Source organism: Castellaniella sp., assembly GCF_049671645.1.
In the GTDB taxonomy this organism is placed as follows: Bacteria; Pseudomonadota; Gammaproteobacteria; order Burkholderiales; family Burkholderiaceae_B; genus Castellaniella.
The window spans coordinates 55,034-103,246 of record NZ_JBATVG010000011.1; the positions used below are offsets into that span (position 1 = coordinate 55,034).

Annotated in this window: 47 protein-coding genes and 1 pseudogene (1 of these 48 running past the window's edge); 21 read left to right on the plus strand and 27 right to left on the minus strand. The window is 64.2% G+C overall.

The features are described 5' to 3' along the window. Positions 1 to 658 carry the 3' portion of an enoyl-CoA hydratase gene (locus WBG56_RS03410; RefSeq protein WP_424265265.1) on the plus strand. The gene continues 119 nt to the left of window position 1, outside the view, so 658 of the gene's 777 nt are visible here — the last part of the coding sequence; its start codon lies beyond the left edge, outside the window; the stop codon is at positions 656 to 658. 22 nt (positions 659 to 680) lie between these two features. Here the strand turns inward: WBG56_RS03410 and WBG56_RS03415 are convergent, their stop codons facing one another. The 11 genes from WBG56_RS03415 to WBG56_RS03465 all read right to left on the minus strand — a co-directional run bounded on the left by WBG56_RS03415 (position 681) and on the right by WBG56_RS03465 (position 11,219). Beyond that, positions 681 to 1,595 (minus strand): response regulator transcription factor, encoded by a 915-nt coding sequence (locus WBG56_RS03415; RefSeq protein ID WP_424265267.1) that lies wholly within the window; start codon positions 1,593 to 1,595, stop codon positions 681 to 683. Positions 1,596 to 1,707: 112 nt separating this feature from the next. Further along, the gene (gene pgaD / locus WBG56_RS03420; protein ID WP_424265269.1) at positions 1,708 to 2,178 is read right to left on the minus strand and encodes a poly-beta-1,6-N-acetyl-D-glucosamine biosynthesis protein PgaD; all 471 of its coding nucleotides are present in this window, start codon (positions 2,176 to 2,178) and stop codon (positions 1,708 to 1,710) included. After that, a complete protein-coding gene (pgaC, locus tag WBG56_RS03425) occupies positions 2,175 to 3,509 on the minus strand; it encodes a poly-beta-1,6-N-acetyl-D-glucosamine synthase (protein WP_424265271.1) in 1,335 nt (444 codons plus the stop codon). The genes pgaD and pgaC overlap by 4 nt, the downstream gene beginning before the upstream one ends. Before the next feature lie 12 nt (positions 3,510 to 3,521). Continuing rightward, a complete protein-coding gene (pgaB, locus tag WBG56_RS03430) occupies positions 3,522 to 5,561 on the minus strand; it encodes a poly-beta-1,6-N-acetyl-D-glucosamine N-deacetylase PgaB (protein WP_424265273.1) in 2,040 nt (679 codons plus the stop codon). Between the two features lie 14 nt (positions 5,562 to 5,575). After that, positions 5,576 to 7,840, minus strand: coding sequence for a poly-beta-1,6 N-acetyl-D-glucosamine export porin PgaA (gene pgaA / locus WBG56_RS03435; protein WP_424265275.1), 2,265 nt, complete (start codon positions 7,838 to 7,840; stop codon positions 5,576 to 5,578). A gap of 22 nt (positions 7,841 to 7,862) precedes the next feature. Continuing rightward, positions 7,863 to 8,180, minus strand: a complete 318-nt coding sequence (gene csgH, locus WBG56_RS03440) for a curli-like amyloid fiber formation chaperone CsgH (protein WP_424265277.1) — start codon at positions 8,178 to 8,180, stop codon at positions 7,863 to 7,865. An 86-nt stretch (positions 8,181 to 8,266) separates the two neighbouring features. Beyond that, a complete protein-coding gene (locus tag WBG56_RS03445) occupies positions 8,267 to 8,770 on the minus strand; it encodes a hypothetical protein (RefSeq protein WP_424265279.1) in 504 nt (167 codons plus the stop codon). Between the two features lie 94 nt (positions 8,771 to 8,864). Then, positions 8,865 to 9,410 (minus strand): hypothetical protein, encoded by a 546-nt coding sequence (locus WBG56_RS03450; protein WP_424265281.1) that lies wholly within the window; start codon positions 9,408 to 9,410, stop codon positions 8,865 to 8,867. Between the two features lie 45 nt (positions 9,411 to 9,455). After that, positions 9,456 to 10,394 (minus strand): CsgG/HfaB family protein, encoded by a 939-nt coding sequence (locus WBG56_RS03455; RefSeq protein ID WP_424265283.1) that lies wholly within the window; start codon positions 10,392 to 10,394, stop codon positions 9,456 to 9,458. Positions 10,395 to 10,427: 33 nt separating this feature from the next. Next, positions 10,428 to 10,775, minus strand: a complete 348-nt coding sequence (locus WBG56_RS03460) for a curli assembly protein CsgF (protein ID WP_424265285.1) — start codon at positions 10,773 to 10,775, stop codon at positions 10,428 to 10,430. Then, complete coding sequence (locus WBG56_RS03465) at positions 10,776 to 11,219, minus strand: curli production assembly/transport protein CsgE (RefSeq protein WP_424265287.1); 444 nt, start codon at positions 11,217 to 11,219, stop codon at positions 10,776 to 10,778. It abuts the gene before it with no gap. Positions 11,220 to 11,594: 375 nt separating this feature from the next. Between WBG56_RS03465 and WBG56_RS03470 the strand changes: the two genes are divergently transcribed. The 10 genes from WBG56_RS03470 (at position 11,595) to WBG56_RS03515 (ending at position 19,984) form a co-directional block, all read left to right on the plus strand. Further along, positions 11,595 to 11,996, plus strand: coding sequence for an ATP synthase subunit I (locus tag WBG56_RS03470; protein WP_424265289.1), 402 nt, complete (start codon positions 11,595 to 11,597; stop codon positions 11,994 to 11,996). A 26-nt stretch (positions 11,997 to 12,022) separates the two neighbouring features. Further along, entirely contained in the window at positions 12,023 to 12,901 is an 879-nt protein-coding gene (gene atpB, locus WBG56_RS03475) for a F0F1 ATP synthase subunit A (RefSeq protein ID WP_424265291.1), read from the plus strand. 51 nt (positions 12,902 to 12,952) lie between these two features. Further along, positions 12,953 to 13,195 carry a F0F1 ATP synthase subunit C gene (atpE, locus tag WBG56_RS03480; protein WP_298014239.1) on the plus strand — a complete coding sequence of 81 codons (243 nt, stop codon included), beginning with the start codon at positions 12,953 to 12,955 and terminating at the stop codon, positions 13,193 to 13,195. Positions 13,196 to 13,315: 120 nt separating this feature from the next. After that, complete coding sequence (locus WBG56_RS03485; RefSeq protein WP_424265293.1) at positions 13,316 to 13,786, plus strand: F0F1 ATP synthase subunit B; 471 nt, start codon at positions 13,316 to 13,318, stop codon at positions 13,784 to 13,786. A gap of 12 nt (positions 13,787 to 13,798) precedes the next feature. Then, positions 13,799 to 14,338: a F0F1 ATP synthase subunit delta gene (locus tag WBG56_RS03490; RefSeq protein WP_424265295.1), complete on the plus strand. Its 540-nt coding sequence runs from the start codon at positions 13,799 to 13,801 to the stop codon at positions 14,336 to 14,338. Positions 14,339 to 14,374: 36 nt separating this feature from the next. Next, positions 14,375 to 15,916, plus strand: a complete 1,542-nt coding sequence (gene atpA / locus WBG56_RS03495; protein ID WP_424265297.1) for a F0F1 ATP synthase subunit alpha — start codon at positions 14,375 to 14,377, stop codon at positions 15,914 to 15,916. Positions 15,917 to 15,971: 55 nt separating this feature from the next. Beyond that, positions 15,972 to 16,871 (plus strand): F0F1 ATP synthase subunit gamma, encoded by a 900-nt coding sequence (gene atpG, locus WBG56_RS03500; RefSeq protein WP_424265299.1) that lies wholly within the window; start codon positions 15,972 to 15,974, stop codon positions 16,869 to 16,871. Between the two features lie 44 nt (positions 16,872 to 16,915). Beyond that, complete coding sequence (atpD, locus tag WBG56_RS03505; protein ID WP_424265301.1) at positions 16,916 to 18,337, plus strand: F0F1 ATP synthase subunit beta; 1,422 nt, start codon at positions 16,916 to 16,918, stop codon at positions 18,335 to 18,337. Positions 18,338 to 18,346: 9 nt separating this feature from the next. After that, positions 18,347 to 18,772 (plus strand): F0F1 ATP synthase subunit epsilon, encoded by a 426-nt coding sequence (locus WBG56_RS03510; RefSeq protein ID WP_424265303.1) that lies wholly within the window; start codon positions 18,347 to 18,349, stop codon positions 18,770 to 18,772. A gap of 297 nt (positions 18,773 to 19,069) precedes the next feature. After that, a complete protein-coding gene (locus WBG56_RS03515; RefSeq protein WP_424265305.1) occupies positions 19,070 to 19,984 on the plus strand; it encodes an NAD-dependent epimerase/dehydratase family protein in 915 nt (304 codons plus the stop codon). Positions 19,985 to 20,061: 77 nt separating this feature from the next. Here the strand turns inward: WBG56_RS03515 and WBG56_RS03520 are convergent, their stop codons facing one another. From WBG56_RS03520 to WBG56_RS03530, 3 genes are all read right to left on the minus strand, one after another. Continuing rightward, positions 20,062 to 20,832, minus strand: coding sequence for an IclR family transcriptional regulator (locus tag WBG56_RS03520; protein ID WP_424265307.1), 771 nt, complete (start codon positions 20,830 to 20,832; stop codon positions 20,062 to 20,064). Positions 20,833 to 20,935: 103 nt separating this feature from the next. Next, positions 20,936 to 21,553 (minus strand): NIPSNAP family protein, encoded by a 618-nt coding sequence (locus tag WBG56_RS03525; protein ID WP_424265309.1) that lies wholly within the window; start codon positions 21,551 to 21,553, stop codon positions 20,936 to 20,938. A gap of 28 nt (positions 21,554 to 21,581) precedes the next feature. Continuing rightward, complete coding sequence (locus WBG56_RS03530) at positions 21,582 to 23,285, minus strand: FAD-dependent oxidoreductase (protein WP_424265311.1); 1,704 nt, start codon at positions 23,283 to 23,285, stop codon at positions 21,582 to 21,584. A gap of 139 nt (positions 23,286 to 23,424) precedes the next feature. Here WBG56_RS03530 and WBG56_RS03535 point away from each other — a divergent pair, with 139 nt between their 5' ends. Next, entirely contained in the window at positions 23,425 to 25,197 is a 1,773-nt protein-coding gene (locus tag WBG56_RS03535; protein ID WP_424265313.1) for an FAD-binding protein, read from the plus strand. Here WBG56_RS03535 and WBG56_RS03540 read toward each other — a convergent pair. Continuing rightward, complete coding sequence (locus tag WBG56_RS03540) at positions 25,148 to 25,972, minus strand: sugar phosphate isomerase/epimerase family protein (RefSeq protein WP_424265315.1); 825 nt, start codon at positions 25,970 to 25,972, stop codon at positions 25,148 to 25,150. The two genes, WBG56_RS03535 and WBG56_RS03540, sit on opposite strands and share 50 nt — an antisense overlap. Then, a complete protein-coding gene (locus WBG56_RS03545) occupies positions 25,969 to 27,060 on the minus strand; it encodes a Gfo/Idh/MocA family protein (RefSeq protein ID WP_424265317.1) in 1,092 nt (363 codons plus the stop codon). Before WBG56_RS03545 ends, WBG56_RS03540 begins: the two co-directional genes overlap by 4 nt. A gap of 113 nt (positions 27,061 to 27,173) precedes the next feature. Between WBG56_RS03545 and WBG56_RS03550 the strand changes: the two genes are divergently transcribed. The 4 genes from WBG56_RS03550 to WBG56_RS03565 all read left to right on the plus strand — a co-directional run bounded on the left by WBG56_RS03550 (position 27,174) and on the right by WBG56_RS03565 (position 32,762). Further along, positions 27,174 to 28,460, plus strand: a complete 1,287-nt coding sequence (locus WBG56_RS03550; RefSeq protein ID WP_424265319.1) for an ABC transporter substrate-binding protein — start codon at positions 27,174 to 27,176, stop codon at positions 28,458 to 28,460. A 92-nt stretch (positions 28,461 to 28,552) separates the two neighbouring features. Next, positions 28,553 to 29,422: a branched-chain amino acid ABC transporter permease gene (locus WBG56_RS03555; protein ID WP_424265321.1), complete on the plus strand. Its 870-nt coding sequence runs from the start codon at positions 28,553 to 28,555 to the stop codon at positions 29,420 to 29,422. Beyond that, positions 29,419 to 31,917, plus strand: a complete 2,499-nt coding sequence (locus tag WBG56_RS03560) for an ATP-binding cassette domain-containing protein (RefSeq protein WP_424265323.1) — start codon at positions 29,419 to 29,421, stop codon at positions 31,915 to 31,917. The genes WBG56_RS03555 and WBG56_RS03560 overlap by 4 nt, the downstream gene beginning before the upstream one ends. Before the next feature lie 56 nt (positions 31,918 to 31,973). After that, on the plus strand, positions 31,974 to 32,762 hold the full coding sequence (locus WBG56_RS03565) for a shikimate dehydrogenase family protein (protein WP_424265325.1): 789 nt from the start codon (positions 31,974 to 31,976) through the stop codon (positions 32,760 to 32,762). A 76-nt stretch (positions 32,763 to 32,838) separates the two neighbouring features. On the opposite strand, the gene WBG56_RS03570 is transcribed toward WBG56_RS03565, so the two are convergent. The 6 genes from WBG56_RS03570 to WBG56_RS03595 form a co-directional block, all read right to left on the minus strand. Further along, entirely contained in the window at positions 32,839 to 34,233 is a 1,395-nt protein-coding gene (locus WBG56_RS03570) for an amino acid permease (RefSeq protein ID WP_424265327.1), read from the minus strand. A gap of 152 nt (positions 34,234 to 34,385) precedes the next feature. Next, entirely contained in the window at positions 34,386 to 34,853 is a 468-nt protein-coding gene (locus tag WBG56_RS03575) for an HIT family protein (RefSeq protein ID WP_424265329.1), read from the minus strand. A gap of 97 nt (positions 34,854 to 34,950) precedes the next feature. After that, positions 34,951 to 35,748, minus strand: coding sequence for an indole-3-glycerol phosphate synthase TrpC (gene trpC / locus WBG56_RS03580; protein WP_424265331.1), 798 nt, complete (start codon positions 35,746 to 35,748; stop codon positions 34,951 to 34,953). Then, on the minus strand, positions 35,745 to 36,779 hold the full coding sequence (trpD, locus tag WBG56_RS03585) for an anthranilate phosphoribosyltransferase (RefSeq protein ID WP_424265333.1): 1,035 nt from the start codon (positions 36,777 to 36,779) through the stop codon (positions 35,745 to 35,747). Before trpD ends, trpC begins: the two co-directional genes overlap by 4 nt. 30 nt (positions 36,780 to 36,809) lie before the next feature. Then, positions 36,810 to 37,376: an anthranilate synthase component II gene (locus tag WBG56_RS03590; protein ID WP_424265335.1), complete on the minus strand. Its 567-nt coding sequence runs from the start codon at positions 37,374 to 37,376 to the stop codon at positions 36,810 to 36,812. A 2-nt stretch (positions 37,377 to 37,378) separates the two neighbouring features. Beyond that, a complete protein-coding gene (locus WBG56_RS03595) occupies positions 37,379 to 37,684 on the minus strand; it encodes a hypothetical protein (protein ID WP_424265337.1) in 306 nt (101 codons plus the stop codon). A gap of 123 nt (positions 37,685 to 37,807) precedes the next feature. Between WBG56_RS03595 and lldR the strand changes: the two genes are divergently transcribed. Together lldR and lldD are read left to right on the plus strand one after the other, a co-directional pair. Beyond that, positions 37,808 to 38,578 (plus strand): transcriptional regulator LldR, encoded by a 771-nt coding sequence (gene lldR, locus WBG56_RS03600; protein WP_424265339.1) that lies wholly within the window; start codon positions 37,808 to 37,810, stop codon positions 38,576 to 38,578. Positions 38,579 to 38,595: 17 nt separating this feature from the next. Further along, entirely contained in the window at positions 38,596 to 39,729 is a 1,134-nt protein-coding gene (lldD, locus tag WBG56_RS03605) for an FMN-dependent L-lactate dehydrogenase LldD (protein WP_424265341.1), read from the plus strand. A gap of 113 nt (positions 39,730 to 39,842) precedes the next feature. Here the strand turns inward: lldD and trpE are convergent, their stop codons facing one another. The 3 genes from trpE to rpe form a co-directional block, all read right to left on the minus strand. Continuing rightward, complete coding sequence (trpE, locus tag WBG56_RS03610; RefSeq protein WP_424265343.1) at positions 39,843 to 41,363, minus strand: anthranilate synthase component I; 1,521 nt, start codon at positions 41,361 to 41,363, stop codon at positions 39,843 to 39,845. Positions 41,364 to 41,537: 174 nt separating this feature from the next. Next, positions 41,538 to 42,218: a phosphoglycolate phosphatase gene (locus tag WBG56_RS03615; protein WP_424265357.1), complete on the minus strand. Its 681-nt coding sequence runs from the start codon at positions 42,216 to 42,218 to the stop codon at positions 41,538 to 41,540. A gap of 81 nt (positions 42,219 to 42,299) precedes the next feature. Further along, positions 42,300 to 43,034 (minus strand): ribulose-phosphate 3-epimerase, encoded by a 735-nt coding sequence (rpe, locus tag WBG56_RS03620; RefSeq protein ID WP_424265345.1) that lies wholly within the window; start codon positions 43,032 to 43,034, stop codon positions 42,300 to 42,302. A 73-nt stretch (positions 43,035 to 43,107) separates the two neighbouring features. Between rpe and WBG56_RS03625 the strand changes: the two genes are divergently transcribed. From WBG56_RS03625 to WBG56_RS03635, 3 genes are read left to right on the plus strand one after another with little or no spacing between them, the layout of a single operon-like run. Then, the gene (locus WBG56_RS03625; protein WP_424265347.1) at positions 43,108 to 44,388 is read left to right on the plus strand and encodes a murein transglycosylase A; all 1,281 of its coding nucleotides are present in this window, start codon (positions 43,108 to 43,110) and stop codon (positions 44,386 to 44,388) included. Between the two features lie 12 nt (positions 44,389 to 44,400). Continuing rightward, positions 44,401 to 45,585 (plus strand): FAD-dependent monooxygenase, encoded by a 1,185-nt coding sequence (locus WBG56_RS03630; RefSeq protein ID WP_424265349.1) that lies wholly within the window; start codon positions 44,401 to 44,403, stop codon positions 45,583 to 45,585. A 42-nt stretch (positions 45,586 to 45,627) separates the two neighbouring features. Further along, positions 45,628 to 46,464, plus strand: coding sequence for a DsbC family protein (locus tag WBG56_RS03635; protein WP_424265351.1), 837 nt, complete (start codon positions 45,628 to 45,630; stop codon positions 46,462 to 46,464). Positions 46,465 to 46,467: 3 nt separating this feature from the next. Here WBG56_RS03635 and WBG56_RS03640 read toward each other — a convergent pair whose 3' ends face one another. Together WBG56_RS03640 and WBG56_RS03645 are read right to left on the minus strand one after the other, a co-directional pair. Continuing rightward, on the minus strand, positions 46,468 to 47,616 hold the full coding sequence (locus WBG56_RS03640; RefSeq protein ID WP_424265353.1) for an ABC transporter substrate-binding protein: 1,149 nt from the start codon (positions 47,614 to 47,616) through the stop codon (positions 46,468 to 46,470). Between the two features lie 119 nt (positions 47,617 to 47,735). After that, positions 47,736 to 48,213, minus strand: a pseudogene (locus tag WBG56_RS03645) (methyl-accepting chemotaxis protein); the annotation flags it as partial.

A 48,213-nucleotide genomic window follows, 5' to 3' on the forward strand; every position in this document is an offset into this window, starting at 1 on the left:
GCGGGCCTTCGAGGCGGACGAGAACATCGGCGCCATGGTGCTGACGGGCAGCGAAAAGGCCTTTGCGGCGGGCGCCGATATCGGCGCCATGGCGGGCTGGTCCTACATGGACGTCTACAAGGCCGATTACCTCGGCGGCAACTGGGACGCGTTGCGCCGCGCCCGCAAGCCCATCATCGCGGCGGTGTCCGGCTACGCGCTGGGCGGCGGCTGCGAACTGGCCATGTTGTGTGATTTCATCATCGCCGCCGAAAACGCCAAATTCGGGCAGCCGGAAATCAAGCTGGGCGTGATTCCCGGCTATGGCGGCACGCAGCGCCTGCCGCGCGCCGTGGGCAAGGCCAAAGCCATGGACCTGGTGCTGACCGGCCGCATGATGGATGTGAACGAAGCCGAACGCGCGGGCTTGGTGGCGCGCATCGTGCCGGTGGACAAGCTGCTGGACGAGGCGATCGAGGCCGCCACGGTGATTGCCTCCATGTCGTTGCCGGCGGTGATGATGGCCAAGGAATGCGTCAATCGCGCCTTCGAGGCGACTCTGGACGAGTCGCTGCTGTTCGAGCGCCGCAATTTCCATGCCCTGTTTTCCACCGAAGACCAGAAGGAAGGCATGAAGGCCTTTGTGGAAAAGCGCAAGCCCGACTTCAAGCATCGCTGATGGCGTCGGTGTGCGGTCTTCGTCAACCCGGGACGGGAGGGGATGCGTCGCCGTCCGCCCTCGGGACGGCATCCTTCGCGGGCGGTTCGCGCCAGCCGAAGGTGGCTCCGCGCGATATCGCGGTGTAGACCGCCGCATTGCGGTTGTTGACGCCGAGCCGTTGATATAGCGCCTCGGCGTGGGTCTTGGCGGTGGCGAGCGAGATGTCGAGTTCCCGGCTGACCTTCTTGAGCGGGTAGCCCTGGGCCAGCATGGCCAGGACTTCGTATTGGCGGGGGGTCAGCTGCAGGATGCAGGCCTCCCGGGTGATGCGCTCGGGCGTCAGGGCCTGGAAATCGGGCGGCTCTTTGCGGTTGCCTTCCGGTGCGGGCCGGTGCGGTTGCTGCGGCAGCTCTCGGCTGGAGGCAGCCGAGGGGGACAGCAGATTGACGCTGGCGGGTACCTCGAGGCTCGGCTCGCAGGTCATTTCACCGCTGTCGTACCAACGGCGCTTCGGGATGGCTCCCGGTTCGGATTTTTCGCCAGCCATGGGAGCGGCGCGTGCGCGGTCGGGGTATGGGAAGCACTTGCCCCCGGCCAGCACCAGCATGACCGAGGTCTTCAGCACCTCCTGAGAGGAATGCTTGTACAGGTAGCCCGCCAGCTCGCCCGGCAGGTTCAGCAGGGAATAGGACAGCGATGGGGTGTCCGAGAGCAGCAGAATGCGGCGCGGCGCATAGCCTTGTTGCGCTGCCGTGACCAGTTCGAAGACGCGGCCGTACGCATCGGGGACCGACAGCAGCATCAGATCGATGTGGCATGGCCGGGTGGTGGGCCCCTGGAATAATTGGGTGTAATCCAGCCCCGTGGTTGTGATGCGGCGATCCAGTGTCTGGAGCATGTTCAGAAGACCCAAGCGTACGAGCGTGTTGGGTTCCGCTACGGTGATGATCGCCATGATGCCAAGCCTCTTGCCGGACTACGCAAGCAACTATTGTTTATTTGACTCGCAATTCCTTGCAATCAATATCCGTTGCGCGAGGCGGCATCTTGTTTTCAGATGTTTCCCTTCAGCGCCATGCCGCAAGATGGATGGCCGGGACTGAACGCGTGCAGGATTGCTCGTCCAGCGCCATCCGGCTGATCTGGCCATCTTGAGCATGATGCATGCGAATGTTGCGGCTGGCGTGAAGATCCGCTACCTGTGCGGGATTCAGGCGGAAGCTTGCCGCGAGCGCCCAGTCGGTGAGCGCAGTTTGCGTCTTGCGTCGATCGGCATGACTGAAGCGCCAGGCGTTGTAACTGGCCCATGAATACAACAGCAGGCCAATACATATGGATACGGATGGATAGACTAGTAACGCATGCGCATCCGTCAGGAGGCGAACGACCGCCGGCGCGGCGTGATCCGCTGCCGGCGCGGTCAGCGCGGATCGGATGCCGGATACCAGCAGGTAGAGGAACACGGTCCAGGCCAGCGCGGTCAGCAGGCTGTCAATCAATTGGCCCGGCAGGGATCTTGGGGTTCGGATGATCATCATGATGTGGGTGCCTTGATGCCGCGATCGGGGCTGTTCCAGCGGGCGCGGTGGTGGTGTCGCTTGAGCATGACCTTGGGAAAGGCGCAGAGCGTCGTCAATAGGCCGATGGCCCAGTAGGCCAGCGGGTACCAGATCACCCAGTACAGGGTGCGCATCAGCCCGGGCTCGTAGCGCCGGTCGATGAAGACGCTCAGGCCGAACTGCAGCAGGCAGGCCGTCGCCAGCACCAGGCCGGTGAAGGCGGGGGGCGCCAGCGTTTCGACGCGGATGTGCTCCGGCAGATGGATGAACAGTCCGGCGGCCCACAGCGCGATGCTCAGGACAAGGGCGAACGCCCAGATCGTGGATACGCCGTATTCCAGCACCATGGGCCAGAGGCGTCGATGGTGCCAGGACCAGATGTTCGGGATATTCTTGATGAAGACTTCGGCCCCGCCCCGCGCCCACCGCAATCGCTGTTGCCAGAGTCCGCGCAGGGTTTCGGGCATCAGAATCCAGCACAGGGCGCGCGGCTCGAAGAAAATCGACCAATGATCCCGCTGCAGTTTCCAGCTGATATCGATGTCCTCGGTGGACATGTCCAGGCTCCAGTAGCCGACCCGGTCCAGAGCGCTGCGCCGGAATGCGGCGATGACGCCCGAAACGGTGAAGACCTGGCCGTAGACGCGCTGCGTGCGCTTGATCAGCCCCACGATGGACGAGAACTCGCCGACCTGGATCCGGCCGATCAAGGTCGAGCGGGTGCGGATGCGCGGATTGCCGGTGACCGCGCCGACCCGGGGATGGCGGATGAGCGGTGCGACCAGATAGCTTGCCGCGTCCCGGTTCAGCAGGGCGTCGCCGTCGATGCAGACCAGGTAGTCGCTGCGAGCCGCCAGCGCCCCCATGCGCAGGGCCATGGCCTTGCCCTGGTTCTGCGCCAGGTGGATGACGCGCAGCCGATCGTGGACGGCCGCCAGTCCGTCGAGCAGCGCTTCCGTGCCGTCATTGGACCCGTCGTTGATGGCGATGACTTCGGTGCGCAGATAGCGCTGGTCAAGCGCGGCCAGGATGGCGTCCGCGCCGTGTTCCGCTTCGTTGTGGCAGGGGATCAGGATGGAGATCATGGGGTTGCCCGGCAGCTCCGGTGGCGGGTCGTCCGGGCTCCAGGACCAGTGGCGTTCCCAATGCGCCCAGAAATACAGGCCGCCGAGCATCCATAGCCCCGACATGAACAGGGGATAGAAAAAAACGAAATCCAGGATCAGGTCGCCGGTCCACACGAGGGCGGCGCCGATAGGCGCCCCCACGACGAGGCACAGCGTCAGGAAAGCCAGCAGGCGGTCCGGCATGATGCGGTCTCCTCACCGATAGGGATACCAGGCGTTCGAGATGGCCGGGCGGATGGCGTTCAGCACGGGCTGGTTCTGGACGAAATCGTCCGGGTAGTAGCCGAAATTCCGAGCGCCGGCCTGCAGCAGTTGCCGCATCCAGCCGGCCAGGATGCGGGTATCCACGGCCGGCTGTCGCGGCGCGCTCCAGTCGCGGGCCTGCAGTTCGAATACGGTATGGTCCAGGGCGCCCGGATATTGGCCGACCGCGGCCACCAGCCGTTTGATCCAGGCGCTGGATTGGGCGGCGGGCACGCCTTCCATCAGCGGCATGGCCATGGGCACAGTCCAGTCGTAGGCCTTCAGGAAGTCGCCCAGGTTCTGGGCGAACCAGGTTTCGCTGGCGGGGTCCAGAATGGGCGCGGCATACAGGTTGCGCGCGGTCTTGACCTGAGGGCCGCGGATCGCCCGCACGTGCTCGGCCAGTGTCTGGGTGAACTCGATCAGGGCGCGGGTCTTGAAGCGGGTCCAGCGTCGCAGCGTCGCCGGGTCAGCGCGCAGCGCCGGGATGGATGCCGGCAGGCCGGCGCGCCGATATGCCGCCAGGGCGGCCGGGCTGGCGTCCTCGAAGTCGCTCAGCAGCGCGTCGTCGTGAAACAGGATGCCGTCGATGGGAGCGCTGCGGGCCAGATCTTCATAGAGGCCGATGATCGCGGCGCGGGCCTTGGGGTCGAACGGTGAAAGCCTTTGGTATTGATCCGGATCCGGGCGCGGAGCGGCGTCCGGATGGCCGGGGTCCAGGCGCGTGACATGGGCCATGCCCGGCGACAGCTTGAAACTCAGGACCGGCATCCAGGCATAGACCTTGACCCGGGCGCGGGTTTTCAGCTGCCAGACGGCCCGGTTGAACAAGTCGGCCCTCATGGGCAACTGATGGTTCGGGAAGTATACGGATCTGGCCAGGCCGTCGCCTTTGGGATCGGCGAACGCCTGCAAAAAGACGGTGTTGATCTGGAGGTCGGCGATTCTCTGGACCAGGGCGCCCAGGTTCTTGTTCATCTGAACAGGGTCCGCATCGTACACGTAGTCCAGATCCACCTGGACAGCCCGGAAGTTGTCCTGGGATTCGGCGCCCAGCACGGATGCCGCGAATTCGGACATGCCCGGCGAGTCCGATACCAGCAGGCGGGGCATGGACATCAGCTGATCCAGCGAGCCCAGGCCGTCGTCCAGCGTCAGCGCCATCTGATAGCCTTGCTGTCGGATGACCGACAGCGCTTCGCCATTGGCGGCGCCGTAGGGCCAGACCCAGACGCGCGGAGCCTTGCCTGTCGCCTGGCGGATTTTCTGGCTGATCCGCCGCACGTCCTGGGCAATCCGTTGGCGGTAGGCCGCCGCCGTCTCGTAAGACTGCGTCCCGGGGTCGTAGCGGTACGTGCTGGCCGCCGGCTCCTGGTTATCCTGGGGATTCGCCGTGATGCCATGGTGCAGATCGTCCGTGTGCGCGGCGATCTCGACCAACCCGGATCGCGCGGCCTGCCGCACCTCTTCCCAGGTGGCGAAGCGCTCGCGGTGCGCCTGTATCTGTCCGAATCGCACCGGCTGATCGGCCGGGGTGCTGATCCATCGGCCGACGGGGGCCCAGACGGCGGGCCAGTGCATGGCCTTCAGAATCGGCAGGACGCGCGTGTAGAAACTGCGGTAGCCGTCGTCGAAGCTGAGCAGCACTGCTTTGGGCGGCAGCGGCCGGCCGCCGTGGCGGGCCGCCAGGATCTGGTCCACCGACACGGCCTGATAGCCGTTGTCGCGCAGCCACTGCAGCTGCTCGACCAGCAGATCCGTGCGCACGGCCAGGAAGCGTTGATCGGGGTCTTTGTCCTCGATGTCGTGGTAGGCCAGTGTCAGAACCCGATTGGGAGGCCAGGGCTGGTCGGTATGGGCCAAGGGCCGTTGGGCGGGCGGCGTAAAGGCCGGGATGTCCTGCGCGCACCCGGACAGCACGGTCAGGCAGAGCGACATCATCAGCAGCCTCAGGCAGGCGAGGAAGGGCATGGTGATGGGCAAGGATCGCATGGTATGGCCCCGCCTCAGAATCGGTATGTCATGTTGACGACGAAATTGAGGTCCTGCTCGCGCCGCCCGTCGTAGGGCCGGGAGACGCCGGAGGCCATGAAGCTGATCTCCAGGGCGTCGTTGTAGCGGTAGCGCTGGCCGTAGCCCAGCGTGAAAACGCCCCCTGTGCCGTGATCCCGCTGGGTATAGGTCCCGGCCCCCAGCAGAAATTGCTGCTCCCATTGCGTCTCGTACCGTTGATAGAGTGTCTGTGTGATCCGCACGGCCGGCAGGACGCTCAGATCCGAACGGGGATTGAAATATGGCGTGTTTTCCGCCGTATTGCGGGAGGCGGACAGGTCCAGCAGCGCGTCGACTTTGAAGCGGGGCCGGGTGAGCAGGCGCTCTCGCCCTGACAGGTCGGCTTCCAGGCGTGTGTTGCCATCGGAAAAGAAGGACGGGGCCAGCGTCAGGGTCCATTCGCGCTGTTCGTCGCGGCGCCAGCGGATCGAGGCGTTCAGGCGGTTGGCCGTGATGTCCTGCATCAAGGCCCGCAAGGGGGTGTCCCGCGACAGCAGCTCCGCGCCCGCGCCGATCTGCCAATGGTCGTCCAGGTCGACGAGCGCCGAGAGGGCGGCGCCGACCCGGTGCCGGTCGCCATAGTGGTTGCCCGATACCTCGGCTTGCGCGGTGATGTCGCGGCTGCGCCATTCCAGCCCGGCGCGCATCCAGTCGTAGCGGCCCAGGCCTTCCTTGAACTGACCTTCCGAGTGGCCCAGGCCGGTGAAGGCCCGCCAGTGGTCGTCGAATGGAGGGGAATAAAGGACCGAGTCGATGTTCCAGTCGCGGCTGCCCTGAGTCGGACTGTCCGTGGAGGTTCCGAAACCTGTCGTCGTGCGCCACTCGGCCATGTCGTGCACATGCCACTCCCGGGCCAGGCGCTGAACAGCCTGATCCTCCGGCGCGCGGGTTGTCAGGTCATCGAGCAGCAGCCTGGCCTGGCGCCATTCCTGCAGGGCCAGCGCCGTTTCCGCCTGATTGACCTCGATGTCGATGGAGCGGGGCGCCAGGGTTTGTCCAATCTTCAGGTCGCGCTCGGCCTGGCGCGGCAGATCGCGGGCGCGGTAGACCTGGGACCTGGCCGCCCGCAGGCCGGCGTTGTTCGGCGCGTCTTCCACCATGTGATCCAGCCTGGTCTGCGCCAGCCCGGTATCGCCTTCGTACAGCGTGCTCATGGCCTGGGTCAGGGCTGCGCTCAGCTTCGGCGGGTTGGGGTGGCGTACCGGGTCGCCTTGGTAATAGATCCAGGTCGGCAAGGACTGCGCCGTCTGCGCCAGGGCGGCGCGCGCCTGGCCGGCATCCGGGTCGCCGGATTCCGTCAGCGCGTAGAACAGGCCGGTCCTGTCGGCGAGCCGGCCGGATGCCTGCGCGCCGTCCGCGGATGAGTCCAGTGACCGTTTGAACAGCCGTGCGGCCTTGTCCGGCTGGCGCAGATCCAGGTAGGCGGCGGCGACGTCGCTCAGCACGTAGGCCGGGACGGGCGTGCCTTCGGCTTGCATGGTTTCGTAATCCCGCGTGACGTCCTGCGGGCGGTGGCGGGCGGCCAGGGCCTGCAGGCGGTCCGCCTTGGCGCGATTGACGCTGGGCAGGGCGGAGGGTCCCAGGGATTCCCATTGCGGGATCAGCCGGTCATACATGGCCAGCGCGCGATCCGCCAGGGCGTACCGGCTGGCCTCGCCTCGGGATTCGGCGGCGGCGGCCCGCGTCAGCTGGGCGGCGACATCCGCCTGCAGGCCGCGGATCGATTCCGGGGATACGATGTCGGGGTGGTCTTGCGCCAGGCGCAGGGCGGACTCGGGCAGCCGGGCCTGTTGCTGAGCCTGGATATACGCGCGGATGACGTAAGGCACGTGAGGCGCCAGGTCGTATGCGGCGGAAGCCTGTTCCAGTGCTGCGTAGGGTTGTCCCGCCAGATGGTAGGCATAGGCCAGGGTCAGGCGGCTGTCCGCGATCGCCGGTTGCCGGGCGACGAGTTGCCGGCCCTGCCGGATCGCGTCGTCGGTGCGGCCCGCGTCGGCCAGGGTCATGATGTGACCGTACGTGAAGGCGGGATGATGGGGAAAGCGGCGCTCCCCTTCTCGATAAGCGGCGATGGCTTCATCCCAGCGCTGGCCGTCCCGGTACGCGCGCGCCTGCTGGATCAAGGCTTCGGAGCCTTGGGACGGCGCTCCCGATGCGGGACCCGGCAGCGCCAGGGACAGGCAAAGGGTCAGCGCGACGGGCAGCAGTCCGGTGAGCACGGTGAACCTCGCGGGAGGGTGGCTAGGGATTGCGCGGGCAGTCGAACTGATAGGAGCCCGCGGGATTGCCGTTGGCAAACAGGACCAGCTCGATCTTGCATTGATCCTGTTGGCCGACAGAGAGGGAGAATCGCGTCAGGGCGGTGGGCTGATTGGCCTGCAGCCGCACGCCGCCGCTTTGATTGATGGTGGAGGAGCCGCTGCGCCCCCTTTTGGTGGCGCTGAGCTGATACTGGACGATGCCCGCTTCAGGGCTTTGCACGTAGGGGATGACCACGCTGGGGTGTGTGCCTGGCAGGGTGTCCAGCCATACCTGCAGATTGACGTCCGCTGCCAACATGATCCTCTCCCGGGAGTTTGATGAACCGATGTGGTCTCAGGCGGGCCTGGAGGCCCGCCTGAGATGGGGCCGTTGCGGCCCAGGACTTACCAGCCGGTCTGGGTGATGGTGGACGTGTTCAAGGTGCCGATCTGGACCGAAGAGGCATTCAGGTGGTCGCCCACCTGAGTCACCTTGACGGTGTTCAGCGTGCCGTTCTGATATACGTCGGACTTCTGGTTCCAGCCATCCGTTTGGGATGTCGTCGCCTTGTTCAGGGTGCCGATCTGGACGATCTTGGAGTCCGCATCGCCGGTGCCCGTTTGCGTCGCCTTGGCCGTGTTCAGAGTGCCGTTCTGGTAAATGTCGATCATGACCGACCCGGGATGCCAGAACCAGCCCTCGTCATTGTCCTTCTGGGTCGCCGTGGCCTTGTTGAGCGTGCCGATCTGGACGATATCGGCCGTTGCGTCCGCGTTGTAGGCCTGGGTGATGTCGGAATCGTTCAGGACGCCGTTCTGATAGTTGCTGGCGGAGCTGCCCGCGAAGGCAGCAGTCCCTGCGAAGGCCAGGGCAAGACCGGATGCCAGTGCGCAAAACTTCGTGTTCATGGTGATTCTCCTCTATGGCCAAGACCTGATTGAGAGATACGCCGCTCGGCGGTCTTGAAACCGGGCTTTGTGAAAAGGTGAGGGCAGTCCCGACTTACCGGTAGACGTTCATGATCAGGCCGGTCCCGATCTGGATGATGGGTGGGATCGACCCCGGGATCGTCTGCTGGACAGTGGCCTGGTTGAAGTTGCCCACCTGGTCCACCCGGGCGAAGGCGCTGCTGGTGAACTGCTCCAGCCGGACGCGGTTCCCCGTGCCCTGCTGATTGATCTCGGCCGAGTCGTTGCTGCCGGTCTGGGTGAGCTGTATGTCGTTGTTGTTGCCTTGCTGCGTGGCGCTGGCGGTGTTCCCCGCCCCGGTCTGGGACAGAGTGGCGGTATTGCTGTTTCCGATCTGCTGCACCGAGGCGACCTCGGCGGCGCCCCGCTGCGTGATGTGGCTGGTGTTCTGGACCCCCTGCTGGACCGCGTTGGCCGTCAGGGATGCCGTGCCCAGTTCCACGGGCGGCAGTTCCGACAAGGGCGACAGATCGGGAGAGCAGTAACCGGTCAGCGGCAGGGCGCCCAGCAGGGCGAAGAGACATAGACCCAGGCCCCGCCGGGCTGGGCGATGGGGGGCGGTTGGTTTGCGTTCGGTCATGATGAACTCCTGATCAGGCGGCTGGCATCGCGCGCATGGCGGCGATCAGTGGCTGCTGTCCGTTGTGGCGGCTGCCTCTTCCGGCTGGGCGGGCTCCCGCTTGGTGACGGTGAGGTATTCCTTCTCGGCATTCAGGTAACGCTGGATGACGGGGCTGTTCCAGTCGTTCGGGTTTTTCAGGCGCCATAGATTGTCTTTGATGCCTTGGACCGTCAGGTGCATGACGGCCGCATCGATGGCCTCCTTGACGGCCAGTTGGGCGGGTTCGTTGTGGGTGTAGCCGCCCTCGATCTCCAGCAGGTCGTAGTAATTGACGAAGCGGAAATAGCTGGGATGGATTTCATACGAGAAAATGGTCTTGGTGGTGGACACGCTGTTCAGGACGGCGCCGGTCATGACATCCACTGCCCGCAGGTTGATCGTGACCTGATCCACGCTGTACTGGGTGGTCAGTCCGATGCCCAGGAATTTGGCGCCCAGGCCGCCCGTGCGGGTGTTGGTGTCATAGGCGACGACCCCGCCTTCCAGAATGATCGAAGCCGGCAGCAGGTTCGGCACCTGGCCTTTCTGGCTGCCGTCGGTGGGGTGGTCGTCGACCGCCCGCAGGACGCGCCGTTCGGTCAGCAGGGATTGCAGGCCCTCCCGTTCGACGGGGACGTACCAGCCGGAATCCTTCAGCGCCTTCACCAGCATCGATGCCGCGCCCTGGGTCACGGCCGTGGAAAACGCGCTGTTGGGAGAAGGCTTGTATTGGCCTGTCTCGTCGCGGAACCCGTAGACGGCCGCCACGATTTTTTGCTGAGGAGGCGGCAGCCGCATCAGATCCACGGTGGACGGCGTCGCCGGCGTCAGATGGGCTTCATTGGAAACCGTGGCGGGTTTCTGCAGGGCGCAGGCCGACAAGGTGAGGGTGACGAGTGCGCTCACGCACAAGCGGCGTGCCCGGAACACGGCTGGGAAGACCGGCATCGCTAGGGTGTCCATGGTGAATCCTTATGTTTGTTTCTTGGTCTGGTTTCACGGGTTGCTTGTGTTCAGCGTGATGGGATGCGCGTTGCCGTTGTTGTCCACCCAGTACAACTGGTTGCCTTTCTGAATCAGGAATCCGTTGTTGGTCTGGATAATCTGGCCGATTTCATCGATGCCGAGATCTTCCGTAGGGAATGGATAGCGTTTTTGCGTCTGCGCGCTTTGCAGCAGGAACGATCCATTGAGCGGGTTGCCGCCGAACGAAGGGTTGACGGGCGTGTATGTCAGTTGACTCGCCTGGGCGGGGCCCGCCATGAGGGCGCTGCTTGCGGCGGTCATCATCAGCAACTGGAGCGCCGTTCCGCGGCCGCAGTGTCTGGCAATATGTAAATTCATTTACATCTCCTCGGGGCCCAGGTCGCTATCCTGGACGAACTTGCGCTGAACGTTGATGATGCTGATGTTTTCGTGAACGATGGCGACCGCTTTCTTGCTTTCTTCCTGAGCCCGCGAACGGGCCGGCGACAGAAAGGTGTGAAAGACCGTCTGATCCAGATAGCTGACCCAGATCTCGCTGCCGAATTGGGCGGTTGGACGTTCAATCACGGTCATCGTGTCTTGCGCATCCGGGTAGAGCGCCTGCCAGATCTGCGAGAAGTTCTGGTAGAAGTCCCATCCCAGCACGGTAATGGTCCGGTTGATCACCAAGCCCCTCAGCGGATCTGTATTGATCTGCCCCTGGTCCAGCGTGCTTTTCGGGGCCTCCGGTTCTTGCGCGGCCGCCATCGTGCTCATCAGAGCCACGGCGATGACACCGATCCGAAGATTCAGGGGCGACACGGTGACCCTCCTGCGAAAAGCCCGTTTCTTGCTGTGTGATGCTTGGAAACGATCTTAAGAGTTTGCAATGTCGTTACACATAGGATGGATAATCTAGATCGTCCGGCTGGATCGGCCTTGCGCCTCATCCAAACGATGTAATGCCTGGACGGATGCGGGGCGGGCAAACAACGCACGGGAAAACTAGGTTAAAATGGTGCGCCTTTTGGGGTGGGGCTCTGAACCTCGTGCCAAAAAAAGCTATAATTCAACGGTTTGACTGATTGCCTGGTGATTTGATCGCCGGGCCATGAGCGGGTTTTTATGGGTGATCGGGCCACATCGGATCCGTGCAATGGGTTGGATGATGGGTCGTTGGGCGCGGCTGAGCCGCTGATGCTCGACGATGCGGAACGCGCCCTCATCGCCAGACGCTCGCGAGTTGGTCTGTTTCGGGCGCTGGCAGCGCAGGCATTCACGGGGATGCTGGTGGTGCTGGGGGCCTGGGGGATTGCTGGGAAAGACGCTGGGGCTTCCGCCTTGATTGGGGCGGCAGCCTATTTTGTACCCAACGCACTGTTCGCCATGCGACTGCTGCTGGGGTACTTCGGGCCGAAACGCCCGGGATCGCTCGCCTTTTTCTGGGGCGAACTCCTCAAGCTGCTGGTCGTGGCGGGGGTGGTGGTCCTGGTGGCGTGGCAGTGGGCCGGCTGGTTGAACTGGCTGGCTTTCCTGCTGGGCCTGCTGGGCGTCATGAAGGGGTATGTGGTGTTGCTGGCCTTGCGCCGCCTGCCATGATTTGATTACGTTTGAAGGGCTTACCGATGACCGACGCAGTAACGACGCCTCAGTCCGAATATATTCAACACCATCTGGTGCACCTGAATAATCTCGGGCACAAGCAGGACATCATCGCCAACTTCGGCGTCGTGAACTACGACTCCCTGTTCTGGTCCATCCTGACGGGGGCCATCGTCATCTATTTCCTGTGGCGCGCCGCCCGGCGGGCCACGACCGACGTTCCCGGCCGTTTCCAGATGTCCGTGGAAATGCTGGTGGGCATGGTCTACGAAGAAGCCAAGAACATCGTCCCGAACGAAAAATCCCGCCTGTATGCCGCGCCGCTGGCGCTGACGGTGTTCCTGTGGATCACCCTGATGAACTCGCTGGACCTGATTCCCGTGGATCTGGTGGGCTGGATTCTCCGGATGGTCGGCCTGGGCGCCGATCACTCCGATCCGCTGTACTACCATCGCATTCTGCCCACCGCCGACTTGAACGTTCCCATGGGCATGTCGCTGGGCGTGCTGCTGCTCACCCTGTACTACGGCATCAAGATCAAGCACGTGGGCGGTTTCGTCAAAGAACTCTTCACTGCGCCCTTCCATGCGCATGGCGTGGGCGCCCTGGTGCTGGCCCCGTTCAATCTGCTGCTCAATCTCATCGAATATGTCGCCAAGACCGTCTCTCTGGGCATGCGGCTGTTCGGCAATATGTATGCAGGCGAACTGCTGTTCATGCTGATCGCCTTGCTGGGGGGGGCCTGGGTGGGGGTGGATGCGACCAGCGTCAGCCTGGCATTCGGGCACGTGCTGGCCGGCTCGGCGTGGGCGATCTTCCATATCCTGATCGTGCTGCTGCAGGCATACATCTTCATGATGCTGACCCTGGTGTATATCGGGCTGGCGCACGAAGGCCACTGATTTCTGATTTTGTTTTCTGACTAAACAACGTTTACTTACCAAGGAGTTGTTATGACCAACGTTGCATTCGTTGCTCTCGCTTGCGGTCTGATCATCGGTCTGGGCGCCATCGGTGCTTGTATCGGTATCGGCCTGATGGGTGGCAAATACCTCGAAGCCTCCGCGCGCCAGCCCGAGCTGATGAACACCCTGCAAACCAAGATGTTCCTGCTGGTTGGTCTGATTGACGCCGCCTTCCTGATCGGCGTGGGTCTGGCCATGCTGTTTGCGTTCGCCAACCCGTTCGTCGGCTGATCGCGCAGGCCTGCCTAGGCAGGCCAGGGGCTGATCCGGCCTTTTCGAGGGACGGGCAGCCAGGTTTGGTGCCTTGTGGGTTCGCCGCAAGGCACGAGTGGGTAAATTAGGGAAACGACCGTGAATTTAAACGCGACTCTCTTTTTCCAGATGATCGTGTTTTTCGTTCTGGGTTGGTTTACGATGAAATTCATCTGGCCACCCCTGACGAAGGCAATCGATGATCGTCGTCAGAAAATCGCCGACGGTCTGGCTGCTGCCGAAAAGGGCAAAGCTGACCTCGCCCAGGCGCAGGCTCGTGTCAGCCTGATGGAAGCGGCCTCGAAGACGGACAATCATGCCCGTCTGGCTGAAGTCGAAAAACAGGCCGCCCTGTTGATCGACGAAGCCCGCCGCGAAGCCGAGGCCGAAAAGGCCCGGATCGTCGCTCAGGCCCGTCAGGACGCCGCCCAGGAAGCGCAGCGCGCACGTGAAGTTCTGCGTGCCGAGGTCGCTGGACTGGCCGTCAAGGGCGCGGAACAGATTCTGCGCCGCGAAGTCGACGCCAAGGCGCATGCTGATCTGCTGGATCAGCTCAAGGCGCAACTCTGATCAGGGTGAGTCATGGCTGAACTATCTACCATCGCGCGGCCCTACGCCGAGGCCCTGTTCGAAGCGGTGCGCAACGACGCGCGCGGCCTCGAATCATGGTCTGGCGTACTGTCGCTGCTGGCCCAGGTCTCGAGCATGCCAGACGTGCTGGAAGCCATGGGCGATCCGCGTCTGAACAACGCGCAACGCATCCAGTTGCTCACCGCGCTGGTGCCCCAGGAACTGCCCGAACCGGCAGCCAATCTGGTGGCCCTGGTGGTGGAAAACGGCCGGATTCAGGTCCTGCCCCAGGTAGCGGAACAATTCGAACTCCTGCGCAATCAGGTCGAAGGCACCGCTCTGGCGCGGATCACCAGCGCCTTTCCGCTGGATGATGCCCAGGTCGCGGGTCTGCTGCAGGGTCTGGAACGCAAGTTCGGCCTCAAACTCAAGTCGCAGGTGACGGTTGATCCGGAACTGATCGGCGGGGTGCGTGTCGCCGTGGGCGACCATGTGCTCGACACTTCCGTGCAGGCCCGTCTGGCCAATCTGCGCGATACGCTGGCCGCATGACGGCGGGCCACACAACAGGATTCCAGGAGTCTTACCATGCAACTTAACCCGTCCGAGATCAGCGAACTGCTGAAGAGCCGCATCGAAGGCCTGGGCGCGTCCACCGATGTCCGCACGCAGGGCACGGTGGTGTCCGTGACCGACGGTATCACCCGCATCCACGGCCTGTCCGACGTGATGCAGGGCGAAATGCTCGAATTCCCCAACAACCGCTTCGGCCTGGCCCTGAACCTCGAGCGCGACTCCGTCGGCGCCGTGGTGCTGGGTGACTACATCGGCGTGTCCGAAGGCGACTCCGTCAAGACCACCGGCAAGATCCTTGCCGTGCCGGTCGGGCCGGAACTGAAAGGCCGCGTCGTGGATGCCCTGGGCACCCCGATCGACGGCAAGGGCCCGATCAACGCCAAGGAAACCGACGTGATCGAAAAGGTCGCGCCGGGCGTGATCGCGCGTCAGTCCGTGTCGCAGCCGATGCAGACCGGCCAGAAGGCCATCGACTCCATGGTGCCGATCGGCCGTGGCCAGCGCGAGCTGATCATCGGCGACCGCCAGACCGGCAAGACCGCCGTGGCGATCGATACGATCATCAACCAGAAAGGCAAGGGCGTCACCTGCGTGTACGTCGCCATCGGCCAGAAGGCCTCCACGATCAACAACGTGGTGCGCAAGCTGGAAGAACACGGCGCGATGGAATACACCATCGTCGTGGCTGCCGCCGCTTCCGAATCCGCCGCCATGCAGTACCTGGCCGCCTATTCGGGCTGCACCATGGGCGAATACTTCCGCGACCGCGGCGAAGACGCCCTGATCGTCTATGACGACCTGACCAAGCAGGCCTGGGCCTATCGCCAGGTGTCGCTGCTGCTGCGCCGCCCGCCCGGGCGCGAAGCCTACCCCGGCGACGTGTTCTACCTGCACTCCCGTCTGCTGGAACGCGCGGCCCGCGTGAATGCCCACTATGTCGAGCAGTTCACCAAGGGCGAGATCAAGGGCAAGACCGGTTCCCTGACCGCGTTGCCGATCATCGAAACCCAGGCCGGCGACGTGTCCGCCTTCGTGCCGACCAACGTGATTTCGATCACCGACGGTCAGATCTTCCTGGAAACCGACTTGTTCAACGCCGGTATCCGCCCCGCCATCAACGCCGGTATCTCGGTGTCGCGGGTCGGCGGCTCGGCCCAGACCAAGGTCGTGAAGAAGCTCTCCGGCGGTATCCGTACCGACCTGGCCCAGTATCGTGAACTGGCCGCCTTCGCGCAGTTCGCCTCCGACCTGGACGACGCCACCCGTCGCCAGCTGGAACGCGGCAAGCGCGTGGTCGAACTGCTGAAGCAGCCCCAGTACCAGCCGCAACAGGTCTGGGAACTGGCCGTCGCTCTGTATTCCGTCAACAACGGTCACCTGGACGACCTGGAAGTCGCTCAGGTGCTGTCGTTCGAAAAGGCCCTGAAGGACTTCCTGAAGTCCAAGCACGAAGCCCTGATCCAGCGCATCGAAGACGTGAAAGAACTGTCCAAGGAAGACGACGCCGCTCTGGGCGCCGCGATTCAAGAGTTCAAGAAGCACGGCACGTTTTAAGTTGCATCCGGGGCGTCCATGACAGGCGCCTCGGTCAGCCCAAGGGAATAGTGGAATGGCCGGAATCAAGGAAATTCGAACCAAGATCAAGAGCGTGCAGAACACGCGCAAGATCACCAAGGCGATGGAAATGGTCGCCGCATCGAAAATGCGCAAGGCGCAGGATCGGATGCGGGCCGGCCGTCCCTACGCCACCAAGGTCCGTGCGATTGCCGCGCACCTGATGCAGGCGAACCCGGACTACACCCACCCGTACATGGTGGAGCGTCCGAAGCTGTCGGCTGTCGGCATCGTGCTGGTCACGACCGACAAAGGCCTGTGCGGCGGTCTGAATACCAACATCTCGCGCCTGGCATTGGCGCGGATCAAGGAATTCGAACAGCAGGGCATTCGCGTCCAGGCGACGGCGCTGGGCTCCAAGGGCCTGGGTCTGCTCAATCGCGTGGGCGTCAACGTGGTGTCCTCGGAAGTCCAGCTGGGCGATGCGCCCAATCTGGAACGCCTGATCGGCGCCATCAAGGCGCAGATCGACGACTTCGCCAATGGCAAGGTCGATGCCGTGTATCTGGCGACCAGCCGCTTTGTCAACACGATGAAGCAGGACCCCAGCTTCATCCGCCTGTTGCCGCTGCCTTCGGGGCTTGAAGACCCCTTCCAGGCCGGCAGCCAGGAAGACGACACGCTGGACACGCAGTACGGCTGGGATTATCTGTACGAGCCGGATTCCCAGACGGTCATCGACGATCTGCTGATGCGGTATGTCGAAGGCCTGGTGTATCAGGCTGTGGCTGAAAACATGGCCAGCGAGCAATCCGCGCGGATGGTGGCCATGAAGGCGGCCTCCGACAACGCCAAGAAAGTCATCGGCGACCTCCAGCTGGTCTACAACAAGACCCGTCAGGCGGCCATCACCAAGGAAATTTCGGAAATCGTGGGCGGCGCAGCGGCGGTCTGATCGACGCACGCCGGGTCAACCCAGAGATACTTATAGGACTAAACATGAGCAACGGTACCATCGTTCAGTGCATCGGCGCAGTGGTGGACATTCAGTTCCCCCGCGACAGCATCCCCAACATCTACGACGCGCTCACCTTGACCGACGAGTCCTCCGCTTTCGCGGAAAAGGGCCTGACGTTCGAAGTTCAGCAACAGCTGGGCGACGGCGTGGTGCGCACCATTGCCATGGGCTCGTCCGACGGTCTGCGCCGCGGCATGGCCGTGGCCGGCACGGGCGCGCCGATTTCGGTGCCGGTCGGCCAGGGCACCCTGGGCCGCATCATGGACGTGCTGGGTCGTCCCATCGACGAACGCGGCGACATCCAGGCCACTGAAAAGCGCGCCATTCACCAGCACGCCCCGAAGTTCGACGAACTGTCGCCTTCGGTGGAACTGCTGGAAACCGGCATCAAGGTCATCGACCTGGTCTGCCCGTTCGCAAAGGGCGGCAAGGTCGGCCTGTTCGGCGGCGCCGGCGTGGGCAAGACCGTGAACATGCTGGAACTGATCAACAACATCGCCAAGGCCCACAGCGGTCTGTCGGTGTTCGCCGGCGTGGGCGAACGCACCCGCGAAGGCAACGACTTCTATCACGAAATGTCGGACGCCGGCGTCATCAAGCTGGACAACCTGGCTGAATCCAAGGTCGCCATGGTGTTCGGTCAGATGAACGAGCCCCCGGGGAACCGTCTGCGCGTGGCCCTGTCCGGCCTGACGATGGCCGAATCCTTCCGGGACGAAGGCCGCGACGTGCTGTTCTTCGTGGACAACATCTACCGCTACACCCTGGCCGGCACGGAAGTGTCCGCCCTGCTGGGCCGTATGCCTTCCGCCGTGGGCTACCAGCCGACGCTGGCCGAGGAAATGGGCAAGCTGCAGGAACGGATCACCTCCACCAAGACCGGTTCGATCACGTCCATCCAGGCCGTGTACGTGCCCGCCGACGACTTGACCGACCCGTCGCCCGCCACCACCTTCCTGCACCTGGACTCCACTGTCGTGCTGTCGCGTGACATCGCTGCGCTGGGGATCTACCCGGCCGTCGACCCGCTGGATTCCACCAGCCGTCAGCTGGATCCGCAGGTCGTGGGCGAGGAACACTACAACATCGCCCGCGGCGTGCAGCAGACGCTGCAGCGCTACAAGGAACTGCGCGACATCATCGCCATCCTGGGCATGGACGAACTGTCTCCCGAAGACAAGCAGGCCGTGGCCCGCGCCCGGAAGATCCAGCGCTTCCTGTCGCAGCCGTTCCACGTGGCTGAAGTGTTCACCGGTTCGCCCGGCAAATACGTGCCGCTGACCGAGACCCTGCGTGGTTTCAAGATGATCGTCGAAGGCGAGTGCGATGCGCTGCCGGAACAGGCGTTCTATATGGTGGGCGGCATTGACGAGGCCTTTGAAAAGGCCAAAACCATCCAATAAGGAACGCACATGGCGACTCTTCACATCGAAGTGGTCAGTGCGGAGGCTTCGATTTTTTCGGGCGAGGCAACGTTCGTTGCCCTGCCCGGCGAATCGGGCGATCTCGGGATTCTGCCGGGACACACTCCCCTGATTTCACGCATCCGGCCGGGTACGCTGAAGATCAAGCGTGACGACGGCACCGAGGAAAACATCTTCGTGGCTGGCGGCATTCTGGAAGTCCAGCCGCATTCGGTGACGGTGTTGTCGGATACGGCGATCCGCGCCGCGGACCTGGACGAGGCGAAGGCGGTCAAGGCGCGCGAGCGCGCCGAGGAAGCTTTGCGCAACACGAAGGACAAGGCGGATCTGGCCGTGGTGGAAGCCGAGCTGGCGATGCTGGCCGCGCAGGCCGCCGCCGCGCGCAAGTTCAGCCACAAGCGGGGTTCGCACTGATCGGTTGATTGCCGTTCGGCTGTGATGAAAAGGGGTGCTCTTCGGAGCGCCCCTTTTTGCGTATGGAGAGGGAGAGGGTTGCCAGGGTGTCCGCCGGGTTCCGATGAACTGCCGATGCCATGCTGTTGAGGTTAATTCAATATCGGAATAATATTCACAAAATAGAAAAAACAAAATATAATTTCGTTTTTGATAAGGCTGTGTAGAGCGCTCTTTCGCATGCTCGCTTCCCATCGGACGAGCTGCCTTGCGCCTGCCGGCCAAGCACATCTTGAAGAGTCACTGCGGCGAGGAGATATGAGGGTATTGCTAACAGGTGGATCGGGCTTTATCGGCGCCTGGATCGTCAGGGCGTTGCTTCGGGCTGAACATGATGTGCGCATCTTCGATCAGCGCGATGATCGGACGCTGGTGCAACAGGTGGCCGGCAAGGCGGCGGACAGCGGCGTGGAGTGGTTCATCGGAGACATCACGGATTCCGACCAGGTGTTCAAGGCGTCCGAGGGCTGCGATGCCGTCATTCATCTCGCCGGCGTGCTGACGCCGCTCTGCGCGGCGCATCCGGTGCTGGGGGCGCGCGTCAACGTGTTGGGCACCTTGAACGTTTTCGAGGCTGCCAGAGAACGGCGATGGGCTTGCGTGGCCTATGCCAGCAGCGCGGGTGTGTTTGGGCCGGAGGACGTTGAACTCCCGGACCCTCGTACCCTTTATGGTGTTTACAAGCTGGCCTGCGAAGGAATCGCCCGCTGTTACTGGGAGGAATCCAGTCTTGAGCAGCGCGTGGCAAGCATCGGTCTGCGGCCGCTGGTTGTCTATGGGATGGGGCGCGAGGGTGGGTCCAGCGCCGGACCCAGCCTGGCGTGCCGCGCCGCCGTGGCGGGCGAACCCTATGCCATCCCGTTTTCAGGTTCCACAGGTTTCGTGTATGTGGAAGATGTTGCGGATGCGTTCATCAAGAGCGCCTTCAGTCGCATGGACGGAGCCCACGTTTGCAACATGATCGGCACGGTAGCGGATGTGGATCAGTTCGCGGCCGAAGTGATCAAGGCGGTCCCCGACGCCCATCTGTCGATCTCAGGGCCGCCGCTGCCGATTGTTTCGCGCATCGAGGGGGGCGACGTCCGTGTGTTGTTGCCCGACGTGGCAAACACGGGCCTCGAGGAAGGAATCCGGAAGACGCTGGAGTGCTATCGGCAGCTTCGCCGGGCGTGACGCGGATGAACGACGGCCCTTCCTGTTTCGGGATGCGCCGGGGGCTTGCCGGGGCGCGCTTGCGTCCCGGCCGCTGATCACAGCGTGGGATAAAGCGTGATTCCCGAGAGTTCTTCCGCCTCTTTTTTCATCATGGGCAAGAAGGTCTCGGCGATCTCCCTGGTGAGGCGGCTTGATGGGCCTGAAATGGCGAGCACCCCCACGACCGGAAGGTGCTTGGGGGGGATGATGGGCACCGCGATGGCGGTGATGCCGTCCATGGATGCGTTGATGTTCAGGCCGTAGCCGCGTTTGCGGGCCTCGGTCAGATCCGCCAGGAATTCCTGGATGGTGGCCGGCGCGTTGGGGCCGTGAGTGCCCTTGGGCGGCAAGCCCTGTCGAGTCACGATGCGCAAGGCTTCTTCGTCTGTCAGATTGAGCAGCCAGGCCTGGCCCGAGGCCGTACAGCATAGCGGGGCTTCCTGCCCGGCGTCGGGATCGTAGCGCAGGCCGTAGCGGGCCACGGCCGCCTTGGCGATGAACACCAGGCGCTCATTTTCGATGAGGCCCAAACGCACCAGTTCACCGGTTTCAGCGGCCATGCGATCCAGGAGTGGCTGCGCCACCCCATGGATGCCCGTGTTGGACAGCCCGATGAGTCCCAATGAAGCCAGCTTCAGGCTCAGATAATAATCATTGTTCGATCTGTCCTGCCGGACGTAGCCTGCATTCGACAACAGCTTCAGGAGCCTGTGGACGGTCGCCGGAGGACTGTCCAGATGCACGGCGATGTCACGCAACGGCATGGGGCTTGGTGTTTTGGCCAGAAGCTCCAGGATTGACAGGCTCTTTTGCAGGCTGCTGCTCATGCGGAATTCCTCTTTTTTCAGGACGAAGTCCTATTGCTCAGGACTACGGGATCGGGTTGGCGTGCGGCAGCGCCGCCCGGCCCGTCGGATGTCGAGCCAGCCGTCATTGTAGAGGTGAGAAAGGTGCTGGCAAGTACACATGGGATTCCATGGTGGTCAGGTGTTCCGGACCTCCCTTGGGCGGCCAGACGCCGGCCTTGACCGCCGCGGCCCGCGTTTCCGAGCGTTCGTTCAGACTGGCATAGGGCCAGATGTTCAGGAATCGCGGTGTCTTCCCATCCAGCGCATACATCGCGCAGGTCAGCCGCGACAGGCGGGTGCGTTCCGGCACGGCGATTTCCCAGGCGTCCAGTGTGGCCTGCAGGCTGGCTCCCCGCTTGATTCCGTAGGTCCGCATCTCGTAGACGGCGCCGAAGCTCCCGTGCTCGATGGCCGGCAGGAACGGGAAATGCGCGTAGGTGCTGATCTCGACATCGTCGATCAGACCTTCGGTGCCGTAGTAAGTGCCATCCAATAATTGCCGCTGGCGGGCCGCCGCGAGATCGTCGCCGGATTTGAAGCTACGCAACACCATCACCTTGCCCAGGGCCCCGATATCCGAATACCAGATGCCGTGCAGTGTCGCTCCCTTGGCGGGGGGAGCGTCCCGCACGTGTTCCATGATTTCGCCGGTCTTGCCCATCTTGGCGGTCAGGATGACGACGTCGTAGAGCGTATTCATGATTGGAGACTCCTTGTCTAAATGGATTTCAGAGAGATGCGGATTGCCCGGCCGCATGGTGGCCTGCGATGAAGCCGAAAGTGACTGCCGGGCCGAGGGTGACTCCCCCGGCGGGGTAGTTGCCTTCCATGATGCTGGCGCTGTCATTGCCTACGACGTACAGTCCTTCCACGGCGACACCGTCGGCATTGGTCGCGCGGCCGAATGCGTCGGTGCTGATCCCGGCGAAGGTGCCCAGGCTCCCCGGGTATAGGCGTAGCGCGTAGTAAGGCCCCTTGTCGATGGGGGCCAGGCAGGGGTTGGGGGTATGCGAGGCATCGCCCTGGATGCGGTTATAGGGTGTGGCGCCCTTGCCGAATTCCGGGTCCTCGCCCCGGGCCGCGCCCAGGTTGTAGGCGGCGATGGTGTCCGAGAGTCCCGATGCGTCGATGCCGCAGATCTGCGCGAGCTGGCTGATTGAAGGAGCGCGCTGGATGTAGCCGGATTTGACATGAGGCCCGACCGGCAGCGGGAAAGGCTTCGAGAAGCCCAGGCCATAGCGGCGTTGGAATGCATGGTCGCAGATCAGCCACGCTTGCAGGGGCTCGTCCTGTGCGGTTGCATCGATGAGCGAGGCAATGAAATCGTGGTAGGAGTCCGCCTCGTTCGTGAAACGTTTCCCATTTTTCATGACGGCGATGACCCCGGGCTTCGCCCGTTCCACCAGATGTGGAAAGCGGGCGATCTGTCCGTCGCGCCGATGCACCAGCGAGACCGGCGCCCAAGCCGCCGGATGTTTCAGCGTGTGGTCGAAGTGGGCGCCCGCGGCTTCCGCCAGACGGATGCCGTCGCCCGTGTTGGTCGGCGGCGCGGCCGACCAGTGTTCGTGGCCTGTCGGTGTTTTTGGAAATGTGGCCCGTCGGCGGGCCACGTCGTGCGGGTATCCTCCGCAGGCTATGACCACGCCATGGCGGGCGGCTATGTCTTCCAGGCGGCCATCGATGGACACCCGGGCGCCTGTGACACGGCTGCCCGGACCGTCTTCCTGCATCAGGGATTCCACATGGGCCTCGGCAATGAGATCCACGCCTTTGTCCTGGGCGGATTTGAGCAGCCGCGCCACCAGCGCGTTGCCATTGACCAGATGCATGGATCGACCGTGGCGCAGGCGGTCCCGCGCGAAGCGCAGCAGCCGGCCACACACATATAGTGCGGATCTGGGCGAGCGCCCGGCGTTGAAGAAATGAGCGAGATCCTTGCCCGACGCAATGGCCAGCCCGCGCAAGGTGATTTCATCCAGCGGCGGGCGGAGCCGGCGGATCAATGGACCCAGCTCTCTCCCATCGTAGGGCGCGGCGCAGAGGGAGCGTCCTCCGAGTCCGGCGAATTCCGAGGACGGGTGGAAATCCGGGATCTTGTTGCCATCGATGAAGCGGACGGCCGTCTTGGACTCGAAAAAGCTCACCATCTTGGGGCCGGCGTCCAGATAGGCTGAGATTTTTTTCTCATCGAATCGAGGCCCCAGTTCATCGCGCAAATAGTTCAGCGGTCGCTCGACGGGTTCGCAAATGTTGGCGCGCATCGCCAGGGGGTTGCGCGGAATCCACATCCAGCCGCCCGACCACGCGCTGGTGCCGCCGAAGACGGGTTCCTTCTCGAGCACCACGACCTTCAGCCCCAGCGTCGCCGCAGTCACGGCCGCGGAAAGCCCGCCCGCTCCGGATCCGATCACCAGCAGATCACACTGTTGCATGAATATCCTCATCCATCAAAACTTGAACGTCATTCCGTTACTGTATTATATTCATCAAAACCAGGAAATGGAAGATTTCATGTTCCCGGGCACGTGACGATCTGACCTGGCTTCAGGTCGCCGAGTTATTTCTTCGGGTATGAGGGCGAAAATGGGCGGTTGGGATGAGGAAGTGGATCTGCTGATATTCGGCGCGGGGGCGGGGGGGCTGACGGCGGGGCTGGTAGCTGCCCACGAACATCTGAAGGTCCTGATTTGCGAGAAGACTGCGCAGGTGGGCGGGATCATGTCCACTTCGGGGGGCACGGTATGGGTGCCGGGCACCGACTTGAGCGTAGAAGCGGGCGTTCCCGACAAGGTCGAAGACGCCCGGCGGTTTTTGCGTGCCGTAGTGGCGGATCGAGGGGGCGACGAGGCGCGTGAGGCATTCCTGCAGAGCGGTCCCGAGGCTATCGCCGAGCTCGGGCGGATCAGCGAAGTCAAGTTCGTCGCCGCAGCGGCTCATCCTGATTATCTGGCGGGGCCGGGGGCTGCGTTTGGCGGCCGTGCGCTCGTGCCTCTGCCGTTTGACGCCCGGGTGCTGGGGAAGGCCTTTGCGCGGGTGCGGCCTCCCCGCAGGGAGTTCATGGGCCTGGGAGGCATGATGGTGGCGCGAGCGGATCTGGGCATGTTGCTCGCGCCTTTTGATTCGTGGACGAATTTCAAGCGCACGTTGGCGGTCGTGGGCCGATACGCGCTTGACCGGTTGCGCTATCCGCGAGGTACGCAGCTGGTCATGGGCAATGCGCTCGCCGCCAGGCTCTACTACAGCCTTCTCCAACGCCGCGTCGAGGTTCGTTTTGAGACGCCGCTGGTGGAACTGGTGCGGGAACAGGGGCGAGTGACGGGGGCGGTGGTCGGGGTTCCGGGCGGGCGCCGTCGCATCCGCGCGCGGTGCGGTGTCGTGCTGGCGACTGGGGGGGTTGCGCGTCACCCAGCGCTGCGCAAGCAGCTGTTTCCGGAGGGCGCGCGCGATCTTTCGCTTTCTCCGGAAACACACACCGGCGACGGCGTCGGGCAGGGGCAAAGCGTCGGGGCGCGTATCGAGAGTAGCGGCGATAGCCCCGGCCTGTGGATGCCCTGTTCCATCCTTCGCGCGCCCGGCGGCGACAGGAGCCGGGACAGCGTGTGGCCCCATATTCTCCTGGATCGCGCCAAGCCCGGACTCATCGCGGTGAATAGCCGGGGGGAACGCTTCGTCAACGAGTCGAACTCGTACCATGACTTCGTGATGGGCATGCTGCATGACGACGGCAAGGGGACCAGTGTGCCGGCCCACTTGGTCGTCGATGCGGCGTTCATTCGTCAGTATGGCCTGGGGCTGCTGATGGCGGGCCGAAGCGCTCGCCGCATCTCCGCGTTCGAGCGGGCCGGCTATCTGGTGAAGGGCAATACCCTGGGAGAACTGGCTGCGAAGTTGGGGGTGGACGCGGCGGGGCTCGAGCGCACGGTCGAAACGTATAACCATGCGGCCGAGCGGGGCGAGGATCCTGCGTTCCATCGGGGTGCCAGCCCGATGAATCGCTTCAACGGCGACGAAGCGCAGAAGCCGAATCCGTGCGTGCGCCCGATCGGGAATGGGCCGTACTACGCGGTCACCGTCTGGCCTGCGGATCTGGCCTGCAGCGCGGGTCTCGATGGCTCGGCCAACGGCGAGGTATTCGATGAGGCGGGCCAGGTGATTCCCGGCCTTTTCGCGTGCGGCAACGATCTCGCGTCGATTTTCCGAGGGACCTACCCTGGCCCCGGCACCACGCTCGGTCCGGCCATCGTATTCGGCTGGCGGATCGCGAAATTCGTGGCGCGGGAAGGGGGCCGTGATGCTAGCGGCTCTCAGCGTCGATCTGATCAAGCAGCTGCTGCGAAGTCTTGAGGCAGTGGGCCGCCCAGGCCTCGGCGCTCATGCCAGCGCGTAGTGCGTCGTTGGGGATTTCCACGCTGATGAGCGTTTCCGGCGGGATCCGCTCGAAGATCCCTTGCAGGTCGATGCCGCCCTCGCCTGCCGGAAGGCGGGCGCAGCGCGCCGTGTGAATAAGCTCCGAGGTCTCGGTGGGGATGCCAGCCGGGGCATCGCAGATCTGCGCATAGTGAATCATGGCTTTTGGCAGGGCTGCGAGCTCTTCCAGGGTGCTGGCGGAACGCGCGAAGTGCAGCGGATCGACCAGGACCCCGCCGTTGCTCTGGCCGGCTGCTTCGACGATGCGCCGCGCTGCGGAAACCCGGTCCACCGGCAGCCAGGGCATGAACTCGATGTCGGCCGTGAGCCCATAGGGCTTGCAGGCTTCGCAGAGTCGGGCGAAGGATTCGGTCGCGCGCGCCTCGTTGGTGTCGTTGCCGCCCACCAGGATATTGGCCGCTCCCAATTTCTGGCCCACTTCGAAAAAGGCGATGTAATCCTGCGCATTGAATGACTCGGTGAGGCGGATGATTTCCAGGTCGGCGACCCGCACCCCCGTGTCGTCCATGCGGGCCAGGGTCTCCCGCAACAAAGCAGGGTCGTCCATGAGCGGGTAGCCGATTCCGCCGGGGCTGACCGGCAGCAGTCTGATGCCGCAAGCTTGGTAGCCTGTTTTGGCGGCCGTGCTGATCATCGCAGGCGGGTCGAGTTCCAGGGTGGTGAGCTGGGCCAGGGAATAGCGTCGTTTCATGACTGATGTTCCTTTGTTTTCGGGGGGCATTGGGGGATTGCGTGATCCAGCGCCACTGTGCTTGCGGTTGCGCAGGATTCATGAATGGCAAGCGCCGCTTGCAGGGTCCGCAGCCCGTCCAGGCTGGTGCAGCGTGATGGCGCTGTGCCGTCGATCATTGCGGCGAAGTTCGCCAATTGCGCCTGGTACGGATCCTGGCGATGCAGGATGCTGCGAGTCTGGGTCAGCGGCGCCTGCCAGTGTTTTTGCCGCTCCCGGTACTGCCAGATGTCGAGCCCGGGCAGTGTGAGCGACGCTTCGGTACCGCAAATGAAGTGCGTGTTTTCTCTCTGTTGCGGATAGTGGCTTGCCTCGCCGGCGGACAGGTCCCAGTTCCACGGACTGGTTGCGCAGTCCGACGTCACAAGCGTGCCGATGGCGCCGGACCGGAACTGCATCAGCACGCCGGCGGTGTCCTCCACCGCCAGGCCCCGGATCCGGTTCGACTTCATCGCCTGGACGCTGGCGATCTCACCCAGCAGCAGCCGCAACATGTCGATGTCGTGGATGAGATTGATGAGCACCGGGCCCGCGCCGGGTTGGCGATGCCATGCCAGGTCGAAATAGCCGGCCGGTTTCAGGAAAGTGGCCATCACGGTGGCCGATACCGGTTGGCCGATCAGCCCGCTCTCCAGCAGCCTGTGGGCTTCGCGCAGGATGGCGTTGTGGCGTCGATGATGGCCGATGAGGACGGGGGTGCCGCTCTGTTGCTCTGCGTGTGCGATTCGCCAGGCATCCTCCAGGGTGTCGGCGATGGGCTTTTCCAACAGGATGGGGATGCGCTCGGCCAGGAAGTCGAGAGCGATCGCGGCATGCGTCCGATTGGGCGTGGCAATGATGGCTCCGTCAGGGTGTATGGCTGACAGCAGTTCCCGATGTCCCGGGTACCAGCGGATGCTGTTGGCTTGGGCGAATTCCCGCGCCTGGTCGGTGGGGTCTGCCAGCGCTGCCAGCGTGAAATCCGCGCCGTTGCGGATCCGTTCGACATGCATGATTCCGATTGCCCCCAGGCCGATGAGTGCGAGTGACTTGCGCTTGTGTGTGCTCATATTGATTAGGGTTATCTATAATTCTTAAAATATTGAATGGCATTCCATAATAGATTACCATTCTAAAGAGTAGTTGACACCTCTAATTTTTGCGTTCAGTCAGGAGACGAAATATGACGACGAAACATGGTGGGCAGCATCTGGAACGACCGCTCTGGTCGCGCCGTGAAGTGTTGAAGACGGCAGGGGGGGCGATGGTGGGTGGACTCGCCTCGCTGGCGGTTCCCGGTATCGTGCGGGCCCAGAGCCAGTCCGGTCCGTTGCGGCTTGGGATCGTGTTTGCCAAGCAAGGGGTCTGGACCGAGCAGTCCAAGCAGCTGGCCGATGGCGTCACCCTGGCGCTCAAACGCAAGGGCAATCAGATCCTGGGGCGCGATATCGAACTGCTTTGGTATGACGAGCCCAATCCTCAGGGCGCCCAGCAGAACATCAGCAAGCTCATGTATCAGGACAAGGTCTTCGCCGTCGTGGGCGGTTCGAACAGCGGGACCGCCCTGGCGATGTCGTCGGTTGCCGCCCGCGCGCAGATTCCCTATCTGTGCCCCGGCGCCGCGGCTGCGGCCCTGACGGGGTCCGATTGCAATCCATATACCTTTCGTACCTTGACGACGACCATGGTGGCGAGCCGCGCGCTGGCGCCGGCTTGTCTGGAAATTGGCAAGAACTGGTATTACCTGGCTGCCAACTATGCCTATGGCCAGGACATCTACAACAGCATGTCCGGCCTGCTCAAGCAAGCCGGCGGCAAGGAACTGGGTTACGACAAGGCGCCGCTGGGCACGTCCGATTACAGTTCTTTCATCCTCAAGATCCGCCAGGCCAAGCCCGACGTGGTGATGCTGGGCTTGCCGGGCGGCGATCTGTCGACCTTCCTCAAGCAGTGGGCCGACATGGGCATGAAGGGAAAGATTCCGGTGGCTTGCCCCATCATCGGCAACATCGACCTCTGGTCCGTGGGTGCGGAGGCTGCTACCGGTTATTACGGCATGCCCTGGAGCTTCAGCAACCCGCAGAACCCCCAGGTCGAAAAGGAGTTCGCTGCCGAATACGCCAAGATGCATCCCGGTCAGGCTCCGTGCGCGGACAAGGTCTGGCTGGGCTGGTACACCACCCGCGTGCTGCTCGAAGCGGTTGAAAAGGCACAGTCTGTCGAAGCCGGCAAGATCGTGAAGAGCCTCGAGACGACCCGCATCAATGACGGCGCCTACGATGCCGGGTACCGGAGCTGGGATCACCAGATGCTGCACCCCTGCATGGTGTTCAAGGTCAAGGACAAGATCACTGATAAGTGGGATTGGCTGGATGCCGTGGCCCAGGAACCCAAGCAGCCGAGTTGGGAAAACCTGAACGCGCTGTTTGGCACCGAACAGGAAATCGGTTGCAAGATGCCACCGCACTGACCGTCTCTGTGCGGTGATTGGTCTCCGGTATCTCGCCCGGCCGATTCGCAAAACGGAATCCGGCCGGGCGGCCTCCTCATTCGGTAATCGCCATGTTAGATATCATCATCTCTCAGCTCGCCAACGGGCTGGTCTTAGGGTTTCTATACGTCTTGCTCGCAATCGGCCTGTCGATCATCTTCGGCCTGCTGGGCGTCATCAATTTTGCCCATGGCGCATTCTTTGCGCTGGGCGCCTATTTCGCCGTCAGCCTGTATTCCTCGTTGGGTTGGTGGTCGGTCATCCTGGCCCCGATTCTGGTGGCGCTCGTCGGCATGGTCTGCGAACGCCTGTTGATCCGTCATCTGTACGGCAAGGATCCGCTGCTGAGCCTGATCCTGACGTTCGCCCTGTCCCTTTTCATCACTGCCCTGATCCGGTTGTTCTGGGGGGCGGGTGGCATCCCGTTCAACACGCCCCCCGTCTTTGCGGGGATTTTTGAATTCGGCGCGATCTTCCTTACCCGCTACCGGGTGGCAGTGCTCGTCATTACGGTCCTGTTGCTGGTGGCGTTGTGGGCGTTCCTCACCTTCACGCCCTATGGCCGGATCCTGCGCGCAGGCAGTCGCGATCCGGAAATGGTGGAAATGCTGGGGATCAATCTGCCGCGCGTTCTGACGGTGGCCTTCGGGTTGGGGTGCCTGCTGGCCGGCGCGGCCGGCCTGCTGGCGGCCCCGCTGCTGACTGTGACGCCGGACATCGCGACCGTGGCCATCATGCCGGCCTTCGTCATCGTGACCATCGGCGGGTTGGGATCCTACCCCGGCGCCATCGTGGCGGGGGTTCTCGTGGGGTTGGTGACGGCATTGACCGTGCAGTTTGCGCCCGAGGCGTCGGCGGCATCCATGTATGTGTTGATGGCCCTGATCCTGCTGATTCGGCCGCGCGGCCTGTTCGGTGAGCGCTGGGAGCGTTTCGAATGAAAGACATCATCAAACATCCGGTCACCGTGCTGCTGAGCTCGTTGGTGCTGCTGGGTTTTTTCCTGGCGTTCGTCGGGGCGCCGATGACACGCCTGACGCAGATTGCCATCTATACGCTATACGGCATGGGCGTGAATCTGCTGGTGGCCTACACGGGCCTGGTGCCCTTCGGCGCATCCGTTTTCTTCGGTACGGCGTCCTATGTGGCGGCGATCACCTTGCTGCACGTTTCCACCAATGAGGTTGCTGCGCTCATAGGGGTCGTCCTGTTTTCGGTGGTGCTGGCATTCCTGCTCGGGGCGCTCATCCTCAAGCGGCGCGGCCTCTATTTTTCGCTGCTCACGCTGGCGTGTTCGCAGATCGCCTTCGAGATCGCATTTCGCTGGACGGATGTTACGGGCGGGGAAAACGGGTTGCAGAACGTTCCGCGGCCGTTATTTCCGTCGCGGGATTCGTTCAATATCTTCGCGGTGCTGACGATCGTGGCGGCAGTCTACCTGATGTGGCGCCTGGTGCATTCCTCGTTCGGGCGTGCCATGCAGGCCATGCGCGACAATGAGCAGCGCATGCTGAGCCTGGGCTTCAATCCCTATCGGCTGAAACTCGTCGCCTTCATTTTCTCCGGTGCGTTCATCGGCTACGCGGGAGGATTGCTGGCGCTGCTGCTGCAGGGCGCCTACGCCAATAACCTGAATTGGGAGCACGCGGCGGATCCTTTGCTGATGACGGTCCTGGGAGGCGTGCACCATTTCGTCGGCCCGTTGTGGGGCGCCATCAGCTTCATCGTGCTCGAGGATAATCTCAGCGCCATCAGCGAGAACTGGTGGTTGATCTTCGCGCCCATCATCGTGCTGTTCGTCCTGCTTTCTCCCGAGGGCGTTCATGGGCTGTACCGGCGTCTGATCCGGAATCCGCGCTGGAGCCTCACGCGGTCCGGCATTCCCCCGCGGCCCGCTCATATCGAACCCTGGTTCGGCACGCCGCAGAATGCGGATCCCGACAAGCCGATTCTGTCAGTGACGCACCTGACCAACAAGTTCGGCTCCTTGGTGACGTCGCATGACATCAGCCTGGACATCTATCCCAACCAGCTGCATAGCCTGATCGGGCCCAATGGCGCCGGCAAGACCACCTTGTTCAATATCCTGGCGGGCGTACTGCCGCCCACCGAGGGCACTGTGGTTTTCGAAGGCCAGGACATCACGCGCCTGTCCATGGACCGGCGGGCCCGCCTGGGGATCGGCCGTTCCTATCAGATCCTGAGCGTGTTCCGGAACCTGACCGTATTCGAGAACGTCCGGATCGCCGCGCAGGCGCACATGGCGCCAAGGCTCGGTTTCTGGCGTGATGCCTACCGGGAGCAGGCAATCAATGCACGCGCCTGGTCGTTGCTGGCGGCCGTGCATCTGGAGGACAGGGCTGCGGACCAGTGCGAGAACCTTGCACATGGCGAGCAGAGATTGCTTGAAATCGCCGTGACGCTGGCCACCGATGCGCGCTTGCTGCTGCTCGACGAGCCTCTGGCCGGGCTGGCCGAAGCGGATCGCGTGGTCGTGTCGGATCTCATCCAGCAGCTCGCCCGGCAGCGCGCCGTTTTCCTGATCGAACACGATATGGATCGCGTGTTGACGATCTCCAATCGGGTGACGGTCCTGCACCGCGGGCACTTGATTGCGGATGGACGCCCCGAAGAGGTTGCGCGCGATCCGCAGGTGATCGATGCCTACCTGGGCGGGGACAGGCCGGAACTTTCCGATGAAGTGCGGCGGGCGGCCGACGAGGCCTCCCATGCGACGCGTCAGCCTTTGCTGTCACTGGAACATATTGACGCCGGTTATCACGGCAGCACGGTACTCAGCGATCTGTCGATACAGGTTCATCAGGGCGAGGTGCTGGCATTGCTGGGCCGCAATGGCGTGGGGAAGACCACGACCCTCAAGACCATCATGGGTGTGGTTCGAGCTACGCGCGGCCGGATCCTGCTCGAGGGCCAGGACATCACTCAGGCCAAGTCCTTCACCATCAATCGCCTGGGGCTTGCGATCGTGCCCGAGGGACGGCGCCTGTTTCCCAACCTGACGGTTTACGAAAACCTGCGCCTGGCCGCCCGCAAAGGCGGGATCACGGTTGAAGACGCCTATGAGATGTTTCCGCGCCTGCACAACCGCAGGAACGTCAAGGCTGAAAGTCTGTCGGGCGGCGAGCGGCAGATGGTCGCGATCGCCCGCTCGCTCATGGTGCCGAGCAAGCTCATCCTGCTCGACGAGCCGTTCGAGGGGCTGTCGCCGGCCATCGTGAAGGAGGTGATGGAGGCCGTGATCAAGTTGCGCGATCGAGCCAGCCTGATCATCGTCGAACACAATGCGGAATCGGTGTTGGCGCTGGCCGATAGCGCCTGCGTGCTGGTCAATGGAACCGTGGCCTATCAGGGCCGGGCGTCGGATCTGGCAGCGGATGCGGAACTTCAGGCGCGCTTATTGGGTGTGAAGGTTTGAGATGCCCGCACGGCAGGGGCTGCGCGGCATGATGTGACTGAGAGAGGTTGGGAAGCATGTTGAATTTGTCAGGGAAGACGCGGCTTTATTACATCGTGGGAGATCCCATCGCCCAGGTGAAATCGCCTGCCGGGATGACGGCCGGGCTTACCGAGCGGGGGGCGGATGCGATCGTGGTGCCGGCTCATGTCAGCCGCGAGTCGCTGATGGCCTTTTTCGCGGGGGCGAAGGCCACGCTCAATGTCGATGGCATCATCGCGACCGTGCCGCATAAATTTGGCGCCGCCGGGCAGTGTGACGAACTGAGCGAGCGGGCGCGTTTCCTCGGTTCAGCCAATGTCGTGCGGCGCATGGGCGATGGGAAGTGGTTCGGCGACCAGGTCGATGGCCTGGGGTTCGTGCAGGCCCTGCGCGATACCGGGTTCGAGCCGCGCGGCAAGCGGGCGCTGCTCGTGGGGGCGGGCGGAGCCGGCTCGGCGATTGCTCAGGCGTTGCTCGATGCCGGTGTGGCGTCCCTGGGCATCTGCGATCAGGACGCCCAGCGCCAGGGGCATCTGGTCGAGCGTCTTGCGTCTCTGGGCCTGGGGGCGGTGTCGGCGGCATCCTCGGATCCGGCCGGACTCGATCTGGTGGTCAATGCCACGCCCATGGGGATGCGGGGGGGCGATCCTTCGCCCGTGCTGGTGGAATCGCTGACCGCCGGCATGATCGTGGGCGATGTCATCACAGAGCCGGCGGTGTCGCCGTTGATCGCCGCAGCGCGGGCCGCGGGGTGCCGCACGGTCACAGGGCTGGAGATGTTCGCCTGTGTGGCGCGCCACATGCTGGATTTCTATACCGATTGAGGGCCTCGCGGGGGCGCGCCCTGGGCGGACCGACCGCCGAACAGGGCGCATCAGCCCCCATGACGCATCAGGTGCGTCAAGAGCCCGGGGGGTCTTGCGTAGCCCGCGATGATTGCTGGCGCAAGCGATACCCCGCATACAACACCCCCAACCACACCGGCAGCACGTAGACCGCCGGCCGGGTGTCGTCCAGTTGCGTCATCAGCGCGACCAGCCCTACCAGGAACGCCGCGCACAGGTAGTTCACCCAGGGGAACCCGGGGGACAGGAAATGCAGCTTGGAAGCATCGTGCGCCCGTCGGAAGCGCAGGTGCACCAGCACGATCATCATCCAGGTCGTCGCAGCGGCGGCGGTGGCGACCGCCATGATCCGCATGAAGGCGCCTTCGGGCACCAGGAAATTGATCACCACGATCACCAGCGTGCAGGCCGAGGAAAACAGGATGCCCGCCCAGGGTACCTGGCGCGGGCTCAGGCGCAGGAAGATTCGGGGCGCATTGCCTTGCTGAGCCAGGCTGTAGAGCATGCGCCCGTTGCTGTACATGCCGCTGTTGTAGACCGAAATCGCGGCGGTCAGCACCACCAGGTTCAGGATGTCGGGCGCGGCGGGGATGCCCAGGTTGGAGAAGATCAGCACGAAAGGGCTGCCCTGGGTGCCGATCTGGTTCCAGGGGTACAGGATGACCAGCACCGCCAGGGCGCCCACGTAGAACAGCAGGATGCGCCACAGCACCTGGTTGATGGCCCTGGGGATGCTGCGTCGCGGATCGTCGGCTTCGCCGGCGGTGATGCCGATGAGCTCGGTGCCGCCAAAGGAAAACATCACGACGACCAGCGACAGCAGCAGGCCGTGGATGCCGTTGGGCAGGAAGCCGCCGTGCGCCCACAGATTGCTCAGGCCGCTGGCCTTCTGGTCGGAGCCCAGGAAGATCAACAGCAAGCCCAGGACGATCATGCCGATGATGGCGGCGATCTTGATGAAGGCCAGCCAGAATTCGCTTTCGCCATACAGGCGCACGTTCAGCAGGTTCAGGGCTGTGATGCTGAGCAGCACGGCCAGGGCGCTGGCCCAGGCGGGAAAGTCCGGCAGCCAGTAGTTCACGTAGATGCCCACCACCGACAATTCCGCCATGCTGACCAGCACGTAGAGCAGCCAGTAGTTCCAGCCGGACAGGAAGCCGGCGAAACCGCCCCAGTAGCGGTAGGCGAAATGGCTGAAGGCGCCGGATACCGGTTCCTGCGTGGACATCTCGCCCAGCATGCGCATGATCAGGTAGATCATCAGCCCGCCGATCAGATAGGACAGGATGATGCCGGGGCCGACCAGTTGGATGGACGCGGCCGAGCCGTAGAACAGGCCGGTGCCGATGGCTCCGCCCAGGGCGATCATCTGGATGTGGCGGTTTTTCAGCGTGCGGGCCAGAGTGGCGGGGGCGGCGTCAGTGCGGGGTGTCGCGGGGGGTGTGCGCATGTGAGCGGAAGGAGGAGAGGAGGGAGGAAGCGGCTTTGACAGGGGAAGGGGCAGCGGCGCGGATCCTGGGCGGATGCCGGGGGCGCGGGACGTGTCGAAGCAATCCGGGATTGTGGATCGATGCCTGCTATCAGGTGTCGCGCGGGCGCATATCACGTGCCCTTGAGCGTGGTGGCGATGGCATCGTGCAGGGCGGGGACACGGGCTGAAAGATCCTGTGCCTGCTGCTGCCAGGCGGCCTGACGGACTGGGTCGTGATGGCCGGGCGCCCAGATGGCGTCGGGAAAGCAGGGGTCTGCGCGCCAGCGCGGGATCAGGTGCCAGTGCAGGTGGGGCACCTGATTGCCGAGGCTGGCCAGGTTGATCTTGTCGGGCTGGAGCATTTGACGCTGCAGGGCTTCCACCCGGTAGACCGCTCGCATCAGATGGTCGCGTTCGGCGGGGGAAAGGTCCGTCATTTCGGCCGCGTGACTGCGCCAGATGACGCGAATGTAGCCGGGAAAGGGGCTGTCGTCCACGCGGATCACGCGCAATTGCGCGTCTTCCCAAAGCAGCCCGGACGGGGCAGGGCCGCACAGGGGGCAGTGCGTGCGGAGGGGGATGTCAGGTGACGTCATCATGGTGCCTGTGCGCAGGGGCGCGGATGCGGCGGGCTGTTGGCGGGGCGGCGGTCCGCTCGGACCTGGGCTGCCGCAGGCGCAGCGGGCCAGGGTGGCTTTATGCCCGATCGAAAAACAGTTCGTGCAGCGCGGTGCCCGGGTCTTCCGCCCGCATGAAGGCCTCGCCCACCAGGAATGCCTGCACGCCGTGTTCGCGCATCCGGTCCACGTCCGCGGGCTGCAGGATGCCGCTTTCGGTGACGACGCGCTTGCCTTCGGGCAGGTCCTTGAGCATGGACAGGGTCGTGTCCAGTCGGGTGTCGAAGGTGCGCAGGTTGCGGTTGTTGATGCCCAGCAGCGGTGTCTGCAGCGTCAGGGCGGCGTCCAGTTCGCTGCGATCGTGGATTTCGACCAGCACGTCCATGCCCAGGTCGATGGCGACGGCTTCCAGTTCGCGCATCTGGGCGGGTTCCAGGGCGGCGGCGATCAGCAGCACGCAGTCGGCGCCCAGCGCGCGGGCATGGATGACCTGATAGGGATCGATCAGGAAGTCCTTGCGCAGGACCGGCAGGCTGCAGGCGGCGCGCGCCTGGCGCAGGTGGTCGTAGCCACCCTGGAAATACTGCACATCGGTCAGGACCGACAGGCAGGCGGCGCCGTGGCAGGCGTAGCTGGTGGCGATGTCGCTCGGGTGGAAGTCCGCGCGGATCACGCCCTTGGAAGGCGAGGCCTTCTTGATTTCGGCGATCACGGCGGGCTTGCCTTGGGCGATCTTGTCTTCGATGGCGCGGGCGAACCCCCGGATGTCCTTGCGGCTTCGGGCTTCGCGCAGCAGTTCGGATTCGCTGCGCATCTGCCGGGCCGTGGCGACCTCGATGCGCTTGGTGTCCAGGATCTGTTTGAGGATGTCGCTCATGATGCAAACCTTTGCGTGTACTGACTGAATTGTTCCAGCTTGTCGCGGGCCGCGCCCGAGGCGATGAGTTCCGTTGCGCGGGTGATGCCGTGCGGGATGGAGTCGGCTTGATTGCCCGCATACAGGGCCAGGCCGGCGTTCAGGATGACAATGTCGCGGGCCGTGCCTGCCGTGTTGTCCAGGGCGGCGCGCACCAGTTGCGCGGATTCATCGCGGTTGGCGACCTTGATGCTGCGGTTGGACACCATGGCCATGCCGAAGTCTTCCGGATGGATTTCATATTCCCGCACCTGGCCGTCCTTCAGTTCGCCGATCAGGGTGGCGGCGCCCAGGGAAGCTTCGTCCATGCCGTCTTTCCCATGGACGATCAGCACGTGGCGCGACCCCAGTCGCTGCAGGACGCGCACCTGGATGCCCACCAGATCGGGGTGGAAGACGCCCATCAACTGGTTCTCGGCGCCCGCCGGATTGGTCAGCGGCCCCAGGATGTTGAAGATGGTGCGCACCCCCAGTTCGCGGCGCACGGCCGCCACGTTTTTCATGGCGCCATGGTGGGCCGGGGCGAACATGAAGCCGATACCGGTGGCATCGATCGATTCGGCCACCTGTTCGGGTGTGGCCGTGATGCAGACCCCCAGCGCTTCCAGCACGTCCGCGCTGCCCGACGAGGACGAGGCGCTGCGGTTGCCGTGCTTGGCGATCTTGACCCCGCCGGCGGCGGCCACGAACATGGCGGCTGTGGAAATATTGAAGGTGTGCGAGCCGTCGCCGCCGGTGCCGCACATGTCCAGCAGATCCTGGGGATAGGGGGTCGTCACGCCCAGCGCGAATTCCCGCATGACCTGGGCGGCGGCGGTGATTTCCCCCACGGTTTCTTTTTTGACGCGCAGGCCCATCAGCAGGGCGCTGGCCAGCTGCGGCGACATTTCCCCGCGCATCAGCATGCGCATGAGTTCCAGCATTTCGTCGTGGAAGATTTCGCGGTGTTCGATGCAGCGGACCAGGGCTTCGTTCGGGGTGATCAAAGGCATGACGGGAATTCCTTTCGAGGGGGGCGGATTTCAGAGGTTCAGGAAATTGCGCAGCAAGGCGTGGCCGTGTTCGCTGAGGATGGATTCCGGATGGAATTGCACCCCGTAGACGGGCAGGGTCTTGTGCGCGACCCCCATGATTTCCCCATCCGCCGTTTCGGCCGTAATGGTCAGACAGTCCGGCAGCGAGGCGCGCTCGATGGCCAGGGAGTGGTAACGCGTGACGTCGAAGGGAGAGGGCAGTCCGGCGAAGAGATCGCTGCCGGTATGCGTGATGGGCGAGATCTTGCCGTGCATGAGTTCCCGGGCGCGAACGATGCGCCCCCCATAGGCCGCGCCGATGGCCTGGTGGCCCAGGCATACGCCCAGGATGGGCATGCGCCCCGCGAAGTGGCGGATCAGATCAATGGAAATGCCGGCTTCGGCCGGTGTGCAGGGACCGGGCGAGACGCAGATACGGTCCGGATTCAGGGACTCCACGCCGGCCAGGTCGATCTGGTCGTTGCGCACGACGTCGACCTGGACCCCCAGTTCGCCGAAGTACTGCACCAGGTTGTAGGTGAAGGAATCGTAGTTGTCGAGCATCAGAAGCTTCATGATCAAGCATTTCCTTGGTCAGAAACCGCCGTACTGGAGACAGGTGGGGAATAAAGATTTGCCGGCCAGAACGGCGGCAAAGTGCGAAAAAACACGCATGAGGATGCCGCCTCTAAGAGAGGCGCCACCAAGTCGATGTGTGCGAGGTCGCGTGAAAAATCATGCAGTGATTCTAACGCGCCGACGGGCCGGCTGTCGAGCCGTGAAAACCAGCGGGTCGCAGGATGAAAGCAGTCAGCACAAAATTGGTAATACCAATATTGAATTTCGCCGATTACCTGTATTTGTGTTGACCAGGAAAATCCCATGTTTCTATAATCCACACCATGATTTCCGTCCTGGTAGTGGTAATACCATTTAGTGGGGCGGGAACAATCTGTCTTGTTCACCGCCCGGCGGGCGTATATCCTGCCCTGGATGGTTCACGCTCTATGACCATGACGACCACGCGCCTTTCGGATCGACTTGTCGGACAGTTGCAGGCCCTGATCACGGATCAGGGTCTGCAACCGGGCGACCGTCTGCCCGCCGAACGGCAGTTGGCCCTGCAACTGGGCGCTTCGCGGCCCTCCGTGCGCGAGGCTATTCAGCACCTGGCCAGCCAGGGCCTGTTGCGCAGCCGTCAGGGCGGGGGCACCTATGTGCAGGCGCCAGGGGCCGGAGGGGCTGCCTGGCCGCGCCAGCAGTTGGTGCGGACGCTGGGCGATCTGGTGTCCGACGACCCCGAATACCGTTACGACGTGCTGGAAGCCCGCCATGCGCTGGAAGGCGGCACCGCCTGGCATGCCGCCTTGCGGGCGACGCCGGAAGACCGCGCGAAGATCCGGGCGCGTTTCGACGATCTGCAGCGGTTTCAGGGGCACGACGACCCGGAACTGAGCGCCCGCGCCGATGCCCAGTTCCACTTGGCCATCGCCGAGGCATCCCACAATGCCGTGCTGTTGCAGATGATGCACGGCTTGTTCGACCTGCTGCGGGCGACGGTCACGGAAAACCGCCAGCGCATGTATACGGTGCGACACACGCACGTGCAGCTGGCCCAGCAGCATCAGGCCGTGATGGACGCCATTTTGCGCGGCGATGCCGAAGCCGCCCGGGCGACGGTCTGGCAACACCTTGAGTTCGTGCATGCCACCGTGCGCGCCATGGACGAGGACGAGGCCCGTCGGGCCCGATCCTCGCGCCTGTCGCATTTTTCCTGATTTTTATTCGAGCCGCCATGATCATTTCCGCATCCACCGATTACCGCGCAGCAGCCCAGCGCTGCCTGCCCCCCTTCCTGTTTCATTATGCCGACGGCGGGGCGTATGCCGAATACACGCTGCAGCATAATGTCAGCGACCTATCGGGGGTGGCTTTGCGCCAGCGGGTGCTCAATGACATGTCGCAGCTCGATCTGACGACCCGTGTATTCGGCGAGACCCTGTCCATGCCGGTGGCGCTGGCGCCGGTCGGCCTGACCGGCATGTACGCCCGCCGGGGCGAGGTCCAGGTGGCGCGGGCGGCGGATGCTCACGGCATCCCGTACACCATGTCCACGGTGTCGGTCTGCTCGATCGAGGAAGTCGCGCCCGCCATCAGCCGGCCGATGTGGTTCCAGCTGTATGTGCTGAAGGATCGCGGCTTCATGAAAAGCGTGCTGGAACGCGCCCAGGCCGCGGGGGTGTCCACCCTGGTATTCACGGTGGACATGCCGGTGCCGGGCGCCCGCTACCGCGACGCCCACGCGGGCATGAGCGGTCCCTATGCGGCTTGGCGCCGCTATGCGCAGGCCGTGCTGCATCCGCGCTGGGCCTGGGACGTGGGTCTGTGGGGGCGGCCGCACGATCTGGGCAACGTGTCCAAATACCTGGGAAAATCCACCGGCCTGGAAGACTATATCGGCTGGCTGGGGACCAATTTCGATCCGTCGATTTCCTGGAAAGATCTGCAGTGGATCCGGGATTTCTGGAAAGGGCCGATGGTGATCAAGGGCATCCTGGACCCCGACGATGCGCGGGAAGCGGTCCGTTTCGGCGCCGACGGCATCATCGTGTCCAACCACGGCGGCCGCCAGCTGGACGGCGTGCTGTCCACGGCCCGCGCGCTGCCGGCGATCGCGGACGCGGTCAAGGGACAGATCACCGTGCTGGCCGATTCGGGCGTGCGCACCGGGCTGGACGTGGTGCGCATGCTGGCGCTGGGCGCGGACACCGTGCTGCTGGGCCGCGCCTGGCTGTACGCCCTGGCCGTCGGCGGCCAGGCCGGGGTGGCGAATCTGCTGTCCCTGATCGAAAAGGAAATGCGCGTCGCCATGACCCTGACGGGCGCGCGCACCATCGCGGACATCACGCGCGATTCGCTGGTGCGCTGATCGGATCGCCGCATCGCACCAAGCCGCGCCGTCCGTAGATGGCGCGGCGAAGGGCTGCTGCTGTGGCTTAGGGCAGGCCTAAGGGCCTGTCCGGTTAATGCCCATGCGGAACGTTAGATAGGCTCATCCAGCCCGAACTGCACCTGTTCCGCCGCCCGCAGCAGCGCCCGGGCCTTGGCTTCGGTTTCCTGCCATTCCTTTTCGGGGTCCGAATCGGCGACGATGCCGGCGGCGGCCTGCACGTACAGCATGCCGTCGCGGATGACGCCGGTGCGGATGGCGATGGCCAGGTCCATCTCGCCGCCGTAGCTGAGATACCCGGCCGCGCCGCCGTAGATGCCTCGGCGCACGGGTTCCAGTTCGTCGATGATTTCCATGGCGCGGACCTTCGGCGCCCCGGTCAGGGTGCCGGCCGGGAAGGTGGCCCGCAGCACGTCGATGTTGCTCATGCCGTCGTTCAGTTCGCCCTGCACGTTGGACACCAGGTGCATGACGTGGGAATAGCGTTCGATCGTCATCGTGTCGGTGACCTCCACCGAGCCGGTCTTGGCGACGCGGCCGATGTCATTGCGCGCCAGGTCGATGAGCATGACGTGTTCGGCGCGTTCTTTCGGGTCGGCCAGGAGTTCCTGCTCCAGGCGCAGATCGTCGTCCTGGGTGGCGCCGCGCTTGCGGGTGCCCGCCAGCGGGCGGATGGTGACCATTTCGCGGCTTTCGCCGCCTTCGACTTCGCGGTCCTTGCGCACCAGGATTTCCGGCGAGGCCCCGACCACGTGGAAGGTGTCGAAATTCCAGTAGTACATGTAGGGCGACGGATTCAGGGACCGCAGCGCCCGGTACAGCGACAGCGGCGAGTCGCGGAAGGGCTTGGCGATCACCTGGCCGACCTGCACCTGCATCAGGTCGCCGGCGGCGATGTATTCCTTGGCCTTCAGCACGGCGGCGATGTAGTCTTCCTTCTTGAAGTCGCGTTCCGTGGGCGTCTGCATGCTGGCGTAGGCATAAGGGATGACGACCGGGGTGCGCAGCTTTTCGCGCAGGGCCTTCAGGCGCCGGCGGGCCAGGGCGTAGGCCTCGGGCTGCTGCGGATCGGCGTAGACGATCAGGTAGGTGCGGCCCGCCAGGTTGTCGACGATGACCAGTTCATCGACCTGCATCAGCATGATGTCGGGTGTGCCAGGCTGTTGGCCGGCGGGGCGCGGCTTGACGCAGGGGCCCAGGCGCGGTTCGATGTGGCGCACGGTGTCGTAGCCGAAATAGCCGGCCAGGCCGCCCGCGAAACGCGGCATGCCCGGGCGCAGGGCGACGCGGAACCGTTTCTGGAAGGCCTCGATGAAGGTCAGGGGATCGCCCTCGTGGGTTTCGACGACCTGGCCCTGGCGCACGACTTCCGTGGTGGTGCCGGTGGCTCGGATCAGGGTCTTGGCCGGCAGGCCGATGAAGGAATAGCGCCCGAAGCGCTCGCCTCCCACCACTGATTCCAGCAGGCAGCTGTTGCGTCCGGCCTCGGGGCCGGCATGAGCCAGTTTCAAATAGATCGCCAGCGGCGTATCCAGATCGGCGTAGGTTTCCGCAATCAGGGGAATGCGGTTGTAGCCTTGGGCGGCCAGCGCGTTGAATTCGATTTCTGTCATAGCGGTCTTGTGGGATAAGGGCGGCCGAGACAGAAAAGCCCGGCCAATCAAAGGTCCGGGCTGTGAAATGGGGTGGCGCGATCGATCGGTGCCACCCGGGATGCCATTACCCGGAACGCCAACACCACCAGCGCCAGGTGGCGCGGGTGGCGGTCGGGTAATAGCGAAAGCTGTTCATGCGAATTCGGGTGTTTGGTCAGCGGCCCATTGGGCGGCCTCGACAAGGGAATCCACTATAGCATCCACAGGCAGGCTCTGCACGGGCTGGCCTTCGTTGTAGCCGTAGGGCAGCGCCAGGACCTGGATGCCGGCCGCCTGGGCCGCCAGCGCGTCGTTGATGGAGTCGCCGATGAACAGGGCCTGCGCGGGCTTGATGCCCAGCAGGTCGCAGGCGTGGAACAGGGGCAGGGGGTCCGGTTTCTTGCGTTCGCAGGTGTCGCCGCAGACGACTACGTCGAAATAGGTATCCAGCCCCATGAGTCGCAGCAGCGGCGCCGTGAAATCGGAGCCTTTGTTGGTGACGATGGCCAATCGGGCGCCCTGGCTGTGAAAGGCCTGCAGCCCGGCGATCACGCCGGGGAATACCTGGCTGTGGCGGCCGTTCAGGGCGCGGTAGTGATCCTGGAAACGGGCCAGGCCGCGCATGACCTGATCGACGCTGGGTGGGTGCCCGCCGTGGCTGAGCGTGCGGATGACCAACTGTTCGACGCCCTTGCCGACGAACGTGGCGATCAGGGACTCGGGCAACGGCGCCAGGTCCATGTCTTGGCGCATGGCGTTGGCGGCATCCGCCAGGTCGGGGATGGTATGCACCAGGGTGCCATCCAGATCAAACAATATTCCGGCAAAGTGCATGATGCGGCGATTGCGATAGAGTTGGTGCGTCAAACGGGGCCATGGTAGCACTTCCCGTTCAAACGTGTCCTACTGAAAGGCTTAAGAAACGATTGTTTCATCCGGCCGGGCGGTGGTGCGTCGTTGGGCATCGCCTTGGGCGATGCCCTGGCGCAGGCCGGCGATGACCTGGCGGTAATCGGGCTGGCCGAAGATCGCCGAGCCTGCCACGAAGGCGTCGGCTCCGGCGGCGCGGATGTCGGCGATGTTATCGGGCTTGACCCCGCCGTCGATCTCCAGAGCGATGGCTTGGCCGCCCCGGGCTTGCCAGAGGTCGATGCGGTCGCGGGCCTGCTGCAGTTTCTGCAGCGTGTGAGGAATGAAGGACTGCCCGCCGAAACCGGGGTTGACCGACATCAGCAGCACCAGGTCCAGGCGTTCCATGACGTGGTCCATCCAGTCCAGCGGGGTGGCCGGATTGAAGACCAGCCCGGCCTGGCAGCCATGGTCGCGGATCAGCGCCAGCGTGCGGTCCACGTGGCGCGAGGCTTCGGGGTGGAAGCTGATGATGTTGGCCCCCGCCTTGGCGAAGGCGGGCACCAGGGCGTCCACCGGTTCGACCATCAGGTGCACGTCGATGGGGGCCTGGGTATGCGGCCGCAGGGCTGCGCACACCATGGGCCCCATGGTCAGGTTGGGGACGAAATGGTTGTCCATGACGTCGAAGTGGATCCAGTCCGCCCCGGCGGCCACCACCGCGGCGACTTCTTCGCCCAGCCGGGCGAAATCGGCGGACAGCAGGCTGGGGGCGATGCGGGCGGGGGGCAGGGCGGTCATGGCGAAACAGGGTCCGGATGTGTCATGATGACGGTTTGATGATCCTGCCTATTTTAGTGCACCCGATTTTGGCATGAAAAAGCTTCTGTGGTCTGCGGCCATGCTGGCCTTGTTGAGCGCCTGTTCCTCGGTTCCCCTGGAAGAAGGCCCGGCCGGTGAGCCGGGCGGCGCCGAACCCGCGGTGACGCAGCCGCTGGTGGTGCCCGCCTTGTCCGCATTGCCGGAAACGCCAGCGCGCGTCCTGAAGGGGCGCTATGTGCCGGTTGCCTGGCAGCAGTTGCCCGGCTGGGCCGAAGACGATCTGGCCCATGTCTGGAAGGGCTTGCTCAATGATTGCCGAGGCTTGATGCGCCCGGTGTCCGGATCCTTGGCCTCGCCGGCCAGGGCGGCGCCCCGGGCCTGGCAGCCGGTCTGTCAGGCGGCGGTGCAGGCGGGGCTGGGGCCGCAGGCGTCCGGCGCTCCGGTGCGCAGCTTTCTGCAGACTCATCTGCGTCCCTGGCAATTGGACCAGGCTGCCGGTCAGGCGGCCAGCGGCACGACGACCGGTTATTACGAGCCCTTGATTCATGCGTCCCGCAGCCGCGCGGGCGCCTACCAATGGCCGCTGTATGCCACGCCCGCAGATTTGCTGGTGGTGGACCTGGGGGCCGTCTATCCCGAACTGGCCGGAAAGCGGGTGCGCGGGAAGCTGGAAGGCCGGCGCATCGTGCCCTACGATACGCGGGCGCAGATTGCCGCCGACCCTGCCCGCCAGCCGCCCGTCATCGTCTGGGCCAGCGATCCGGTCGAGGCCTTTTTCCTGCAGATCCAGGGGTCCGGGCGCGCCGTGCTGCCGGACGGATCCGTGGTGCGTCTGGCGTACGCCGACCATAATGGCCGTCCTTATGTGTCGATCGGCCAATGGCTGGCGCAGCAGGGGGAAATGCCGCTGGCGCAGACTTCGATGCAAAATATCAAGCAATGGGCTCGCAATCATCCCGATCGCGTGCAGCAGATGCTCAACGTCAACCCGGCCATGGTGTTTTTCCGCGAGGAAGCCATCGATGATCCGGAACTCGGCCCTCGGGGCGCTTATGGGGTGCCGCTGATGGCGCAGCGCTCGATTGCCGTCGATACGGATTTCGTGCCGCTGGGCACGCCGGTCTGGCTGGCCACCCGCCAACCGGGCGGGGCGGGTCCCCTGCAGCGCCTGGTGTTCGCTCAGGATACGGGGGCGGCCATCCGGGGCGCGGCGCGCGCGGATTTCTATTGGGGCACAGGCGATCAGGCCGGCGCCGCGGCCGGGCGGATGAAACAGCCGGGCCGGATGTGGCTGCTGTGGCCTGCCCAGGCCGGGGCGCCCAGCGCCCGTTGATGAAAAGACACCATGACACAACCATCCATCCTTGTGTGCGGTACCGGCATCGCCGGCCTGGCGTGCGCTTTGGGGCTGTCTCGCTCCGGTCTGTCGGTGGACCTGCTGGGGCCGCGCCACGTGCCGTCCGCGCGGGCGGCTGACGATTACCATCCGCGGGTGTATGCGATTTCCGATGCCAGCCGCGCGCTGCTGGATCGCCTGGGTGCCTGGCGGCTGATCGACGCCCGCCGCATCACCCCGGTCGAAGCCATGGAAATCCATGGCGATGCGAACGGCTGCCTGGATCTTTCCGCTTGGCAGGATGCCCGCGACGCGCTGGCCTGGATCGTCGAGTCCGGTGAAATCGAACGAGCCCTGCAGCAGGCTGTGCAAGTCATGGGGATCGCCTGGCACGAGGATCAGTTCGCCGGGCTGATCACACAAGATACCGGGATCACCGTCACCACGGCACAGGGGAGGCAGTGGCAGCCGGATCTTCTGGTCGGCGCCGATGGCGCGCGCTCGCCGGTACGGCAGGCAGCCCGTATCCATCACGACTACACGCCCTATGGCGATATGGGCGTGGTGGCTCATCTGGATATCGAACGTCCGCACCAAAAGCGCGCGTATCAATGGTTCACGGGAGACAGTGTCTTTGCCTTGCTGCCGATGCCGGATACGGCGGATGGGCCGCAGGCCTCACTGGTCTGGTCGCTGCCGGAGGGGCGCGCGCGCGATTGGCTGGCCCTGGACTCCCAGGCGCAGCAGGCTTATCTGGCCGCCCACGCGCAGTCCATCACAGGCGGGCGCCTGGGGCGCTTGCGCCTGCGCACGCAGCCCCAAGGATTCCCCCTGACCCTGGAACGGACGGCCATGGTGGCGCCGGGCGTGGCGCTGGTGGGCGATGCCGCCCATCGTGTGCATCCCCTGGCGGGGCAAGGCCTGAATCTGGGGCTGGGCGATGTGCAAGCTATGATGCAGGTGCTGCAGGCCCGGGAATCCTACCGTTCGCCCGGCGATTCGCGGGTGCTTGCCCGCTACCGTCGCCAGCGGGCCGAACCGGTCTGGGCGATGGGGGCTGTGACGCATGGCCTGCATCGTCTGTTCGGCACGCAGTGCGCCCCGCTGGCCTGGGCGCGTAACCAGGGCATGCAGGTGGCGGACCGCCTGCCTTTCCTGAAGCGTCAATTGATTCGGGCGGCCGCCGGGGATTGATCCCGGTCGGATCGTCCCATTCGGTATCGAGAGGTTTTTTCCATGAAACATTTTTCAAGTCTGGCCGGGCTGCTGCTGTGCGCCAGCCTGACCGTGCAAGCCCAGCCTGCGGATCAGGTGCTGGGCACTCAGCCCGAGCATTCGGCCGCGGCGTCCGCCGATGGGGTGGTGACGGCGACGGGGGGCATGTCCACGCCCTCGGATGCCAAGGTGACCGCTACGACGCCGGCGCCGCAGCAGGCCCAGGCCATCACCCGGGCCTTCGAGCAGCGGTTTCCCGGCATCCGGGTGGATGCCGTGCGGTTGACCCCGATGGGTGGGATCTACGAAGTGCAGGTGGGGCTGGATCTGCTGTATACCGATGCCCAGGTGGATTATGTGCTGCAGGGGTCGCTGATCGATGCCAAGGCTCGCCGGGACTTGACGGCGGAGCGGCTGGAAGCCCTGCAGCAGGTGGCGTTCGACAGCCTGCCGCTGGATCACGCCATCCGTCAGGTCAAGGGCACGGGCGCGCGCAAGGTCGCCGTCTTCGAAGACCCCAATTGCGGCTATTGCAAGCAGTTGCACCGCACCCTGGAAGACGTGGACAACGTCACGGTCTATACCTTCCTGTTCCCGATCCTGACGCCCGATTCGGCGACCAGGTCCCGGGACATCTGGTGCGCCCCCGATCCGGCCAAGGCCTGGAAGGCCTGGATGCTGAATGGCGAACAGCCCGCAACGGCGGATTGCCCGACGCCCATCCAGGAAAACCTGGCGCTGGGGCGCAAGCTGAACATCCAGGGGACGCCTGCCCTGTTCTTTGCCGACGGCAGCCGGGTCAATGGCGCCTTGCCTCTGGACGCCCTGAAAAAGAAACTGGACGCCCAGAAGTCGTAGTCGTCAGCGCAGCAGCGTCCAGGCGCCGTTTTTCACGGTGATCAGTTCGCGGCCGCGCTGATCGAAGCCGCTGTGGTCGGTGGGGCTCATGTTGTAGACCCCCTGGGTAGCGACCAGTTCGTGCGTCTGCTCCAGGGCATCGCGCAGGGCTTTGCGAAAGGCCGCGGTGCCCGGCTGCGCGGCCTTTGCCGCTGCGGGGATGGCGTGTTGCAGCAGCAGTCCGGCGTCGTACACGTTGGCGCCGAAGGTCGCCGGACGCTCTTGGTAGCGAGCCTCATAGCGCTGGATATAGTCCTGGGCGATGGGCTTGGACGGGTTGCTGTCCGCGATTTCAGGCAGTACCAGCATCAGGCTGGCGGCCAGGATGGTGCCTTCCGTGGCCTTGCCGCCCAGCTTCAGGAAAGCAGGCAGGGCTGCGCCGTGGGTCTGGTAGAACTGCCCCTTGTATCCCTGCTGCGCCAGAGTGGACTGGGGCAGGGCCGCGGCGCCGCCCGTTCCGGCGATCAGGATGGCATCGGGCTTGGCGGCCAGCAGCTTCAGGGCCTGGCCTGTGACGGAGCTGTCCGTGCGTTGATAACGTTCCGCGACCGTCAGTTTCAGGCCGTTTTCCTGGGCCAGTTTGCTGAAGACCTGGTACCAGTCATCGCCGTAGGCATCGGAAAAGCCGATGAATCCCACGGTGTGGATGCCGCGCTTGACCATGTCGCGCACCAGCGCCTGGGCGATGATGTCCGTGTTCTGCGTGGTCTTGAAGGCCCATTTCTTCTGGTCCGTCATGGGCAGCACGATGGATGCCGCCCCCACCGGCGCCAGCATGGGCGTACCGGATTCGGCAGCGAATTGCAGCACGCTCATGGCATTGGGCGAGCCGGTGGGCCCGATGATGGCGTCCACGTGGTCTTCGGAAATCAGTTTCTTGAACGCCGTGACGGTTTGCGTGGGATCGCTGGCGTCGTCCAGGCTGATGTAGTCGATGGTCAGGCCGCCCGCCCGGGTGGGCAGCAGAGGCACCGTGTTTTTCTGGGGGATGCCGACCAGCGCGGTGGGACCGGTGGCCGACGTGACGACGCCGATCTTGACCTGGGCCAGACTGGGCAATGGCAATGTGAACAGCGCGGTGGTCAGGGTGGCCAGCAGTATACCGGTACGCACGGGGGTGTCTCCTTGGAATGAAAAACAAACGGCCCGCGCGAGGCGGGCCGGCTGCGCATCATGCGCTGATTGTATTGAAAAGCCCCGTTCCGGGGAATGGGGCGGGCCGGGTCAGGACTTTAGAATTCCGTCCATTCTTCCGTGTCGGCCGTGGCGGGGGCCGGTTTGCCGGGCGCGCGCAGTGCGGGATGGCCGGCTGCGGAGGCCGGGGCTTCGGTCTTGGTCTCGCGGCGGGGGCGTTGGGGCGCCGGGCTGACGACCTTTTCCGGCGCCGAGGGCAGGCGGGGGGCGGCGGAAGGCTGGGCCTTGGCCGCGCCGCCGGCCTGTTGTTGGCGCGCGCCGGCGGACTGGCCGGCATGCGCGTTCTGGCTGGCGCCGGCGGCCGGCGCATCGGCCTGGGTGCCCAGGTTGAAGGTGGCCACCAACTGGGCCAGGGTGTCGGCCTGAGTTTGCAGGCTGGTGGCTGCGGCGGCGGATTCCTCCACGAGGCTGGCGTTTTGCCGGGTGACGTCGTCCATCTGCGTGATGGCGGAATTGATTTCCTCGATGCCGGTGGTCTGCTCGCGGTTGGCGGCGTTGATCTCGCCCATGATGTCG

What these genes read in the sequence shown, in the direction of transcription:
- WBG56_RS03520 (WP_424265307.1), bottom strand. Translation starts at nt 20,832, where the DNA reads ATGAGCAGCAGCCTGCAAAAGAGCCTGTCAATCCTGGAGCTTCTGGCC.
- atpE (WP_298014239.1), top strand. Translation starts at nt 12,953, where the DNA reads ATGACCAACGTTGCATTCGTTGCTCTCGCTTGCGGTCTGATCATCGGT.
- pgaD (WP_424265269.1), bottom strand. Translation starts at nt 2,178, where the DNA reads ATGATGATCATCCGAACCCCAAGATCCCTGCCGGGCCAATTGATTGAC.
- atpA (WP_424265297.1), top strand. Translation starts at nt 14,375, where the DNA reads ATGCAACTTAACCCGTCCGAGATCAGCGAACTGCTGAAGAGCCGCATC.
- WBG56_RS03540 (WP_424265315.1), bottom strand. Translation starts at nt 25,972, where the DNA reads ATGAAACGACGCTATTCCCTGGCCCAGCTCACCACCCTGGAACTCGAC.
- WBG56_RS03445 (WP_424265279.1), bottom strand. Translation starts at nt 8,770, where the DNA reads ATGAACACGAAGTTTTGCGCACTGGCATCCGGTCTTGCCCTGGCCTTC.
- lldR (WP_424265339.1), top strand. Translation starts at nt 37,808, where the DNA reads ATGACCATGACGACCACGCGCCTTTCGGATCGACTTGTCGGACAGTTG.
- WBG56_RS03570 (WP_424265327.1), bottom strand. Translation starts at nt 34,233, where the DNA reads ATGCGCACACCCCCCGCGACACCCCGCACTGACGCCGCCCCCGCCACT.
- rpe (WP_424265345.1), bottom strand. Translation starts at nt 43,034, where the DNA reads ATGACCGCCCTGCCCCCCGCCCGCATCGCCCCCAGCCTGCTGTCCGCC.
- trpD (WP_424265333.1), bottom strand. Translation starts at nt 36,779, where the DNA reads ATGCCTTTGATCACCCCGAACGAAGCCCTGGTCCGCTGCATCGAACAC.
- WBG56_RS03545 (WP_424265317.1), bottom strand. Translation starts at nt 27,060, where the DNA reads ATGAGCACACACAAGCGCAAGTCACTCGCACTCATCGGCCTGGGGGCA.
- atpB (WP_424265291.1), top strand. Translation starts at nt 12,023, where the DNA reads ATGACCGACGCAGTAACGACGCCTCAGTCCGAATATATTCAACACCAT.
- WBG56_RS03635 (WP_424265351.1), top strand. Translation starts at nt 45,628, where the DNA reads ATGAAACATTTTTCAAGTCTGGCCGGGCTGCTGCTGTGCGCCAGCCTG.
- WBG56_RS03460 (WP_424265285.1), bottom strand. Translation starts at nt 10,775, where the DNA reads ATGAATTTACATATTGCCAGACACTGCGGCCGCGGAACGGCGCTCCAG.
- WBG56_RS03615 (WP_424265357.1), bottom strand. Translation starts at nt 42,218, where the DNA reads ATGCACTTTGCCGGAATATTGTTTGATCTGGATGGCACCCTGGTGCAT.
- trpC (WP_424265331.1), bottom strand. Translation starts at nt 35,748, where the DNA reads ATGAGCGACATCCTCAAACAGATCCTGGACACCAAGCGCATCGAGGTC.
- WBG56_RS03455 (WP_424265283.1), bottom strand. Translation starts at nt 10,394, where the DNA reads ATGGACACCCTAGCGATGCCGGTCTTCCCAGCCGTGTTCCGGGCACGC.
- WBG56_RS03450 (WP_424265281.1), bottom strand. Translation starts at nt 9,410, where the DNA reads ATGACCGAACGCAAACCAACCGCCCCCCATCGCCCAGCCCGGCGGGGC.
- WBG56_RS03415 (WP_424265267.1), bottom strand. Translation starts at nt 1,595, where the DNA reads ATGGCGATCATCACCGTAGCGGAACCCAACACGCTCGTACGCTTGGGT.
- csgH (WP_424265277.1), bottom strand. Translation starts at nt 8,180, where the DNA reads ATGTTGGCAGCGGACGTCAATCTGCAGGTATGGCTGGACACCCTGCCA.
- atpG (WP_424265299.1), top strand. Translation starts at nt 15,972, where the DNA reads ATGGCCGGAATCAAGGAAATTCGAACCAAGATCAAGAGCGTGCAGAAC.
- WBG56_RS03550 (WP_424265319.1), top strand. Translation starts at nt 27,174, where the DNA reads ATGACGACGAAACATGGTGGGCAGCATCTGGAACGACCGCTCTGGTCG.
- WBG56_RS03595 (WP_424265337.1), bottom strand. Translation starts at nt 37,684, where the DNA reads ATGGGATTTTCCTGGTCAACACAAATACAGGTAATCGGCGAAATTCAA.
- WBG56_RS03530 (WP_424265311.1), bottom strand. Translation starts at nt 23,285, where the DNA reads ATGCAACAGTGTGATCTGCTGGTGATCGGATCCGGAGCGGGCGGGCTT.
- WBG56_RS03525 (WP_424265309.1), bottom strand. Translation starts at nt 21,553, where the DNA reads ATGAATACGCTCTACGACGTCGTCATCCTGACCGCCAAGATGGGCAAG.
- lldD (WP_424265341.1), top strand. Translation starts at nt 38,596, where the DNA reads ATGATCATTTCCGCATCCACCGATTACCGCGCAGCAGCCCAGCGCTGC.
- pgaB (WP_424265273.1), bottom strand. Translation starts at nt 5,561, where the DNA reads ATGCGATCCTTGCCCATCACCATGCCCTTCCTCGCCTGCCTGAGGCTG.
- WBG56_RS03590 (WP_424265335.1), bottom strand. Translation starts at nt 37,376, where the DNA reads ATGAAGCTTCTGATGCTCGACAACTACGATTCCTTCACCTACAACCTG.
- WBG56_RS03555 (WP_424265321.1), top strand. Translation starts at nt 28,553, where the DNA reads ATGTTAGATATCATCATCTCTCAGCTCGCCAACGGGCTGGTCTTAGGG.
- WBG56_RS03515 (WP_424265305.1), top strand. Translation starts at nt 19,070, where the DNA reads ATGAGGGTATTGCTAACAGGTGGATCGGGCTTTATCGGCGCCTGGATC.
- WBG56_RS03575 (WP_424265329.1), bottom strand. Translation starts at nt 34,853, where the DNA reads ATGATGACGTCACCTGACATCCCCCTCCGCACGCACTGCCCCCTGTGC.
- trpE (WP_424265343.1), bottom strand. Translation starts at nt 41,363, where the DNA reads ATGACAGAAATCGAATTCAACGCGCTGGCCGCCCAAGGCTACAACCGC.
- WBG56_RS03510 (WP_424265303.1), top strand. Translation starts at nt 18,347, where the DNA reads ATGGCGACTCTTCACATCGAAGTGGTCAGTGCGGAGGCTTCGATTTTT.
- WBG56_RS03565 (WP_424265325.1), top strand. Translation starts at nt 31,974, where the DNA reads ATGTTGAATTTGTCAGGGAAGACGCGGCTTTATTACATCGTGGGAGAT.
- atpD (WP_424265301.1), top strand. Translation starts at nt 16,916, where the DNA reads ATGAGCAACGGTACCATCGTTCAGTGCATCGGCGCAGTGGTGGACATT.
- pgaC (WP_424265271.1), bottom strand. Translation starts at nt 3,509, where the DNA reads ATGCCGGACCGCCTGCTGGCTTTCCTGACGCTGTGCCTCGTCGTGGGG.
- WBG56_RS03625 (WP_424265347.1), top strand. Translation starts at nt 43,108, where the DNA reads ATGAAAAAGCTTCTGTGGTCTGCGGCCATGCTGGCCTTGTTGAGCGCC.
- WBG56_RS03560 (WP_424265323.1), top strand. Translation starts at nt 29,419, where the DNA reads ATGAAAGACATCATCAAACATCCGGTCACCGTGCTGCTGAGCTCGTTG.
- WBG56_RS03535 (WP_424265313.1), top strand. Translation starts at nt 23,425, where the DNA reads ATGAGGGCGAAAATGGGCGGTTGGGATGAGGAAGTGGATCTGCTGATA.
- WBG56_RS03630 (WP_424265349.1), top strand. Translation starts at nt 44,401, where the DNA reads ATGACACAACCATCCATCCTTGTGTGCGGTACCGGCATCGCCGGCCTG.
- WBG56_RS03490 (WP_424265295.1), top strand. Translation starts at nt 13,799, where the DNA reads ATGGCTGAACTATCTACCATCGCGCGGCCCTACGCCGAGGCCCTGTTC.
- WBG56_RS03470 (WP_424265289.1), top strand. Translation starts at nt 11,595, where the DNA reads ATGCTCGACGATGCGGAACGCGCCCTCATCGCCAGACGCTCGCGAGTT.